Here is a 57,671-nt window from a genome sequence, read left to right as displayed (position 1 = left end):
TTGTAACATCAATGCGCCTATTACGGCACTGTGCGATTTTAACGGCACCCCTAACCAATTAGCGGCTTTGGCGCCGGCCAGTTGGCGTAACTTCGGTGGCAGTTCTTTGCGGTTATCGCTGGTCAGTAGTATGGTTTCTGCGCGGCGGATCACTCCGGCACAAAACGTCAGCAAATTACTGTCTGCCAGCTGTTGCTGCGCTGTGTCATAAACAAAATGCAGTTGCTGGCTGTTGCTACCAGTCAGCGCTATGCTAAAACGCCGCATCGGAATTAACCCGGCAATAATATGCTGGATATTGCGGTACAAGGCGGGTAGATCATCACTGGCAAAGGCTGCCTCGGAGATGGCATAAATGGCGGCCTGGCGTGCTTCAATTTGCTTGCTGCGGCTGATATCGCGCGCTACCGCCACGCGGCGCTGATCAGTGTGCGACCAGCGTGCCGACCACAACAAATGCACTATCTGACCATCTTTGCGGATATAACGGTTTTCAAAGTCGACTTTTACTACACCGGCGTTAATTTCGGCGGCGGCGGCTAAAGTACGCTCACGATCGTCCGGGTGTACCAGCTCAATCATCGGCCGGCCCAGCATCTCGGCCGGTTTATAACCAAAGATACGTTCAGCGCCGGCACTGACAAATTCAAAGCGGCCGTCTTTATCAACCACACAAATAGCATCGAGCAGTAAATCGATATAATTACTCAGCGCTTTGTAACTGTCGGTGTTCATAGCAAGGCTAAGGCTTCACAGCAAAAGAGTTGTGTAAACCTTAGCATGAATTGACCGGCTTATCTGCGCCTGGCCGCTGAAATATTAGCGGAAACTAAATAGTTAACGTAGTTGCTTAAGCTGCTAACCCGACGTTGGCAATTACGCCACAGGCGGGGGCAAGCCGCAGGGTGCCGCAGCACCCTGCATGGTTTAAGGTTTAAACGCGACCGGACTGGTAAAAGGCGTCACGCCGAGCACCGGATAGAGCTCGTCCGGCTTGTAGTAATGCTGACCTTTAAATACCAGCGCCACTTTGCGGATATCGGCGATATTGGTGCTGGGATCGCCGTTGATCAGCAGTAAATCGGCATCTTTGCCAACGCTGATTGAGCCACTGTGATACGCCGCACCCACCAGCCGCGCCGGTTCATAACTGGCAATACGCAGTACCTCCAGCGGCGGTATACCGGCCAGCGCATACAGCTCCAGCTCGCGGTGCAGGGTAAAGCCGGCAATATGATCGGTGCCGGGCACTATCGGCACCCCGGCGTCATACAGTTTTTTTACCATTTTCAGCATAGCGTCGGCCGATTTTTGATACACCGGCTGCAGCTCCGGTGCAACCTTCATCGATGCGCCTTTCAACTGCCTGACCACGGCCGGTGGCAAGTGGTCGGCAACGGCAGCAAACTCCGGGTCAATTTGTTTATTCTGCCCCAGTAACAAACTGCGGAAGGTAGCAACTGTAGGGTCGACCACAATTTGTTTGTCGGCCAGTAATTTAATAAAATCCGTTACCGGTTTGCCGGCTAAATCCAGGCTGCCGGCTTTTTCACCAAGCAAAGAAAAGCGCAGTTGGGTGCGGGTGTCTACTTCGGTGCCGGCGAGAAAGTTTAAAAACAGCATATTTACATGCTGAATTTCATCAAAACCCTGCTCTACCGCCTGGCGTGCTGTCATAAAGGCCGGCACATGGCCGCTTAAGCGCATGCCGCGGCGGTGTGCATGTTCGGCAATCGGTTTTACCCAGCTGGGGTCAATCGAGCTGTAAATCTTAATTTGCAGATAACCGTTGTCAGCAAACCAGTCTATTTTTTCATGCGCTTCCTGTAACGAAGTAACCGACAAACCGGCCGAATACTCGCTTTGTTTATCAAAAAAGCCGGCGCGGTATACGCGGCTGCCAATCAGCTGATCGCTGTTAAACAAACCGGCAATTTCCATAATATTGTCATGGTTGTTGCCAATATCACGCACGCTGGTAACGCCGGCGGCAATATTCAGTAAGCCATCGTTTTTCGATAAATGAGCATGCATATCCCACAGCCCCGGGATGATGGTTTTGCCGCGCGCATCCAGCACCTGCGCGCCGACCGGGGCGGTCAGGCCACTGGCTACTGCCATGATTTTACCGTTTTGCAGCAGTACGTCGGTATTGCGCAGCACTTTGCGCGCCAGCACATCGACCACGCTGCCGCCTTGCAACAGCACAGTGCTGTAACTGTGGCTCAGGTGTTTGGCAATATCGGCCAGATAGTCATTCTCGGCCTGCTTTTGTATTTTTGTCAGCTCAGCGAAGTTATCCAGGCTGAAACCGTCGCGGATCACCCGCATAAAGCCGCTGAAATCCTGGGCGAAATAATGGCCATCTTTGTCAAACCAGCCAAAGGAGGGGTTAAACGCCAGGCCACTGATGGCGTACAAGGTGACTTCTTTACTGTTGCTGCCATTCGTTACCGTTACGGTTTTCAGCGCATCCAACCTGGCGGTGCCGCCGGGAAATAAGTCGACCGAGCGGGTGGGTGACGCCATTAATGCCTTCATCAGCACATGGCTGGTCGCGCCGGCTTCATCCGCCGGCACGTAATAACGTGGCTCGCTGGTTTGCAGCATGCCGTCATCTTTATTACCGGACCAGCGTGCCACGCCGTCCACCAGGCTGAACTGTTCGGCTATCGGCGCACCAAAAGCTGAAGTGCCGCTGGCGGAAAACGCCACCGGTACACCTTTTTCATCAACCTGTAGCGTTTCATTAATGGTTACCACGCGGTTGTTCCAGCTCAGGTTTAACGATGCGCTGTAGTTACCGTCATCCAGCCGGGTAATCACCTGCTCACCGGCTTCGCCCTTTTCCGAATACAATTTGTTGACGATCTTCTGCTCCGCTGCATTAAGCGCGGCGCAATGCAGTAATACCAGGCTGCAGATCAATATAGAACTGAGTTTCATGGTGTGTCCTTATCAGCAAATAAACTCAGAAACTATAGCAGTTCGGCACACTAAGGCTGTGTCACAGGGTTAAATTCTGGTTTTGTTATTGCAGGCTGCTGATTAACTGCTGGCAATTACGCCACACCAGGGCGTAAATGGTCAGTTGCGGGTTAGCGCCCAGGCTGGTTGGCAGGATAGAGCCGTCGAATACCGACAGGTTTTGCAGCTGATGATGGCGGCCGCTTTGGTTGACCACACCCCTGGCCGGGCTTACGGCCATATTGCAGCCACCCATAACATGGGCCGACACTACGGTTTGCCTGAGTTTCTGCATTGGCAACTGCAGTATTGCCGCTTTGGCCTCAGGCCAACTGCTATACAATTTGGCATCGTGGTGCATGGGCAATACCTGTTTAGCGCCGGCGGCAAATTGCAATTCGGCCATTGATAACAGGGCGCTGCGCATGCCCTGCCAGAGATAATCACTGATGGGGTAATCCAGTACCGGCTGCTGTGCGCTGTCCAGCAACACAGTGCCGCCCTGGCTTTGCGGGTGAAAACCATCGCGCAGCAGCGCAATAATGGCCTGCAAATGGTTAAACTGCTGCATCAAGGCAGCATGTTGCCCGCCGTTGCCAATTAACTTAGTGGCGACTAACACCGGATGCAACGGTGGCACTTCCAGTTTATAACCGGCTTTGTCGCTATGTTCCGGCCAGACAAACTGATCGGAATAAATAGATTGTGGCGCGCCGCTGTGGCCATTAATGGCTTCTTCGAAGAAGGCACCGGAAATCACGCTGGGGTGCAAATACGTATGCCTGCCTAAGCGACCGGACGGATTAGGTACTTTTGAGCGTAGTAGCAACGCCGGTGAGCCGATAGCGCCGGCGGCGACAATATAATGTTTCGCTTTAATGCGGATGCGCAGGTCAGTGCGCGGCTGAAAGTGCTGATCTACCGGCACGGCATCCAGCCCGGTTATGCTATCGCCCCGCCAGTGCAGTTGGCGCACGGAAATGCGCGAAATTAACGTGGCGCCCAAAGCCATGGCTGAGGGAATGGTGCTAACCAGCATTGATTGCTTAGCATTAATCGGGCAACCCATACCGCAATAGCCCAAATTAGCGCAACCGTTAACGTTACGGCTAATCACTGTGTACTGCCAACCCAGCTTCTGGCAGCCTTGCTGCAGTTTGGCGTTGTTGGCATTGGCTGGCACAGCCCACGGCTGAATGTTCAGTCGTTGCTCTGCTGCTGCAAAATAAGCGGATAAATCGTTATCGCCGGTAAAATTGATGCCAAATTCAGCATGCCAATAGTCTAGCGTTGGCTCTGGTGTGCGAATTGATGTCGTCCAGTTAACTGTGGTAGAACCGCCTACGGTGCGGCCCTGTAAAATGCCAATCGCCTGATCGCGGCTTTTGCGCGCGGCGCCTTCCTGATATAACTGCGGGTAAGCCCAGCGCTCCTGCATAACAAAGTCGTCACGGGTATAATAAGCACCTTCTTCTAACAGCAGCACTTTAAAGCCGGCCTGCGCCAGTTGTTCTGCAGCAATACCACCGCCGGCGCCGGAGCCGATAATCACGATATCAGCTTCGAACTGCTGGTCTTGCACAAACTGACTGGCATCCAGGTGGTTAGTCGTCATCAGCGAAACCGCGGCGCGGTATAAGCCAGCGCTTGCCAGTGCTCACTTTGGCCGTAATAGGCGCCATACAGCAGCTCGCGCAGGCCATGATAAGCTTGCTGCAATAACGCCAGATAGCTGTCGCGCCACTGGTTTAGCAGTTGCAGCCGCTGCGCAATACTAAGCTCCGCCAGGCTGCTAAGGTAACCGCTAAGGCCCAGCCGGCTGACACGGTTGGCAAGCAGATTAAACAGCTGGTTCAGCTCCTGCTGCTGGCGTAGTGGCAAAAAGGGCAGGAAGTCGCCAATGGCGGTTTTAGTGCGGTTAAGCTCAGCTGCGGCTAAGGTCGCATCTTGTGGTAAAGCGCCGTACAATAGCGCCGGTAACAGGGCCGACAACACCAGATCGCGGTTGCTGCTATCCGGCGCCAGGCTTTGCTGCCAGCCCCAAACAGCTAAACCGCTACCTAAGCTGGCTGCAGCGCCTAAGGCTATGCCGGATAAAATAAACTGTCGCCGATCCATAGGGCTGCACCTGCAGTAAGACTTAACGCATTGTTTATCAGGATTAGCTAATTTGCAAGCTCAGATCAGACCAGTAAGCCATCCGCCATTTCAGCCCGCCTGGTGGTTAAAGCATGCCCACCTGCAAACCATTTTTGCCAAATATTTAAGCCCGAAGCAGCGTGTCAGCACCACAGCGGAACTGTTCAGCTTACCCGATGGTGATGAATTACAGCTAAATTGGTTAGACAATACAGCCACAGACGATAAAGCGCCGTTGGTTATCCTGCTGCACGGCTTGGCCGGTGATATAAACAGCCACTATATTCAGGCCATGTTGGCACAGTGCAAACAGCTGGGCTGGCCGGCGCTGCTGATACATTTTCGTGGCTGTAACGGCAAGCCAAATAAGCTGCCGCGCGCTTATCACAGTGGCGATACCGCCGATGCAGCGCTGGTAATCAGCGACGTTAAACGGCGTTACCCAAACCGGCCCTTAGTGGCCGTCGGCTATTCGCTCGGTGGCAATGTATTGCTGAAGTACTGCGGTGAGCAGGCAGAGCAGAATCCGTTAACTGCTGCGGTGGCGGTGTGCCCGCCGTTATCGTTAGCGGCCTGCGCCAAACGCATTAACAGCGGCAGCAGTAAGCTGTATCAACGCTATTTGCTCGGGCGGTTAAAACGCAGCACCTTGTTAAAACTGCAGCAATTTGCCGATTTCCCGCTGCCGTTAACGCCGCAGCAGGTGCAGGGTTTTAGCAGCATCGAGCAGTTTGATGAGTATTACACCGCGCCGGTGCATGGCTTTTTAAATGCGCAGGACTATTACAGCAAAGCCAGCAGCAAAGCATTTTTACGCCATATCCGCATCCCCACGCTGATTATCCATGCCAAAGATGACCCGTTTTTAAGCGACGAGGTGATCCCCAAAGCCGATGAGCTTAGCCCGCATATTCACTACGAGCTCACCAGCGGCGGTGGTCACGTTGGTTTTGTTCATGGCAGCGTGCTAAAGCCCAAATTTTGGTTAAACCAGCGTATTCCGCAATTTATTACTGAGCAGTTAAGCAAATGATTATTCCCTACACCGATATCGCCGAAGATACGCTAAACAATCTGATTGAATATTATGTGCTGCGCGAAGGCACCGATTACGGCGAGCATGAGATGGCGATGGCGGAAAAAGTGGCCATGGTAAAACGCCAGCTAAAAGGCGGCGATGTGGTGATAGTGTATTCTGAACTGCATGAAAGCATTAACCTGATGCCAAAGCAGCTGTTTTTGCAGCAGCAAGATGAGCAAGATAGCGCGTCATAAAAACATCATGACTGCTTCATGTAATTGTCATGCGCTGTGCTGACACTGATTTATTAATTGTTTAACTTCCAATAATAAAATCAGGAATATCAGCATGCTAAAACGTTCACTGCTTGCTCTAAGCATTATGACTATTTTATCCGGTTGCTCGCTGGATGGCGACGATGGTGCCGCCGGCGCTACAGGCCCGGCAGGAGACGCCGGTCAACCGGGTAAAAACTTACCGCGCGAGCTCAGCATCGAAGTGGTAGGCCGTTTTAATACCGGTATTTATGGTAAGTCGGCCGCCGAAATTGTGCAGTTTCACAAGGCATCAAACTCGGCTTTTGCCATTAACGCTGCAGACAACCAAATTGAAGTTATCGCCCTGGCTAACCTGCCGGTGGCAGCAGTTGGCAATGGTATTACTGATGACAGCTTAAGCTCAGTACCTTTTACGTTTGCCGACAGTGTCAGCGTTAAAGACGGCGCCGGCAACGATGTCGACGTGGCGTTGGGCGAAGCGAATTCTATCGCCATTTATGGCGACCTGCTGGCCATAGCGGTGGCGGCCCCGGTTAAAACTGCCAACGGTGCGGTATTATTTTATAGCCTGGATGCTACAGGTAGCGGCAGCTTTGTTAAAGCTGTTGCGGTAGGGGCGCTGCCGGATATGCTGACCTTTACCCCGGACGGCAGCACAGTGTTGGTAGCCAATGAAGGCGAACCGGATACCGATTACAGCCTGGATCCGGAAGGCAGCATTTCCGTGATCAGCTTAACTGATGGCGTACCGGCCGATGTGGCCGCAACCATCAATCTGACCAGCGATATGGTATTTAGCAGCGACTTGTTAGACGCAACCGACTACGATACCGACGCCAAACGTAAAGCCTTGCTGCAAGCTGCCGGTGTGAAGTTTGCTGGCCCACCGGGTACCACAGTGGCACAGGATTTAGAACCTGAGTACATTACTGTGGCGGCCGATGGCAAAACTGCCTGGGTATCGTTACAGGAAGCCAATGCCATCGGTATTATCGACCTTGCCGATATGAGCATTGAAGTCAAAGCGCTGGGCATGAAAGACTGGGGCCAGTATCTGATAGATTACACAAACGAAGATGAAGTGGCATCGTTTGCCAAACTGCCGAATGTGTATGGCCTGTATCAACCCGACAGCATAGCGTCTTACCAGTGGAACGGCGCTACCTTTATTGTCTCGGCCAACGAAGGTGACTCCCGCGACTGGGATGCTTATTCCGAAGATATCCGTGTGGCAGACATTATTGACCCCGACGAGCTGAACAAAACCTTCAGCCCGCAGCTGCAGGCGTTGTACGACAGCACCGGCGGTGATGATGGCTTAGGCCGGTTAAAAGTAACGGCTGCACTGGTCGACCCGGATAACGATGGCGTGGTAGAGCAGCTGTATGCTTATGGCGCCCGCTCGTTTTCCATCTGGGATCAGAACGTGAATATGGTGTACGACTCCGGCGATGACTTCGGCCGTATTTCAGCCGCCATTCTTGGTAATAACTTTAACAGCGCCCATACCGAAAACAAAGGTGACAACCGCTCAGATGATAAAGGCGGTGAGCCCGAAGCAATTGATGTTGGCACTATTGAAGGCCGCACTTATGCCTTTATTGCGCAGGAGCGCAGCGGTGATTTGTTTGTCTATGACGTCACCAACCCGTTTCAGGCTACTTTTGTCAGCCACTACATTAACCGCGACTTTAGTGCCGATTTTGAGCTGGATGATGATTTAGCCGAGCCGTGTGATACCGCTGAGGGCATGGACTGCACCGAAGTGCCACTTACCGGCGACTTAGGCCCGGAGAGTATTAAGTTTATCCCTGCCGGCGACAGCCCGAACGGTAACCCGTTACTGCTGATTGGTAATGAAGTCAGCGGCAGTGTAACCGTATATCAGGTTACTGAGCTGTAAGTTTAGCGTTCAGTAGTATCAGCGAGCCGGTATGCTGCCGGCTCGCTTTCCGTTCAAGCTCTTAGTATACTGCTGCGGTCTTAGTAAAACGGAGTGTTGTAACTAACCTGTATGAGTCTTTTAATTGCATTTGCGGTTCTGTCAATTGCGGTATCTTTTGTCTGTTCTATCCTCGAAGCAGCCCTGCTGTCGATTACCCCAAGTTATATTGCCCAACAAAAACTGGCCCGGCCTAAGCTGTATGAACAGCTCAAAGTGTTAAAAGATAAGATTGACCAGCCACTGGCGGCCATTCTTACGCTAAACACTGTGGCCCATACCGTTGGTGCCACCGGCGTGGGTGCTCAGGTAACAGTAGTGTTTGGTGATGGCTATCTGGGTATTGCCTCAGCGGTAATGACCATTCTTATTCTGGTGCTGTCGGAAATTATGCCGAAAACCATAGGCGCGCGTTACTGGCCGCAGTTGGCGCCGATATTGCCACTGGTGCTGAATGGCATGATTACGCTATTAAAGCCGTTTATCTGGTTATCTGATCAAATTATGAAGCTGTTTGGCGGTGGGAATCATGAACACGACCTGCGCCAGGAAATTAAAGCCCTGACGGTCTTAGGTCGCGAGCTGAATAAACTTGATGAAGACGAGCAGCGTGTTATCGCCAATATCCTGGACTTACACGACATTAAAGTACGCGATATTATGACGCCGCGCACCGTGTGTGAAACCGCCGCGCCGGATGAATCCTTAGAGACGTTTGCTGAACGGGTTAAAGTAGGCCAGTTTTCACGCTACCCGGTGCTGGATAAAGACGAAGCGCCGTTGGGTATCGCCTTTCGTTACGACATGCTGGATATTACCGACCAGAAAACTGTAGCTGATTTAATGAAACCGGTAAAAGTGATTTCCGACAAGATGAGCGCCGAGCAGTTGATGACGCAACTGATGCATGAGCGTCAGCATATGTGTTTAGTCTACGATGAATACGGCACCTGGCTGGGCCTGGTGACAATGGAAGATGTAATAGAAACCATTATCGGCCAGCCGATTATGGATGAAACCGACGATATCCCCAATATGCGCCGCTTTGCCAAGCGCCGTTGGGAACACAAACTAAAGAATCTGTCAGACGATTAATGCACTGAACAACAAACAAAACAGGCCGCAATTGCGGCCTGTTTTTTTATGGTAGCTGTTATATTTTAAACTTGCCTACCAACTCGTTCAGCTCTATGGCCAAGCGGGATAGCTCGGTAGCACTGGCGGTGGTCTGGTTGGAGCCTGCCGCCGTTTGCGCGGCTAAATCGCTGATGGTGACGATATTGCGGTCTATTTCACGTGCCACTTTCGACTGCTCTTCTGCCGCGCCGGCGATAACATGGTTTTGATCGCTGATGGCCATAATGTTCTCGGCGATCAGCTCCAATGCATCTGCAGCTAACTTCACCACATTTTGCGCATTATCGGCATTGCTGCTGATTAGTTGCATGGCGTTAACCGCTTCTTTGGCAGAGGATTGCACTTGCTGGATCATTTGCTCAATTTCGCCGGTAGAGGTTTGCGTGCGGTGTGCCAGGCTACGTACTTCATCGGCCACCACGGCGAAACCACGGCCGGCTTCACCGGCGCGGGCTGCTTCTATAGCCGCGTTCAGCGCCAGCAGGTTAGTTTGGTCGGCGACATTGCGGATAACTTCCAACACCTGATTAATCGACGATACTTTGTCGGCCAGGGTATTAATAACCGCAGTGCTCTGGCGCACATCAGCGTTCATTTTTTCAATAACGCTGCGGGTTTGCACTACTTTTTGTGTGCCGTCTTTGGCCAAAGTGGCAGATTGCGATGAAGCTTCGGAGGTTTGCAGCGCGGTACCGGCTACCTCATCTACTGCCGAGCTCATCTCGGTTATCGCGGTAGCGGCTTGTTGCACTTCATCATTTTGCAGTTGCAGTGCTTTGGCTGACTCGTCGGTAACCACGTTTAGCTCTTCAGCGGCAGAGGCTAACTGGTTAGAAGAACTGGCAATATGGCTGATAGCATCGCGCAGTTTTTGCTGCATTTGTTGCAGTGCCTGCGCCAAATCGGTCAGTTCATCGCTGCCTTCAATCGTTACCAGCTGTGTAAGATCGCCATCAGCGATAAAGCGTGCAGATTCCACCGAGCGCGCCAACGGCTGGCTGATACTGCGGGAAATTAATACTGACACTGCCACCGCAATACCCACTGCAACAACAATCAGAATAATTACGGCCATTTTGGCATTTTCATAGGTCGCAATAGAAGATTCCCTGGCATCCAGCGCGGCTTTCTGGTTAATGTCGTCCAACTGGCCCAACTGCTGAGTTATCTCATTGGCTACCGGAGTCATTTGATCCAGCAAATCCTGCGCCGCACCCAGTTCTTCTTTGCGTAACAACTCTAAGGCTTGATCCTGCAAGTCAAAATATTGCTGTCTGGATACCTGATACTGACCAAAAATAATACGTTCCTGCGGGTCGAAAATAGATGCTTCATATGGCTTCTCAAGGTTTAAAAGCTCTTCCCTTAACCTGCTGATCGTATCAAAGGTTTCGCCTTCCTGCGTGATATCAAGCGACAGCAACAACCGCATCGTTAAGGCCCTGTTGCGGTTTATACCGGTTCCTATTGCGCCAATACCAGACACCCCCGGAACAACAGCCGTTTCTACGAAATCAGCCTGAGCTCTCACCTTTGAGATACTTTGCAAACTAAACAAACCTGTAATCGTGAGCAACAGCGCCAAAGCACCAAACGCGGCCAGCAATCGTTTTTGTATGGTTATCGTTCTGAGCATTACTTACCTCTGATTGCAGTTGAATTTGCCTTACGGCTTACTATATCGGCCAAAACCGGGAGAGACTGAAAAATTTCTTTCACTTTAGCTTGTTGCAGGCAGTGTCGCCAGCACTGGATGCATTTTTACCGCCAGAGTAATCTGCTTGTCATATTCAGACATAAAAAAAGGCCGCTTGTGCGACCTTATTTGTTTGCAGGGCTGTTTTACAACTGCGGCCCTGCTGCTACTAAGGCTTTACCTTCGTCGTTATCGGTAAACTTAACAAAGTTATCGATAAAACGCTTGGCCAGGTCGCGGGCTTTTACGTCCCACTCTGCAGCGTTAGCGTAAGTGTTGCGCGGGTCTAAAATAGACACATCGTCTACACCGTGCAACGCCGTTGGCATGGCCAGGTTAAAGTGTGGCAACTGGACAAATTCGGCGTTCTCAATGCTGCCATCCAAAATTGCGTCGATAATAGCGCGGGTGGCTTTAATCGAAATACGCTTACCCGTACCGTTCCAACCGGTATTGACCAGGTAAGCTTCAGCGCCCGATGCTGCCATACGTTTGCCCAGCACTTCTGCATATTTAGTCGGGTGCAGGCTTAAAAACGCCGCGCCAAAACAGCTGGAGAAGGTTGGAGTAGGTTCGGTAATGCCACGCTCGGTACCGGCCAGCTTGGCGGTAAAGCCAGACAGGAAATGGTATTTTGCCTGGTCTTTGGTGAGCTTGGATACCGGCGGTAATACGCCAAAGGCATCTGCGGTTAAGAAGATAACCTTTTTCGCATGGCCGGCTTTGGATACCGGCGTAACGATATTGTCGATATGGTAGATCGGGTACGACACCCGGGTGTTCTCGGTTTTCGAACCGTCATTGTAATCAATAGTGCCATCGGCCAGCACAGTAACGTTTTCTAACAACGCATCGCGGCGGATGGCATTATAAATATCCGGCTCGTTTTCTGCTGACAGGTTAATGGTCTTGGCGTAACAACCACCTTCAAAATTAAATACTCCGGCGTCGTCCCAACCGTGCTCGTCATCACCAATCAGCTGGCGCTTCGGATCGGTAGACAGCGTGGTTTTACCGGTACCGGATAAACCGAAGAATACCGCCACGTCGCCGTCTTTACCCACGTTGGCCGAGCAATGCATAGAGGCAATACCCTGCAGCGGTAAAAAGTAGTTCATCATGGAGAACATACCTTTTTTCATCTCACCGCCGTACCAGGTGCCGCCGATCAGCTGGATACGTTCGCTCAGGTTAAAGGCAACGAAGTTTTCTGAATTTAAACCCTGCTGTTGCCAATCCGGGTTGGTGCACTTAGCACCATTCATCACAATGAAATCCGGCTTGTAAGTTTCCAGCTCGGCATCAGTTGGGCGGATAAACATGTTCTTGACGAAATGCGCCTGCCAGGCCACTTCGGTAATAAAGCGCACTGCTAAGCGCGTATCGGCGTTAGCACCACAGAAGGTATCGACTACAAATAAGCGTTTGCCGGACAATTGCTGCGTAACCAGGGCTTTTAAATCAGCCCAGACGGCGGGGGTTATGGCTTTATTGTCGTTTTTACCTTGATCAGACCACCATACGGTGTCGCGGGTGGTGTCATCGCGCACTATGTATTTATCTTTCGGCGAGCGGCCGGTAAAAATGCCGGTATCGACTGAAACCGCGCCTGATTTGGTCAGTTTGCCTTGTTCATAACCTTGTAAATCACTGCGGGTTTCTTCCGCAAATAATTGCTCATACGAAGGGTTATAAATAATTTCCGTGACATCTGTGATGCCGTATTGGCCCAGATCCAGCTCGGACATGATGTAACTCCTAAGGGTACTGTAGGTAAGGGTGCAGTCTCTGGCGGACTTAAATTTCCGGTGCTTTTGTCACGAAATGTTGTTTTTCTGCGCAAAAACCCGACGGCATAATAGCGTTTTTCCAGCACAAAAGATAGTTAGCAATTGCGCTGATTTGGCTAAAAACCGCGTCAGTACTGGTATGCAGCAAAGCTATGCAATATTTGTGGGTAGTTATGAAAGCTTTCAGTCTCAGGCTGTAAGGTTACGCTCTGTGGCTCTGGCTTTGATTAATTGCGGCCAAGGAATGCTGGCCTGGCCCATGACCATAAAATCGGGATTAGCCAGGGTGTCGCGCTGGTTGTAACTGAGCGGAGTAAATTCACTGTCGAGAATTTTGCCACCGGCTTCTTCTACGATGACATGCACAGCTCCGGTGTCCCATTCGCCGGTAGGGCCTAAACGCAAATAACAATCGGCTTTGCCTTCTGCCACCAGGCAGCTTTTCAGTGAGCAACTGCCCAGTGCGATATACTCAACGTCATGTTTGCTTTGCAGTAAATCGACTATAGGTTGCAGCGGTTGGCGACGGCTGATAGCGATTTTCAGCGTTTCACCGGCCTGGTGTTCATTTACTCTGATGCGGTTAATTAAATTGCGTTGTTGTTTGAAAGCGCCATGACCGCGGGTGGCGTAATACAGTACGTTTTCTTTTGGCCAGTAAATAACGCCCAGCGCCGGCCAGCCGTGCTCTACCAGGGCGATGCTTACGGCAAAATCGCCGCTTCTGGCCACAAATTCCTGGGTGCCGTCCATCGGATCAATCAGCCAGTAGCGTGGCCAGTCTTGTCGTTGGGCTAAAGGCACAAAATAGGATTCTTCCGAGATAATCGGAATATCGGGTGTTAATTCAGATAAGCGGTTGATAATGATCCGGTTGGCCGCTAAGTCAGCCGAGGTCACCGGGCTTAAATCGGCTTTTTCCTGCTGCTCAAAGTTACCGCTTTGGTACAACTGCCATAATTCTGCCCCGGCTTCGCGGGCCGCAGATTTTACGGGGTCAAGCAGTCTGCTTAAAAACATCCGGGTTTGCTTCCAAATATTGCTGCGCTAATAACAGGGCGGCGACACTTCTGGCTTCAGTAAAATCGGCCTGCTGTAATAAGGCGTCACTGTTATGGCGTGACCAGGGCACTAATTCCAGCGGTTCCGGCTCGTCGCCTTCAAGGCTTTCTGCATATAAATCAAAGGCCAGAACTATATGCATTGTAGCATTAAAATAGCCGGGGGCTAAGGCCAGTGATTTTAACTGCACAAAACGGCCGGCGCCAAAACCGATTTCTTCTTTCAGCTCGCGGTTGGCCGCGGTAATAATATCTTCACCCGGGTCAATCAAGCCCTTGGGAAAACCCAGCTGATAATCATGAGTGCCGGCGCAATATTCACGGATCAGGTAAAAATTATCCGCATCAGGGCAGGCGATAATCATCACTGCGCCACGGCCGCTGCCACGCATGCGCTCGTAGGTGCGCTGCTCACCATTGCTGAACTGCAATTCCAACTGCTCAATTTTAAATAAGCGGCTTTGTGCCACGATATCTGCAGTTAAAATTTGTGGTTTTTGTCTACTCTGGTGTTTATCGTCGTGCCGCTGCGTCATGCTGCCACCTCTGGTACAATCCCGAGCCTGTACTATAAAACGATTAACAGGAAAAACCTATGCTGAACTGGGCTGATATTGATACGGTGCTGCTGGATATGGACGGTACTTTGCTTGACCTGCACTTTGATAATTATTTCTGGTTGCAGCATTTACCGCAGCGCTGGGCCCAGATCAGCGGTATCAGTGTCAGCGATGCAGAAGCACAGTTAAAAGCCGAGTATGCTGAATTAACCGGTAAGCTGGAATGGTATTGTCTGGATTATTGGGGCAAGCGCTTACAGCTGCCGATCACTGAGCTAAAACGCGAGGTGATGCACAAAATAGCCATGCGCGCTGATGTGCCGGAATTTCTGACCGCGTTAAAGCACAGTGGCCGTGACATAGTGCTGGTAACCAATGCCCACCCGGACAGTTTGTCGTTGAAAATAGAACGCACTGAGCTGGCCAGCTATATTGATACCTTGATCTCGACCCATGAATTTGGCGTGACGAAAGAAAATTGGGCACTGTGGCAGCGCTTGCAGCAGCGGTTGGGCTTTAACCCGGAGCGGACCTTGTTTGTTGATGACAGCCTGCCAATTTTAAAAGCCGCACAGGATTACGGCATTAAACACTTATTAGCGGTGGCGAACCCTGACAGCCAGCAATTAAGCCGGCAGATCACGGAATTTCCGGCGATTACTGATTACAGCGTATTGTTGGATGATATCCGCAGCCTCAGAAACTGATGCGATAGCGGCCCTGTGCATCCGGCTTACCAAGAAACTGCATGGCCTGGTGTACTTCCCGCGGCATGCTGTCTTGTGGTTTCAGCGTGCCGTTTACCAACAATTGCTCAGCATTAATCACCGCTTTAATATCCAGCCCCAGCAGGTTAGCGCCGTCGGTGCTGAGTACTATGGTGCCGTCAGCGCAGCTTAATTCGCCAAACAGGCTTTGCAGGTCGAGCCAGGTGCCGGTGGGGGTTTGTAACCGCGCATCTTGCCAGCTGGCATTGCCGCTTAACGCTTTACACCAGGGTTGGCCTTGTTGATATTGCGGCACATCCAGCACCAGTTCACCGCTGGCCTCTACCGGTAATGGCAGCGGTAACATCGGCAGCAGTTGCGCCACCGGCAGTTTTACCAGGGTATTGTGCAGTGCCGCACCGGAAAAGCCATAGTTGGCGGTGCCGGTAACATAAGGCAAAGCGCTGTTCTGCGCACTGCCGCTGTGCAGCTCAAACTGCAGCTTGCCGCTAAATAACTGCCAGCCGTGTAATGTCCAACGCAGGGTATCAAATTGCAGCTGCTGATAGCGCAGGCCGGCTATTTCGCCCTGCCATAAGGTACCGGACACGGCACCTAACTGCAGTTGCGGCGGTAGCGGTGCCAGCTTTAGCCACCAGGCCGCCGGGGTTAACAGCAGCATAAACAGTAAATAACTGCAGACACCGGCAACGATAAGTTTTGTTTTTGTCATCCTGCTCTTATACCTACTCTACGACCATGCGTCTTACCCGCACTATGCCCGGTTTGTCTGCGGTTGCCAAATCGACATTCACCAGGGTTACACCATGCTGATACTGCAAGGCATGCAGCCAGCTTAGCAATTGCTCGAAACTGACATCTTCCAGCACTAAGGTCAGTTGCTCATTTTGCGGTTGCATCCGGCTTACTTTAATACCGCCGCTGCGCGCACTGTTACTGATAATTTGCGCTAAGCTGCCACCGGTGCGGGCCGGCGCAGCACCGGCGGCTTTTAACTGCGGTATCAGCTGTTGCAACTGGCTCAGCTGATGCTGCGCAGTTTGCAGTTTTTGTTGCTGTGTTTGTTTAGCCTGATGCAGCGGTTGCCACAACAGCCAATAAAACAAGCCAATCACCACTACCACGGCGGCACCGGCCACCAGCTGTTGTTCGCGCTGTTGCAGCCCGGTCCACCAGCTTAAAAACTGTTGTTTCATACTTTGCCCCGCATCGCGACACTGCCCTGTACCTTGCCGCCATCGTTACTCAGCGCACCTTGCTCTACGCTAAATCCGGCTTGCTCTAATGCGTTTTTCAGCCGCTCAAAGCTTTGGAAACCGTCGCCTTTGGCTTGAAAGCGCAGCTCTGCCCGTTTGGCATCAAAGCGCAAATTCTCCAGGCTGATATCCGGTACCTGCGCCAGTTGTTGCTGTAATTTTGCCAATAACGCCAGGAAGCTTTGCTCTGCATCAGCGCCACCGGCAGCGGCCAGCTTTTGCTGCAGTTGCAGGTTAAGGTTGACTATCCGCTCACCCGGAAAGGCTTGCTGATACAAGGCCAGGCTTTGTTGTTGCAGCGCCAGGCTTTGCCGGCCCAATTGCCAGTTAGTGATACCAAGTTGCAGCAAATACAGCGTAAGGCATAAACCGGCAAGAATGGCGCTGCTTTGCCACAGCCGTAACTGCGGGTTGCTTTGTCGTTTCGGTTTATAGTCGCCCTGCAGTAAATTAAAGTCGTTGTGCTGCAGTTGGCCGGCCAGTAACGCCAGCGGCAGCTCAGGTTCGGCGGCCTGATACGGCTGCAACACTTCTTCCGGCCAGGGGCTGTAGCTGGTCAGCATTGGTAAGGCTGCCAGTTGCAGATAATCACCCCACCAGGCGGCGTCAATGGCTGTAACCTGCCAGCTGTTTTGCTTTAACAGCCACTGCTCGTGCAACTGAATACAGGCCGGTAATTGCTGCTCGGGAATTAATAACGCGTCCGGCAGCAGGCGGCTGACACTGAAGCCGGCTTGTTGTAACCAATGCAGCCATTGCGCCATTTGTTCATGCCGGCACACAGCTACTTGCTGGCTGTACTGGCCATCGTGATGCACCAAATTACCCAGTGCTAAAAACAGCTGCTCGATATCTTCGGCCTGATCTTCTTCCAACATGTACGGCAGTGCCTGCAACAGCTGGCGGTTGGGTTTACCGGGTAAGTTAACCTGCTTTAGTACCACATCGGATGCCGGCACCAGCGCAATCACCGGGCGCTGGCCCAGCCGGATTGCTAAGTCAGCCAGCTGATCTGCGCCTGATAATTCGCCGCTGGCGATCACTTCCTTGCTGTGGCTGGCCCATACCAGCCAGCTAACTGTTTGCTCTGCCCGGCTGCCAAGCCGGATCACCAATTGCTCACTCACTGCTGGCCTCCAAAGCGCCGCGCCAGTACTTTAACCTGGTTATTATCATTTATTTTCAGCACCGACGTTAACACAAAGCCGCTCTCCAAATAAGCCGTGGTTGCCACCAGCCGGAAGCTGTCAGATTTCACTACCAGCATCGTTTTTACCTCATCCGGCACTGTGATGCCGGCCAGGATAGGATCGGCCAGCAGTGCTTCTGCCGTGGCGAAACCTTCTTCCGGCCGGTTAGTGATTAAATCCAGTGCGGCCTGTTCTGTCAGTTCCGGGATCAGTGCGGCCAGCAACACGGCGTTATCTTCCGTTAAGGTGTTCACATTTAACAATAGCCGGTTATCTTCCGGCACTACACAGACATAAGGCTGCAGCAGCTGATAGTCATTTGGCGTTAAGTCCAGTATCACCCGTAGCTCCGACGGGTCTGCCATCAGCGTATTCGCGCTGTAATAAGCAAAACGCAGCGCGGCATAATCATCTTCTTCTGCACTACCGGCGGTGCTGAGCAGGCTGTCTTCATCCAGCCAGTCGCCGATACGGGCGGTGAGATATTCCGCCGGCATGCTCAGCTCAGTAATTTTCAGCTCCAGCAAACGCTGAAAAGCTTTTTGCGCCGCGCTTGGCTCCGGCTGGCCACCACTTGCCGGGGTCACATTTTGCAGCGCATTCAAATTAAAGCAACTGCGCAAATCACTGATATCACCACTTATGGTGCCGTCTTCTACCGGAAAGGTAGCGCCACTCAGCGCCCAATCCTGGGATAAATTTACCGTTTCCTGGCCGGCAAGGGTGCGTGCCAGTAAGACTTTGGCAAATTGCTCTGCCCCCATGGCATACCACAATGCCTGTTGCTGCTGTTGCATGTTCTGCTGGCGTTGCAACTGCAGTTGCAGCCGGCCGGTCATATTAACTGCAATTACCACCACGATGGCGATGATCATCAACACCGCTACCAGCGCGACACCCTGTTGTTTACGCCGCAATATCATTCTATGCCGCCTTCGCTGACAACGGCGTCCGGCAGCATAAAAATACGCTCCAACCGGCCAAGGTTTTCATCAATCAGGGTTACCCTTACGGCGGCGGGAAAATTGGCGTCCTGCCAGCGCTCCTGCCATTCTTCGCCCTGCAGATAATGCACTTCAAAGCCGGTCAGGTTGCTTTGCAGCAGCTGTATTTTCGGCTCGGTGCCGGTTACCGCATCCGGATACAAGGTAAACAACCGCTGCAAGTTGCCTTCCTGTAAACGGTAGGCCACGGTTTGAATTTCGCTGCGCGGCAATATCATGCCCGGGTTACGCCAGCCCTGGCGGGTAAAACTGACACCGTGATCTTCGCTGTCGAGCAAAAACTGTTCGCCAAATAAGCGGAATTTTTGCGGTGCCTCGCCGTCAATCCGTACATGCCGTACACTGATCTGCATAAAGTCACGCTCCAGCATCAGCATAGTGCGCTGCAATTGCACCAGACGCTCACTGGCTTGCTGTGACAGTTCATCGCTTTGCGTTACGCTGCTGAGAATAGCAACAGAGGCCAGGCCCACCAGCGCAAAAATAGCCGCCGCCAGCAGCATTTCAATAAAGGTAAAACCGCTGTTGGCCTTAACCACCTGGCTTACCTTTATAGCTTTGTAGCTGATACAACACCTCGTCCGGCGTTTCGGCCAGGCTAACGCTGATTTGCACCAGGCGTAAGTCGTCATCCGGCAGCTTGCTCAGCTGTTGTTGCCATAACCATTGCCGGTTAGCCATCTCGACCTGCTGCTGCGATTTTTCTTTTCCCGGCCAGTCTTTATCAATTAATGCCAGATGCATCTGGTTATTGGCGATATAGCTGGCGATGGTTAAATCATCTAACTGACTTAAACTACGGATATGCGCCGAACTGGCTTGCATAATGGCCATACCGGCGGTGGCAAAAATCGCCATTGCTACCAGCAATTCCAGCAAGGTAAAGCCGTTGCGTTTCATGGCAGCTCCGTTGCTACCGGCGTGCGGTTCAGCGGTATGGCAAAGTCAGTACTGACGCTGCTGTACAGCGGAGTTAAGTCTGAGTTTTCTGCCAGCAGCAGCTGAAACGGACTGATTTCACCGGACGACAAAATAAACACCTGCGGCAGTACCGGTATGTCGGCATTCTCATCGGTTTGCTCGTCGTCATCCAACTGCCATTCCAATTGGCTGAGTAAGTTGCTGTCCTCTCCGGCCAGACCTTCCAACTCCAGCTTCAGGCTGATATCGGCCGGCAACTTATGTTGTTTCAACCCAGCCGGTTCTTCGGCCGGCAGCCATTTCGCATCTTTGTTGTTGTAATATAAAAAGCCGTAACGGTCCGGCAGAATATACAAACCCCATTCTTGCTGTTTTAACAGCGCCGTTTCGGCGACAAAATGGAAAATTTGCTGAAACCGTTCCGCTTCTTTTTCTAACCGTTCTTCACGCGACTCGCCGCTGAAATTCATTACCACTGTGGTTGCCAGCAAACCAATTAACAGCATAACCAGCATTACCTCTACTAAGGTAAAGCCGGTTTGTTCACGCTTTAGCGCTGGCAGCAACAACATTAGTTATTGTTGCTCTGGTTCGCATCCAGGTTCCAGTTACCGATATCATCGTCGGTGCCGGCGGTGCGATCCGGGCCTTTACTGAGAATATCGATACGACCGACCTGGCCCGGGCTTACCAGAATATAATCTTCGTCCCACGGATCTTTCGGTAAACGGCGGATAAAGCCACCTTCCGGAAACGAGCGCGGTACCGGCTGTGAGGTGGGCGCAGTAACTAATGCCTGCATACCTTGTTCAGTATTGGGATAAAAGCCGTTACGTAAGCGGTACATATCCAGAGCACTTTCTAACTGCTGAATATCCACCACCGCTTTTTGCCGCGCCGCTTGTTCCTGGTTACCTATCAGGTTAGGTACCACCATACTGGCAATAATGCCCAGTATTACAATAACCACCATTACTTCTAACAGCGTAAAACCGCGTTGCGCTGTTGTTTTGCGTTGCTTAACCATATTAACCACCACCTACCATATTGTTTAACGCTAAGATCGGCTGCAAAATCGCCATCACAATAAATAACACCATACCGGCCATCACTGCTACCAACACCGGTTCAAACACTTTCAATGACACTGTAACCAGGGTTTCAAATTCGCGATCCTGGGTATTGGCCGCGCGCTCCAGCATGGAATCGAGCTGGCCGCTTTTTTCGCCGCTGGCAATCATATGCAGCATCATGGGCGGAAACAGCTTGGTTTGCTCCAATGCGTTGCGCAGTGAGGTACCTTCACGCACCCGTGCGGTAGCATCGGTGACGGCTTGCTTCATAAAGGTATTGCTCAGCACGTCGGCACTGATGCGCATGGCTTCCAGTAACGGCACGGCTGACGCATTCAGAATACTTAAAGTCCGGGCAAACCGCGCGGTATTCAGCCCCTTGGTAACTTTACCGATAATCCGGCTTTTTAATACCAGTTGGTCCCAACGAAACCGCACTGCCGGTTTAAGCAGGGCGCGTTTAAACAGCACCAGACCCAGCATAATGCCAATCAGCACAAAGATACCGTAAGTGCGCAAAAAATCGCTGGCGGCAATTAAAAACAAGGTGGAGCCTGGCAGGCTTTGGCCCATATGTTCAAACTGACCGACAATTTTCGGCACCACCGCCGCTAATAAGATAGAAATAACCAACACAGCAAAACAGGTAAGGATAATAGGGTACAACAATGCCTGCAGAATTTGGCTGCGCATATGTTGGCGCTGCTCGGTGTAATCTGCCAGCCGGTTTAATACCTGGTCCAGGTGGCCGGATTTTTCCCCCGCCGCCACCATAGAGCGAAACAGGTGGTCAAACACATAAGGAAACTCGGCCAGGCCCTCGGCCAGGCTGTAACCCTCTACCACCTTAGAGCGCACGGCCATCATCATATTGGTTAACCGTGGCTTATCGCATTGTTCCGCCACGGCTAACAGCGCGCTTTCAATCGGCAACGCCGCTTCTACCAACGTGGCTAACTGACGGGTAATTAACGCCAGCTCGGAGGCAGAAATATTGCGTTTAAACCATTGTTTGCCCGACGCCAGCAGCTTTTCCTGCTGTGACGCCAGCGCCACGCTGACCGGGGTTAATTTTTGCTCGCGCAGCAGGGCACGGGCATGGCGGGCGTTGTCTGCTTCCAGCACACCCTTGGCGTTTTTGCCACGCGCATCCAGCGCCTGATATTCAAACGCCGCCATTACACATCCTCACGCGTTACGCGCAGCACTTCTTCCAGCGTGGTTTCACCGCTCAGTACCTTGCTGAAACCGTCAGCGCGGATGCTGGGGCTGTGCTGGCGCACGTATTTCTCAATCGCTTGCTCGCCTTTACCGTTATGAATAAGTTCGCGGATATGTTCATCCACCAACAGCAGTTCATGGATACCGGTACGGCCACGATAGCCGGTGTGGTTGCAGTGTTCACAGCCACGGGCACGGTAGATCAGCACACCTTCTTTTTTTGTTACGCTGAGTAAATTGCGCTCTTCTTTATCCGGCTCGTGTGCTTCTTTGCAGTGCGGGCATAAGGTGCGTACCAGCCGTTGCGCCAGTACGCCAAGTAAACTGGAGGATAATAAAAACGCTTCTACGCCCATATCTTCCAGCCGCGTAATGGCGCCGGCAGCTGTGTTGGTGTGCAGGGTAGATAATACTAAGTGGCCGGTTAAACTGGCCTGTACCGCAATTTGTGCGGTTTCCAGATCGCGGATTTCACCCACCATCACCACGTCCGGGTCCTGGCGTAAAATGGCGCGCAAACCACGGGCGAACGTCATGCTGACTTTGGTATTGACCTGGGTTTGGCCGATGCCTTCCAGCTCGTATTCAATAGGGTCTTCTACGGTAAGAATATTGCGATCTTTAGTGTTAATCTCGGTTAAACCGGCGTACAAGGTGGTACTTTTACCGGAACCGGTTGGGCCTGTTACCAGAATAATACCGTGCGGCTTTAAGATTAGCTGCGAGAATGCCTGTTGTACCGACAACGTCATGCCAAGGTCAGCTAAATTCAGGTGTGAGTTGTTCTTATCCAATAAACGCATTACCACCCGTTCGCCATGGCTGGAGGGCATGGTCGATACCCGCACATCCACGGCGCGGCCGGCAATACGTAAACTGATGCGGCCATCCTGCGGCACGCGTTTTTCGGCAATATCCAGTTTGGCCATAACCTTAATGCGCGACACCAGCAAGCTGGATAAGCGCCGGTTAGGCCGCAGTACTTCACGCAAAATGCCGTCTACGCGAAAGCGTACTATTAAGGCTTTTTCAAAGGTTTCGACATGAATATCAGAGGCGCCTAACTTGATGGCTTCACCCAGCATGGCGTTAATCAGCTTGATAATGGGCGCGTCATCTTCGTTTTCCAGTAAGTCTTCGCTTTCCTGAATATCATCGGCCAGCGAGGCTAAATTTACCTCATTGCCGATGTCTTCCATCAGCTGCTGCGCCTCTGACGAATCACGCTGATAGCAAGCTTCCAGCATGGCTTCAAACTCTACCGCGGATAAACGCTGCAGTGCAAAGGGCTCAGCCAGTACGCGACGCACTTCCAACACCGCGGCCGGCGCTGTAGCCGTATGAATATACAGTTGCCAACCGTGGGCTTGTTGTTGCAGCAGCACACCGTGGCGCTTGGCAAAGCCAAAGGGTAAACGGACCCTGCTGCTGGCGGGTTTTACCTGCTCTGTATCCAGCGCGTCCATTAATCCTGCTTCCCTTGCTCAGTAACCGCAGGCGGTTGTTGTTCCTGCATATATTCATCAAACGTTGGCGGCAACGCCAGTGAGTCATCCCATTCCGGTAGTACGACCTGTTTAGTGTTGGGCATTAAGCGGATGCCTGCTTCTTCGCGTTTTAGCTGTTCGGCGCGGATATAGTTGTATTTGGTTTTTGAGATACCGGAAATAGCCGAGCCTTCGCGCACTATGGTGGCTTTAATAAACACCATCAGATTACGCTTTTGTTTGGTGACACTGGTCGACTTAAACAAATGGCCTAAAATAGGAATGTCACCTAAAATAGGCACCTTAGATTCACTTTCCTGCACATCTTCGTCAATTAAGCCGCCCAGCACTACGGTTGCGCCATCATCGGCCATTACGGTAGTTTTAATTTCGCGTTTGTTAATAGTGATATCTACCGCGGTGGCGCCGCCGATACTGGACACTTCCTGCTCAATGGTCAGTTGTACTGCATCACCTTCGTTAATTTGCGGTGTTACTTTAAGTTTAATACCCACTTCCTGGCGGTCTACCTGCTGGAACGGGTTGGTATTATTTGAGCCGGTGGTAGAGCCGGTGATCACCGGTACTTCCTGACCGACGAGGAAGAAGGCTTCCTGGTTATCCATGGTAGTAATATGCGGTGTGGCCAGTACATTGGAGTTGGTGCTGGTGCGTACGGCTTGAACAAGAGCAGCCCAATCGCCGCTGACGAAGCCGACCAAAGCGCCATTTAAGCCCCCCAATACCTGCCCGGCAAGCGTATAGTCGCCTTCTGTATCTGGAACGGGAACGGTCACGCTTGGTACGCCAACTATAGTTGATTGTTCTACCCGTGGAGGATTCTTAGTTGGCCTGGCAGCAAGAGCCGCGCCGGCTGCATCAATAATAGAAATGGTATTGCCATTGCTAAAGTTGGTGCCGCCGCCGTTTTTATTTAACCACTGCACGCCGAAATCTGTACCATCACCTTCAAATACTTCAACAATAATGGCTTCTACCAGCACCTGAGCGCGGCGGATATCCAGTTGGCGTAATACTTCTTCTAACGAGCGCATCATATCCGGCTGGGCGGTGATCACCAGCGAGTTGCTGTCGTCATGCGCCTCTATACTAATGGCGCGGCCGGTATTCGCTGCTGCGCCGCGTCCGCCCTGGGCTGCGGCTGCACCGCTTGCGCCCTGTACTTCTGCCACTATAGACTCGCTAACGCCTTTTAATACCGGCACCAGCTCTTCTGCTTTGGCATATTTTAAGTAAAACACCCGGGTGTTGCCGCTGGTTTGCAGTTCGCTGTCCAGCCGCTTTGCCAGCTCTATAACGCGCTGCCGTGCTTGTAATTCACCGCTGACAATCACGCTGTTGGTGCGCTCGTCAGCAACTATGCGCGGTACCAGAAAATCCGGTTGGTCAGCACGGCCCTGGCTTTTGTAAATGTTCTCCAGAATACGCACAATTTCCGGTGCAGATGCATACTGCAGTTTGACAATTTCCAGCTCCTGGTCGCCGGCTTTGTCTACCCGCTGAATAATATCTACCAGCCGGTTTACCACTGCTGCCGGGCCGGTCATCATAATAACGTTAGACGGGTCGTAGTTGACTACATGGCCACCACCGGCCTGGTTGCTGAACTGGCGCAACAAGGGTGCTAATTCACGTACCGATACATTGCGTACCTGCACCACCCGGGTAACCATTTCGTCACCCTGGCCCGGTGCGTCATCGGACACGACCGGAATATTGCTGGTTTTGGCGTCTTTGTTGCGCACAACTTTTAATACACCATTGTCCATTTCCACTACGGCAAAGCTGTAAACTTCCAGTACGTTAAGGAAGAACTGATAGTACTGTTGTTCGTTGAGCATTTCGTAACTGCGTACGTTAATACGGCCGCGCACCTGGGGGTCGACAATGATGGTTTTTTTCAGGTTCATACCAACGATATTAATAAATTCATTAATGTCGGTACCTTTGAAGTTAGGTGAGTACATCACCTCTTCCTGCGCTACCACAGTAACGCCGGGAATAACCACAGTCAGCGCGGCTGCAACCAGTAGGCTGGCCAGCGAGCGGCGGGAGAAAAAAGCAGATTGCCCTGATTTCATTAGCTTATAACCAATTAATTTTAATAATTATTGTGACAGGTTCACCAGAATGTCTCTGATCTCACCATCGCGTTCTATTTTAATTGCCGCTTCTTTGGCGTCGCGTAACTCGTTGATTACGCTCATCGCCTGCTGCATATCGTTTAGCTGAATACCGTTAATCTCTATTGCCAGGTCATTGGCTTGTAAGCCAAGCTGGGTAAACAAGGCCGGATCTTTCCCCGGCATCAGGCGATAGCCGGCCAACTGGCCGTTCGGCCGGTGTGGTGTAACACGGATATAGTCAAAAAACTTCATCGGCTCAGCGATCAGCTCGTCGCGGTGCAGCTCTATCGCTTCGTTAGCTTGCATCGGTGCCATTTCCATTGGTTCCGGCACCGGGGCCATATCCATGTTTTCTTCTATGCCTTGCTCATCGGCACGGCCTAAACCGGCATTGGCCTGGGCAATTTTAGTGTACTCAATGCCATCAAGCATCAGGGTTTCATAGCGGCCGGCTTGTTGCAATAAGACTCTGTCAACTAACACCTGCTTTAATACCGCATTGGTGCCTTCGATGGTGTCATCAACGGCATAGGTTGCCTCGGCGCCACGGCTTTCGATAATGGCGCTGCCCTGGCCCGGATTTGCCGTCATGGCGACTAAACCGGTCAGTTTGACATTAAGTTGGGTTTTCGGCGCTTCGGCCACCACCGGTACCGGCTCTGTGCTGGCTTGTGCGGAGGCTTTGCCAAACAAAGAGAAACTCAGCAGTGAGGTTAAATTAACACCACCACGTTGCGGTACCACGCCTGCATTGGTGCCGGATAGTGGCAAAGGTGTGGCAGTGGGGGTTGGCACCAGTTGCCAACTTAACCGCGCAAGCAGCCATGCCAATAACAACACTAAGATCAGGTTCAGTATCAGCTGTACCCGATGCAGTGGTATTTGTTGTAGTCGCTTCACTATTTGCTGCGTGTCTGCTAACTGCTTCATTGCGCACTTCTATATCTGTAAACGATGTCAGTAAACGAAATTCTGTTGTCCGGCAAAAGAATTTCTGAATTTAAAAAACGGAATTCTACGTTAAAAACCGAATTTATCTTACCCGGTTGTGCTGTAACCAACAAGCCGCTGCTGCATATTTACAACATATTAACGGTGTTTTTCGTGTTAATACCGCCAAAACAGCCTGTTTGGCACTATAATGGCGAACTTAGTTCGGCAACACAGTGTAAATTATGGCGCAATCAAAGCAATCTGCTCAGTCTGACAGCCCAACATTACGTTTAGATAAATGGCTGTGGGCTTGTCGCTTCTATAAAACCCGTAGTTTGGCTAAAGAGATGATCGACGGCGGTAAAGTACATTATAATGGTCAGCGCTGCAAAGCCAGCAGAACCGTTGAACCCGGCGCGACAATACGTATCAGCCAGGGTGTAGACGAAAAAGTGGTGTTGGTACTGGGTTTATCTGACAAACGGCTGGCGGCACCTTTGGCGCAGGCTTTGTATGAAGAGACCGCAGACAGCATAGCGCAGCGCGCCGTGCGCGCAGAGCTGCGCAAAACCAACAGCCTGTTTGCACCGCATCCGGACACTAAACCTGACAAAAAAGAGCGGCGTAAGTTACTTTTATTAAAATCGCAGCAGTAAGAGAGCAGCATGGACTCAGATAAGTTATATCGTTTTATTTTTCAGCAAAAGCATGTGCGTGGCGAATTGGTGCAATTGTCTGCCAGCCTGGATCAAATGCTGCTGCAGCACGATTATCCGCAGCCGGTAAAGCAATTACTGGCCGAACTAGTGGCGGCTACCAGTCTGTTAACGGCGACGTTGAAATTTGACGGTGATATTGCTGTGCAGGTGCAGGGTGACGGCCCGGTGCGCTTTGCGGCGGTAAACGGCACAGATCAGCAACAGTTTCGCGGTGTAGTGCGGATGCAATCTGAGCTGCAGGGCGACAGCTTCCGCAGTTTGATTGGCGAAGGCTATATGCTGGTAACCATTACGCCGAAACAGGGTGAGCGTTATCAGGGTATTATTCCGCTCACCGGGGATAGTTTAACCAGTACGTTAGAAGCCTACTTTGCCCAGTCAGAGCAGTTACCTACCCGGTTATACCTGTATACCGATATTCAGCAGCAACACACCCGGGCAGCCGGTTTTATGCTGCAGGTGTTGCCGGTAGAGCAACACAAAGCCAAAGCCGATTTTGCTGACTTGGTAATACTGAGTGACACCCTGACCCAAGATGAGATCTTTAACCTACCGGCCGAACAACTACTCTACCGGTTGTTTCATCAGGAAGAAGTGGAGTTGTTTACGCCGCAGGACGTCAGTTTTGTCTGTGGCTGTTCACGCGAGAAATGCAGTGCGGCTATTATCAGCCTCGGTACAGAGGTGATTAATGAGCACATTGCAGAAGGTAAGCTGGATATCAGTTGCGAATATTGCAATACCACCTATCAGTTTGACAGTGCTGATTTAACTGCCTTATTACAGCAGCTGTAACGGCTTGCTCAGCGTTTTTGCCATCATACCGCCTGATGTGAAACAGTTACCGGTTTACAGGTAACTGTTTCACATCATCTGCCGGCCAATATTCATTTTTTCGTTACAGCCGCAAATAAATTTATTTATATTCAATACCTTATAATTTAGTGAAATTCTGGCACGGCTTTGGCAACAGTACAGGCGTAGTTTTTATATATCTGTGCCATAGCGCACTAAGGAGCAAACTATGTTGGGTTGGGCATTAACATTTTTAATTATTGCACTGATCGCCGCTGTACTGGGCTTTGGTGGTATTGCCGGTGCGGCTGCCGGTATAGCCAAGGTAATCTTTTTTATCTTTATCGTGCTGCTGGTTATTTCGTTGCTGGTTAATGCACTGCGCGGTAAAGCGCCCAGACTGTAATTTTTTTGTTGAAGAGGACTAAGTATGACATTGAGTAATTTATTATTTCGCCTGCTGCTGGTAACAGCAATGACGTTTTCAGTAGTAGCGTGCGGTGACAATAACGCCGAAGATGCGGGTGAAAAAATTGATGAAGTAGTTACCGATGCCGGTAATAAGGTCGAAGATTTGTGTGAAGATGTGAAAGACAAAGCCGACGCTGAAGATAAAGACTGCTAAGGCTAAGGCAGCAGCACCATGTGCTGCTGCCTGACTTTAGCTGCCAGGGTTTACGGCTCGGTTTGCTGGTATTTATCCAGTTTGTTGTACAGCGTTTTTACACTTATTCCTAATTGCCGCGCCGTATCAGTTTTATTACCGGCATTTTGTTCCAGCGTATTTAAAATCGCTGCTTTTTCCAGCTGATCCAGCGGCAGACCGCACGGCACTTCGGTCAGACAATGCTCCGCTGTGCTATCAGTCGGGCTGTCCAGCAACAAATGCTCAGGTTGGATTAGGCTATCGGCGAGAATATAAGCGCGCTCTATAGCATGCTTTAATTCGCGTACATTGCCGGGCCAATTGTGGCTGGCAATTAGTGCAAGGGTGTCTGCTGCGAGCTGTTTTTGTTGCTGTTCCTGCGCATTACGATAAGCCAGAAAATGTAGCGCCAGGCCGCAGATATCATCACCGCGATCGCGCAGTGGCGGTACCTGCACCGGAAACTGCGCTAAGCGGAAATATAAATCTTCCCGCAGCACGCCCTCAGTAATAGCCTGTTGCGGATCACGGTTAGTCGCCGCTACTATACGCACATTAGCCTGCTGCACTTTATCACTGCCCACCGGCCGGTATTCGCCGCTCTCCAGTACCCGTAACAGTTTAACCTGCTGCTCCGGCGGCATTTCGGTTACTTCATCCAAAAACAGCGTGCCGCCTTCAGCTTGCGCAAACACGCCCTGGTGGTCGCGCAGCGCACCGGTAAAAGCCCCTTTAGTATGGCCAAACAATTCGCTGTCAACTAACTCCGGGCTGAGCGCGCCGCAGTTAATCGCAACAAAAGGTTGCTCGGCGCGGTAACTGGCTAAATGCAGGGTATTGGCCACCAGCTCTTTGCCTGCTCCGCTTTCACCGGCAATCAATACGTTGGCCTCTGTAACGGCAACTTTACGTAAAGTGCGGTATAGCTTCAGCATGGCGCGCGACGAGCCGACCAATAAACCGAACTGATCCAGTGCGCTGGTATTGGCCTTGGCCGGTTGCCGACTGCTGCTTAGTTGCTGATAAAAATCCTGCAGGGTATCGAGAATGCAGGCAATGTCCAGCGGCCGGCGAAAGTGATAACCGGCGCCGCCACGCATCAGTTTATCCAGCACCGGATCCGGATGGCCATCACTGACCAGAATAAAATCAATTTCAGCCAACAACTTACTGGCGGTTAAGCGCTGATAGTCAGCCTCGCTATGTTGGTCTGCCTGAATAAACGCCAGGTCGCAGGGTTGTTGCATCAATTGCTCTGACCAGGGGGCGGTATCACTGCTTCTTACCACTACGAAGCGGCGTACAGCAGCGGATTGCAACAACTGTGTTGCCAGCTCGGTATCCTGTACGTGCAAAAATAAGCGTGGTTGAGTCATTTGTCCGTTCTCAGTTGTAAGGCATGAGGGGTATCAGCACAGAGACTGTACTCCTGTTCAGTACAGCCAGGCTAGTCTTTAACAAAATAAAACCATTCTGTTTCAATGTAGTGAATTACACCGTACCGGTACTGTAAATTTAACAATATCAATAGGTAGAAGTTACCGGTTGTAGCTGCTGAAATAGCGAAGCATTAAAAAATGCTGAGATAAATCAGAATATTACACCTTGGTACATGAATTGAATATGAACTATGACAGCAGTGAGTATAAGGAGAAGCGTCATGGGACATTCCGGTTCAGCTCAGTCAAACCAGTTTAGCGCAGCAGAAGCGCGTTCGCTGCAGGCAGCTTATGCGGTCTGTATTGAAGCGCAGCAATTTTTCCGCCGTGCGGCGCAGCAGGTTAGCAACAGCAATTTACGGTATAAATTCTTACAGTTAGCCAAATTGCATCTGGATGCAGCACAGCGCTTGGCTAAAACATGCGGTGACGCAGAAACGGCGCCGGATTACCGCAGTGAGTTGGCTGCGGTGCAGTTCTGGTATCTGCACCAGGCTGCCGCCTTGTCGGAGTCATCACAGCAGCAAACTATGTTGGCAGAGCTGGCCGGGTTGCTGCAGCAGCAAATTCGCGGTTTACGTCAGCTTACCGGCGAGTTACACAGCCGCGCGGTTCGCGTCGAGTTAGCGCAGCTAGTCGCCGAATTGCAAATAAGCAGTGATCAGCTGCAGCCGCTGCTGAAAGTTTTACCGGCAAGCGGGAAATAAATACAAACAAAAAATTAACATGAAATGAATACATAAATAATTTAGTTATAAAACAATTGGTTAAATTTTGGCATTAAACTGGCATTAGCTTTATCGTCTCACTACAAAGGAGCGACAACATGAAACGTACAACTTTAACCATGATGATGGCTTTGGCATTAACCACAACAGCTGTTGCTGCCAACGACTGGAAAGACGGCGCTAAAGATGCGTGGATTGACGGTAAAGCGGAAACTACGCTGTTGTTAAACGGCAACTTAAATTCGTTTGATATTAATACCGACGTGAAAAACGGTGCGGTAACGCTAACCGGTAAAGTGGAAAGTGAAGTTGATAAAGCATTGGCGGAAGAGCTGATTGAAAACCTGGACGGTGTAACCGGAGTGGATAATCAGCTGACCGTGATGGCGTCAGGCAAACAGGCCGGCGATAAAGATAACAGCGGCTTAAAAGACGCCAAAATTGCGACTGTGGTAAAAACCCGCTTGTTGTTTGAATCGGAAGTCAGTGGCACTGCCATTGATGTTGATGCCGATAACGGTGTGGTAACGCTGCAGGGTGAAGTTGATTCTGCTGCCGAGAAAGACTTAGCCGTGGCGATAGCGAAAAATACTACCGATGTAAGCCGGGTAGTAGACAAACTGCAAGTTGCGCAGTAATTCAAAGTTGAGCAGTAATCACTGCTAAGTAACTAAAACGCCGATCTGCGCTTAGCCGCCGGATCGGCGTTTTGCTGTCTGCGGTACTATCCGGTATGCTTTCGCCACGAAATTCAGCGATTATTGGCATTATGCGCATTTTGCACACCTCCGATTGGCATTTGGGCCAGCATTTTATCGGCCGCAGCAGGGCGGCAGAGCATCAGGCATTTTTACACTGGCTGGTAGTGCAGGTTACCGAATTGCAAATAGACGCCATTATTGTTGCCGGTGATATTTTTGATACCGCCACTCCACCCAGTTATGCCCGCGAGCTATACAATCAGTTTATCGGCGCCTTGCAAAGCAGCCGCTGCCAGTTGGTGATCTTAGCCGGCAACCATGATGCGGCAGCGGTGCTGAACGAAAGTAAAAATCTGCTGCAGTATCTTAATACGCAGGTGTTTGCCGGTGGCAGTGCGCAGCTGTCAGAACAATTGCTGGTGCTGCAGGATCAGCAACAGCAGCCGGCGGCGCTGTTGTGTGCGGTGCCGTTTTTACGCGCCCGCGATCTGCTGCAAAGCCGGGCCGGACAAAGTGCTACCGATAAACAGCAGAGCCTGCAACAAGCGATAGCAGAGCATTATCAGCAGCTGTATGCGCTGGCACAGCAGTACAATACGCAACACCGCTTGCAACTGCCAATCATTATGACCGGCCATCTCACCACCTTAGGCGTAAGCCGGTCTGAGTCGGTACGCGATATTTATATCGGCACCCTGGAGGCCTTCCCCGCTGATGCCTTTCCGGCAGCAGACTATATTGCGCTGGGGCATATTCATCAGCGTCAGCAGTTAAATGCCGCCAGCGATATCCGTTACAGCGGCTCGCCTATAGCATTGAGTTTTGATGAAGCCGGCCAGCAAAAGCAGCTGTGGCTGCTGGAGTTTGATGGCGGCAAAAAAACCGTTACCAGCCTGGCTGTGCCGTGTTTTCAAGCCTTGTGCAGTATTAAAACCGACCTGGCCGGGGTGCCGGCTAAAGTGCAGCAGGCTGTCAGTGCGTTGCCGGCAGGGGAAACCCTGTGGTTAGAGCTGGTAATAGCAGAAACCGATGCCTATCTTTCTGACTTACAACAAAGGGTAGAGCAGTTACTACAAGACTTGCCGGTAGAACTGTTACGTTTGCGTCGGCAGCGCACTAATCAGGCGGCCGGTTTAACGGTAGCGGCACAGCAAAGCCTGGCCGAGCTGTCTGCGACAGAGGTATGGCAAGCCAGGCTGGAAACAGAATCGCTGAGCGCGGAACAACAGCAGCAGTTAACCAGCCTGCATCAGCAGGTGCTGGAAAAGGTGCAGGAGGCGCAGTGAAAATTCTGTCGGTACGGCTGCAAAACCTGAACTCACTGCGCGGCGAATGGCTTATAGACTTTCGCCAACCGCCGTTTAACCAAAGCAGTATTTTTGCCATTACCGGCCCAACCGGTGCCGGTAAAACTACCATCCTGGATGCGATTTGTTTGGCGTTGTATCACCAGACGCCAAGGCTGAAAACCTCGCCCACCAGCAATGAGCTGATGACGCGCCATACCAGTGAGTGTTTGGCTGAAGTCGAGTTTGAAGTGGCAGGGGTTGGTTATCGGGCGTTTTGGAGCCAGCGCCGCGCCAGAGGCCACAGCGACGGCAACCTGCAGGCAGCGAAAACCGAGCTGGCCAGGCTGGACGGCACTATTTTGGCAGAAAAAACCAGCGATAAACTGCGGCTGGTTACCGACATAACCGGGCTGGATTTTGGCCGCTTTACTAAATCTATGCTGCTGGCGCAGGGCGGCTTTGCGGCATTTTTAAATGCCGATGCCAATGAACGTGCCGAACTGCTCGAAGAGCTTACCGGCACTGATATATACGGCCGTATTTCACAGCAGGTGTTTATTGACTGCCGTGAGCAAAAAAGCCAATTGGAGTTGCTGCAAGCCAGAGCCGGCGCAGTAGAGCTGTTAAGCGAGGAACAACAACAAGCGTTAGCGGCAGAGCTGGCAGGGCTAAAAACTGCACTGGTGCAACAGCAACAGGCTGTGGCAGAGCAGCGCAAGTTGCTGCAATGGCGTGAGCAGCTGAGCAGTGCAGATCAGGAGCTACAGCGCGCGGAGCAGGAACTGCAACAAGCAGTCGCCGATTCTGCTGCGCATCAACCGCAACTGATCAGATTACATGCTCATCAGCCGGCCAGTAAGCTGGCGCCGCTGTACAGCGCCATGCAGGCACAGCTGGTGCAGCAACGACAATATCGCGACGAACAAGCTACGCTGACAGCTGCGTTGGCACAGGCATCGACACAGCAAGCAATGCTGTTATGGCAGGGTATGCAGCAGTTGCAACAGCAGCTGCAGGCTAATATGCAGCAGTTGCAACAGTTGCAGACACAGCAGCAACAAGGCCAACAGCAACAAGTCGCGTTAACCGCGCAGCGCTCTGAGCTGAACGCCGCGGCACAGCAGTTAACAGCACGGCTGGACGGTGTTGCTTTAGACAGCCTGCGCCGTGAGCAACAGCAGCGCCGTGAGCAGCAATATCGCCTGCAGCAGTTACAGCAGCAATTGCAACAGCAGCAAAAGCTGCAACAACAGTACAGCGCCTTGCAGCAGCAACTTAATACAGCAGAGCAGGCACTGCTGCCGGTTAGCGCGCAGCTGAGCGCCCTGCGCCGGCATTACCCGATACTGCTGGAACAGATCCGCGATAAAAAGCAGTTATTGCAGCAGCAACAACTGATTATGCAGTTATCCGCCCATCGTGAGCGTTTACAGCCGGAGCAACCTTGCCCGCTGTGCGGCGCTACCGAGCATCCGGCGGTCAGTGCTTATCAGCAGCTGAATAGCAGCGCAACGGAGCAGGAACTGCAAGCGTGTGAAGCAGAATTAGAACAAACCAGGCTGCGCGGTGAGCAGTTAAATAAGACGGAGTCGGCCCGCCAGGCGGAAATAACCCAGCTGCAGCAGCAAATAACCCGGCTAAGTGCTGATTTAACCGGGCTTACAACGGCAATAGAGCAAGCCGCACCAGGTTGCACGGAACAGAGTATCGCCACGACGCTGCAAGCTTTGGCGACAGAGCTGAACAGCGCAGAGCAAAACCTGAATCAGCTGGAGCAACTGCAACAACAGCAACTGCAGTTAACACAGCAACTGCAGGACACAGAGCGACAGCAAACGGCTTTGCAACACCGTCTGCAGTTAGAGCAGCAGCAAAGCCTGCGCCTGGAAGAGCAACAGACTGAACTTGACGGCCAGCACCGGCACTGGCAGCAGCAGTGGCAGGCGATGGAGCAGCCGGAACCTGCAGCGGCTGCGCCGGCCACAACGCTGGCTGAGCTAACGGCCGCTTTACAGCAGTTACAGCAACAAGTACTGCAATGGCAGGGGCAACAGCAGGTGCTGCAACGCCAGCAGCAACAGTTGGCACCGCAGTTACACCAGGCAGAGCGGCAATGGCAGCAAGCGCTGGCTGAGAGTAATTTTGCCAGTGAAGCCGATTTTAACGCGGCGCTGCTTAGTGATACCGAGCTTGCCGGCTTGCAGCAACTACAACAAAACCTGCAGCAAGCGCAGGCGTCAGCCGCGCGGTTGCTGGCAGACCGGCAGCAGCGCCGGCAGTTGCTGGCGCAGCAGCAGTTAACCACGCTAGCCTCCGCAGAGCTCAGTGCAGCGCTACAGCAACAAGAGCAGCAGGTGCAGCAGCTAACGGAGCAGCAGGGACGGTTGCAGCAGCAACTCAGCAGTGATGGCGAGCGGCGTGACGCACAGCAACAGCTGTTGCAACAGATTGCGGCGCAACAACAGCAGTATGAACACTGGCAGCGGCTAAACAGCTTGATTGGCTCGGCCGATGGCGCCAAATACCGCCGCTTTGCCCAGGGGTTAACGTTGCAGCAGCTGATTGTTTTAGCCAACCGCCAGTTGGCACTGTTGCACAATCGCTATCAGTTAGCCCGCCACAGCGAGGCTGAGCTGGAACTGGTGGTACTGGACACCTGGCAGGCCGATAGCCAACGGGATACCAAAACCTTGTCCGGCGGTGAGAGTTTCCTGGTCAGTCTGGCCTTAGCTCTGGCTTTGTCAGATTTAGTCAGCAACAAAACCCGTATTGATTCGCTGTTTTTGGATGAAGGCTTCGGTACCCTGGACGCGGATACGCTGGACAGTGCGCTCAATGCGTTGGATAACCTGCATGCCAGCGGCAAGATGATCGGTATTATCAGCCATGTAGAAGCATTAAAAGAGCGGATCCCGCTGCAAATAAAAGTAGAAAAACAGCAGGGCCTGGGCTATAGCCAAATTCGCATCGTTAGTTAGCGTGCTGTTGCCACAGTGCGGTAAATTCGGCGGCGGGCAAAGCTTTACTGCAGTAAAAGCCCTGGTAGTAGTCGCAGCCCTGTTGTTGTAAAAACGCCAGTTGCCCGGCCGTTTCCACGCCTTCTGCCAGCACCTTGAAGTTCATGGTATGCGCCAGCGCAATAATGGCGCTGACAATTTGCTTGTCGTCATTAGCCTGTGGGATATGCTCTATAAAACGCCGGTCAATTTTCAGCACATCCAACGGTAGCCGTTTCAGGTAGGCCAGTGATGAATAGCCGGTACCAAAATCATCAATCGCCAGCCGTACACCCAGGCTGCGCAGCTGTTGCATGGTGGTTACAACCTGCTGCTCGTCCAGCATCAGCGCGCTTTCGGTCACTTCTAACTCAATAAGATGTGCCGGTACAGCAGTTTCCGCCAATACCTGTGTTAGCTGCGCCAGTAAGTCGCCTTTACTGAATTGTTGCGCTGAGACATTAATAGCCAGACTGAACGGCGCTATGCCTTTATCCTGCCAACGTTTAAGTTGCTGACAGCTGTGACGGATAACCCATAGCCCTAATTCATGGATCAGACCGCAACTTTCCGCCAGGGCAATAAACACTGTGGGTGATACCTGTCCAAGTTGTTGATCGTGCCAACGCAACAACACTTCGGCGCCTGTTATACGGCCGCTACTGATTTCTATCTGAGGCTGGTAATAGCATTGTAATTGCTGCTGCTTCAATGCGTTACGTAGTTTGGCTTCCATCAGCACGCGCTGCCGCGCCTGCAGGGTAAGTTCATCAGAATAAAATGCCACATTATTGCGTCCACTGCCTTTTACTTTATACATGGCAGCGTCAGCTGCTTGCAGTAGTTCGTCGCTGGTAGTGCCGTGCTGCGGATAGCTGCTGATACCAACAGAAAGCGCGGTCATCACTTCACTGCCGTTAGTTAAAATACAAGGCTGTTGCAACTGCTGCATCAGCTGCTGTGCCAGTTGCAATAGTTGGGTTTCTGTCATCGCCGCTGTAACCAGTAGCGCAAACTCATCGCCGCCAAGCCGGGCGAGAATATGCCCCGGTGTACAGCAACGCAGCAAGCGCTGACTAACCTGTAGCAGCAATTCATCACCGGCACTGTGGCCAAAGCTGTCATTAATGTCTTTAAAATTGTCCAGGTCCATCAGCAACAGTGTGCAGTGGCCGTTGGCTGTCGCAGCCTGCTGAATAGCTTTATCAACACTGTGGCTGAAGTTGCGCCGGTTGGGTAATTGCGTAACGGCATCAAAATTTGCTAATAAAGCCAGCTGAGCTGCCTGTTGTTTGCGCTCGGTTAAATCTACATCGATACAATATATTTGTGGCTCGCCGTCCGGCAGTTTTACCACAGCATGGCCGGAAAAAACCGCTACCATGCTGCCGTCTTTGCGCTGTAACAGCAACTCTTCCGACGGCACGGCTACACCGGTGGCCGCCATCTGCGCCATGGCGGTACCAACGGCCTTGTGCATGGGGGGCGGAATAATCAGGTCGAGTAAATTTTGGCCAATGGCTTCTTCGTTGCTATAGCCGTATATTATTTCGCTGGCTTTGTTCCAATAGATGGTTGTACCGTCGGCGTTATAGCCCTGGATGGCAATTTGCGGTGTATTGTCGAGCAAGGTACGAAACCGTAGCTCATTCTCTGCCAGTTGTTGCCGGATAGCACGTTGTTGGCTGATATCATGGATCACGGAGATAAAATAAGCCCTATCAGCGGAGCGGACAATGGCAACCGATAGCCTGGCCCATAGTGTTGTGCCATCTTTGCGCAAATACCGCTTCTCCAGCGTATATTCATCTGCCTTGCCGTCAATCAGCGGCTGCAATGCCTGCAGATCTTTATCTAAATCCAGCGGGTGGGTCAGCTGTTGAAATGTCAGCTGTGTCAACTCTGCGTAGGTAAAGCCCAGCATTTGACAAAAGGCACGGTTTACCTGCAATAACTCACCTTGTAACGACACATGGGCAATACCGGCGGCGGCGTAGTCGAAGGTATCCCTTAACGCCCGCTCTGATGCCCGCAATGACTTGGCATAGTACTGCTTTTGGCTAAGCAGAAACCACGCCAATGCCGCTGTCAGGCTGACGTAGAAATACCCTTTGTAGCTCTGGTACTGTGTCAGCGCAGCGGCATCGCTGATCATTAACGCCAGTACCCGGTCACTGCCGCCGATCCACAGTAAGCCGAAAGCAAGATAAACTGCGGCGCCAAACCATGGCCGTTGCAACAGGGAGGGGGAAAGCTTTTGCCTGGTTGTTGTCATTACACCTGCTCAATACCCGATAATGTATTTGCAATAGCAAGCATAGCGCAATTATGCGAATGGCAAGGTGAAATGGCTGCAGATCAAGCTGTTGATAACAAAGGGCCCGCATTGCGCGGGCCCGGTAGTTTAGAACGAGTAAACCAGTGTCAGTGAGGTTTGCGTGTCGGTTTTCTTTTTATCTGCCGGCACGTCGGAGTCATTTTGGATCAGGAAGGCTGCTTTCATTTGCAGTGAACCGTTAATCTTGGCCAGCAGTGAGGTCTCGGCAATGGCACGGGTGTTATCGTCACCGTATTCTACGCTTAACGTCTGGCCAAAGCTGGCCGATTCGCTGATAGTCCAGTTAAACGCTGCTGCGCCACGCACTATCATGCCGCTTTCTGTTTCGCCGGTAGAGCGCTTGCCACTGAAATAACCCGGACCGATTTCGACATCCAGCGATTTATCTTCGGTGTTATACAACCTGGTACCATAACCTACCGCTACTGTGGTGTACTTCAGGTAGGCGCCGAATTTATCATCGGTGTAAGAACCAAACACAAATAACTTATCAAACTCATTGTCCAGTTTATACGCGGCTTTGCCGGAAATCAGGTAACGCTCCGCCGAGCGCTCGGTGACCTTGTCGCCGTTATCATCCTCTTTCTCATCTTCTTTAAAGAAAGCGCTGAAAATATACTGGTTACTCCATTGCTGCAGCTCCTGCCTGGCATCAATTTTACCGGTAATCGAGGTACCCACGGTGTTGCCTGAGGTAGTAATGGCACCCAGTTCAGCTGAGGTGGTCCATACTTTGTCACTGCTGTCATCCGCGATAGCGGAAAAACTGCCGGCAGCCAGGGCGGCTGCCAATAAAGAATACTTCATGCTTACTCCTGCTTATCTTGCTTAATATGTACATCCATTTGCGGAAACGGAATACCGATACCCTGTTCATCAAACGTCAGTTTTACCTTCTCTAGCGTATCCCAGTACACGCCCCAATAGTCGGCGGAGTTAACCCAGGGCCGCAGATGGATATTAACGGAGGAATCGGCCAGTGCGGCTACCGCAATAACCGGCGCCGGCTCTGCTAATACCCGGCTGTCTTGCTTAATAATGTCGGTAAGAATTTGTTTGGCTTTACGTAAGTCGGCGTCGTAACTGATGCCGATTAGCAAATCAACGCGGCGGATTGGCTCTGCAGAGTAGTTGGTAATGGCGCCACCGGTAATTTGCGCATTGGGTACTATCACCAACTTGTTATCCGGTGTTTTCATAATGGTTTGGAATATTTCAATTTTATCTACAGTGCCTGTAATGCCGCCGGCATCGATAAAATCACCGGATTTAAACGGCCGGAACAAAATGATCAAAATACCTGAAGCAAAGTTGGCCAACGAGCCCTGCAATGCCAAACCTACGGCCAGACCGGCTGCACCCAGGATGGCAATAAACGAGGTGGTTTGCACGCCAATTTGTGACAGCGCCATAAGCGCGGTGGCAATAAAAATAATGACGTAAACTATACTGCAGACAAAAGACACTACGGCTTTATCAACACCACGTGACAACAGCGATCTTTCGAGAAAACGCCGTACGCCTCTGGCAATAAAGCGACCGATATAAAAAATAACAATAGCGGCAATTATTTGCAGCAGGTACCCGAGCAGTACTTCGTGATTTTCCTGAAATAACTTGTTGATTTCATCCATAGTATCGTCCTTCTATCTGGCCTGAAGCAGGCAAACAGCCGAAATAATAGCATAGAAAACAGTGGGCCAGGCTTAAAAGCCGGCACAAATTATTAACCTGATAAATCGGGGAAAAAACTTGGTCGTGGCGGAAAAACCGGATAAAATAAGCAACTCAGCGGTGATTGTAGCTCAGTTGGTAGAGCCCCGGATTGTGATTCCGGTTGTCGTGGGTTCGAGCCCCATCAGTCACCCCACTTCTTTGCCCCCCGTTCACTGCCATACTTAGCTCAATATTCAGTCGGCATTTTGCCGCTCTTATGCCATCCGGGCTGCAACTTTGCTAAGCTGGTACTACCTGCTTAGTCTGTAGATAACGCCATGATTGATCTCACCTCGTTGCAGCAACAGTTACAGCAAACCGACATGCCGCCGGTGGAAAGCTGGCAGCCGCCGTTTTGCGGTGACATCGCCATTCATATCGATGCAGAAGGGCGCTGGTATTATCAGCACAGCCTGATCCAGCGCGACGCGCTGGTAAAATTGTTTGCCTCTGTGTTGTTGTATCAAGACCAACAGTACTTTTTACAAACTCCGGTAGAGAAAGTACGTATCAGCGTGGCCGATGCGCCGCTGTTGATCACCGACTGGCAATGGCAAGCAACAGATAACGGCAGGGCGCTGCTACTCAGCACTAACTTACAGCAGCAACTGGTGGTGAGTCCGGCTAATCCTTTATTGTTGCGGCAAGATCCGCAGCAGCAATTGTTACCTTACCTGCAACTGTGGCGTGGCTTACAGGCCAAGCTTAGCCGTAATGTTTATTATCAACTGGCAGACCAAGCCAGCGCGGTTTTTTGTAATGGCCAACAGCATTATCAGCTGAAAAGTGGCGGCTATCCGTTCAGCTTCGCTATAGTATGAATAAATAAAGCGCCGGCTTACCTGATGGTCTGCAAAAACCGGCACTTTGTCTCAACTCGCTTGTTGAATATTACAGCTCTGTTATCACTGCTTAACTACCCACAATGTAAGAAGGCTGCAATAAAATGAAAAAAACGCCCGTTGCACTGCTGCTTGGTACCCTGTTTGCCAGCTCACTCAGCCATGCCGCCACCTTGATCCACGCCGGTAAGCTGATTACCGCAGAAGATGGCAAGGTGCTGACTAACCAGACAATAGTGGTAGAACAAGACAAAATTACCGCGCTGGAATCCGGGTTCAGACCGGCAACAGCAGAAGACACGCTGATTGATTTACGCAGCCATACCGTTATGCCCGGCCTGATGGATATGCATACGCATTTTTATACCCAGTTCAGTCCTACGGTATATTCTGAAGGCTTTACCATGAATGAAGCTGACTATGCCCTGCGCGGCGCCACCTTTGCTGAAAAAACCCTGCTGGCCGGTTTTACCACAGTGCGGGAGCTGGGCGATAACCATCAAATTAGTACTGCGCTGAAAAAAGCCATCGCTAAAGGCTATATTGACGGCCCGCGTATTTTTGCCGCCGGTAAATCTATCGCCACCACGGGCGGACATGCCGATCCAACCAACGGCATTGCCTTTGCGCTAATGGCGGATCCCGGGCCAAAACAAGGTGTGATTAATGGCGCAGATGACGCGCGTAAAGCCGTGCGCCAACGCTATAAAGAAGGCTCTGATCTGATCAAGATCACTGCTACCGGCGGCGTGCTCAGTGTGGCGAAAAGCGGCAGCAATCCACAGTTTACCGATGAAGAACTGGCCGCTATTGTCAGTACTGCCAAGGACTATGGCATGAAAGTGGCGGTGCATGCGCATGGTAAAGAAGGCATGGAACGGGCAATCAAGGCCGGGGTCGACTCGATTGAGCACGGCACCTATATGGATAAAAGCACCATGGCGCTGATGCGTAAGCAAGGCACCTATTTTGTGCCCACTATCAGCGCCGGCAAATGGGCAGAAGAAAAAGCGGCTATTGCCGGCTTTTTTCCTGATCTGGTGCGACCAAAAGCGGCGACGATCGGTGGCAAAATTCAGCAAACCTTTGCCGACGCCTATAAAGCCGGGGTGAAGATTGCCTTTGGTACTGACGCCGGGGTATTTGAGCATGGCAACAACTGGCGCGAGTTTATCTATATGACAGAAGCCGGCATGCCGGCACTGGAGGCTATCCACAGTGCAACCATTGAAGGTGCCCGTTTGTTAGGTGTTGCCGATGAGTTGGGCAGTATTAAAGTGGGAAAAATTGCCGATATCATTGCTGTTCCGGGCGACCCGCTGCAAGATATTAACCGGATGGGCGAGGTGAGCTTTGTTATGAAAGCCGGCCAAATATACCGGCAATAAGGTGCTATAGCCGGCCGGTTATTCCGGCTGGAAGCGGGCTAATAAGGCCGCAGTATCGGCAAGGATAAACTCTTTTAAGTCTTGCTCTGCTTGTAGCCTGACGTCATCCTGTTGCCGCGTCAGCGCTTTATCCTGCTGTTTGCGTGCTTTGTGGGTTGGCATATCTTTCACTACCTGATACATCCGGTGCAGCCCTGGATAGCTTTGCACCGGGTCCGGTTTATGTTCCGGTACCAGATGATCAAGCAATACCCATAACCGCAGCGCACCTTCCGACAACTCGCATTGCTGCTCCAGCATAGCTTTACAAATCAGCACGATACTGTCGCGTAAATATTGCTCTTTCTCTGCTTTACTCTGTTGTTGCCGCTTAGTTTGCTGCTGTAGCTGCCACAACAAACGGCCGGCATAAAATGCCAGCGCAGCCACGATAACTGCCGCCCCTACCAATAACATCAGCGTTGTATTGCTCAATATCAGTCCTCGTCACCTAATAAGTCTTTGCGCCAATCTTTACTCTCAAATGCTGCCAGCGGATCAATATCGTCGTCAGTGCCATCGCCCAAGCCCAGTGCATCCATTAGCTGCTCCAGCCTGGCTGTTTTAGCATTAAAATATTTTGCGTCTTTACCGGTCAGGAGCTCGTTGTTTTCCACCCGTTCCAATAACTGCTGCAGATAACTGTCGTTTTCTATCAGCGCCAGTTCCTGTTCCGGTGTCAATTCAACGGCTTTGGCTTTAGCCAAACTGGCTTTGGGTTGCAGCAGCACCTGCGGTTGTTGCGGTTTTTCCGCCACCGGCGTTAGTGAAATGGGCGTCTTGCTGCCAATACGTTTGTCTTTCTTGCCAGACTCCTTTACGGCCTCAGTTTTTATCGCCGCAACGTTATTGCGGTTACCTGATTTCAGGCCGGATCCCTTTTTCTTGGTTTCCTCTTTGGGCTCGCGGGTTTTGCGGGCATCTTCCGCTGACAAATGGCGTAAACCATTCGGGCCGGCGGAGCGGGTTTTTTTCTGACGAGTCATGTTTGTTACCTGTAAAAAAGGGCGCACATTTTAACCAGTTTTGCGCCGAAACACTAATGCTTTCGCTGTTGCAGTATCACCACATCATTATCGGCGATATTTAGCGTAAAACCGTCACGCTTCGCCAGGTAGGCAAAGGTGTCGGCCGAGAAAAAACTGACATGGGTTGGATCCAGTTTGTAGTGCCAGCCGGCAAAGGCGGCGGCAGTGGTATAGCGCTTGGTCATAATAGCCAAAGTGCCACCGGGTTTTAGCAGCTTCAACCACAGCGCCCACTCCTGTGCCGGGTTAACAAAATGCTCTATGGCCTCGCTGCAGCTGATAAAGTCGTAGTGTTGTTGTAGTACAGCCGCATCAGCGGCAAAGTAAGGGTCCCATACTGCCATATGCTGGCCGGCTTCACGCAGCATTTGCGCCAATAACGGCCCGGGGCCACAACCAAAATCCAGCCCCGACAAACCGGCTGCCGGCAGACTGCGTAGTAAAGGTGCTGCCAGGCGCAGCAAAAACTGCCGGTAACCCGGGTCTTCAAGGTTATTTTCGTGCAATTGATACTGCGCCAACTCTTCGGCGTCAGACAGTAACGTTGTGCGATCAGCAAACACCAGTTGGCACCGTGCGCACTGAAAATAGTAACGGCGGTTGTCCTGATGAAAGGGGTGGATACTGCTGGCGTGACAAAGTGGGCAACGGTTATTTGGCATAGTGTAGGAGGCTAAACTGACTAAAAGAAAAAGGGCGATAAGATGTCTTATCGCCCCGGATATATTTGTGTCAAGTGGACACTTCTCTCATTCGCTGTCATCTTCCTGATGTTGCTTCAACGCCCTGTCTGTTCTTATTCCGTGTGTTATAGCGCCTTCCTGGCAATCTATTTTATTCTTTACGATCTTCCTGATACTTTCGTAATCATCCCTGAGCGTGAAACCACGCAGCACATCGTCCTGATGTGACTAAAACTAAGGCACCGCGCACTTGCGTACTGGTACTATTACTTCCCTGCGGCTAGTCCCTGTTTTATTTCGTTACAAAGTGTAACTGCTGATTAATTTACTCTGATCTGCTCAGATGGCAATACATTGGCGGAAAAAAAAACGTTTCTCAGTTGAACCAAGTATTTATACTAATTAATTTCAACAAGTTACAAATAACGCATTGTACAAAAAAAGTTCAATAAAAATGTAATGCCGGCTATTTTCTTACAAGCCTTGTGAGATATATCTCACAAAAATTGGCGGCATGCATAAAAAAACCGGCGATGAATGCCGGTTTTTTTGCGATTAAAGCCATAATCAGCGGGTTTTAATGTAAACCGCCCAGATACTGTGACAGTACTTCGATATCGTCATCGGTCAGCTTTTTAGCAATATCCTGCATCATACCGTTCAGGTCGTTCGCACGCTGACCACTGCGGAATTCCGTCAAGGTGGTTTGCAGGTAATTAGCATGCTGGAAAGAAATCTTCGGGAAACCACCTAAACCTGTGCCGGCGCCGCGTGGGCCATGACAGGCGATACAGGCTGCGATACCGCGATCGGCATCACCGCCACGATACAGTTGTTCACCACGGGCAATGACATTTTCCGGCGTAGTGCCTGATTTCATTTTTTGTGAGGCAAAGTAAGCCGCCAAATCTTTCATGTCCTGGTCTGACAGCGCCGCAACCATACCAAACATAATACTGTTATTGCGACCTTGCTTACCTGCGGTTTCCATACCTTGTTTGTAGTCACGCAGCTGTTTATACAGGTAAGGAGCATGTTGGCCGGCGATTTTAGGATACATATCCACCGCACTGTTACCGTCTGCACTGTGGCAAGCTGCACATACTGCTGATTTTGCTTTGCCTGCTTCGGCATCACCGTCAAACGCCTGGGCTGTTCCGATTAGACCGAATAACAGCGTCAGTGGAAGTAGAATTTTTTTCATTTTTTATCCGTCTCTGTCCGCATTAAACCGCCAGCATACTGGCAACCAAGTGTAATAACCCTAATTTTTATGCCTATTTTACACGAAACTGCCCAAAGTAAAATCCCATACAGCGTGCAAAAGCTTCTGCCGATCTCTCAGATCCGCTACAATGACGTCAAATTATTCGCCGGAGAAGGCAGTGTACAAGTCAAAAATCAATTATCAAAGCGCCACATTTTTAACCAGCGCGCCCGATATCAAGGCATTACCGGCAGATGCAGGTATTGAAGTTGCTTTCGCCGGCCGCTCCAATGCCGGTAAGTCCAGCGCTTTAAATACGCTGACGCGGCAAAATAGTTTAGCCCGCACCAGTAAAACCCCGGGCCGTACCCAACTGATCAATACCTTTAGTTTGGATGAACAACGCCGGCTGATCGATTTACCCGGTTATGGTTTTGCCAAGGTGCCGTTGGCGGTAAAAGAGAAGTGGCAAAAATCTCTGGCGGAATATCTGACAAAACGCGACAGCTTAAAAGGTCTGGTGGTGTTAATGGATATCCGCCATCCGCTGAAAGATTTAGATCAGGATTTAATTCAGTGGGCGGTTGATAGCAAATTGTCTGTACTGGTCTTGCTGACTAAAGCGGACAAACTGGCTTCCGGTGCGCGTAAGAAAACCTTAATGGAAGTACGCGAGGCCAGCCTTGCGTTTATGGGCGATATTACTGTGCATGCCTTCAGTTCACTGAACAAGCTGGGGTTGCCGGAGTTGGAGCAAGTGCTGGATATGTGGTATGGCGCAAGTGATATTGCTGAGTAAGTGACATAAAAAAACCGACACCCGGGGGTGTCGGCCATAGCAAACGGGGAGAAGCTATAATTTCAAATCAACAGGGTGTCTTATCGCTAAGACAAGGTCATTATACAGTAAATTTTTATTGTTTGAAGTATTTGCTCTAAAAAATCTAAGAAATTTTCAGTTTGCCAAGCCTTATGTTGCCAGGCAACATTTGTCGTTCTGCCGCTGTGTTGTATAAATTTGTTGATTCCGCTGCTTTTTCAGGCAAAAAAAACGCCCCACTGCAAGCAGTGGGGCGGCTAAATAAGCCTACTTTCATTAGCTGTAGCGCAACAGCGCCGGCCTGAAAGATAGAACATCTTACCTCTGTACCCTACGCTTGAAATTTTAATCTGTCGGCGCAGGATTGCAAGTTTTTTCTGTAATAAAACTACAAAAAGTGCTTTTTATTTGTGCATATTACTATTTTTGGTAATTTAATTACCTTTCATGTTGAGCGCAGACATAAAAAAAGCCCCGCAAAATAACGGGGCATTAAAGTGTGACAGGAGAGAGAAACTTAACTGTAAAGTATGACTGCAGCAGCAGAATTAAGTTCCGTGTTAATGTGCTTCGTCCCAATTATCGCCGGCGCCGGCCTCGGCTAACAGTGGCACATCCAATTCTGCGGCGGTTGCCATCAGCGCCACTAACTGTTGTTTTACCGCGTCTACTTTGTCTGCATCAACTTCAAACACCAATTCATCGTGCACCTGCATAATCATAGCGGCCGCTGGGTTGGCCTGCTGTTGCAGCCAGTTGTCTACCACTATCATGGCTTTTTTAATAATGTCAGCGGCAGTACCTTGCATGGGAGCGTTAATGGCAGCGCGTTCTGCCCCTTTACGCCGCATCATATTTTGCGCATTAATTTCCGGCAGGTATAAACGCCGGCCAAACAGGGTTTCCACATAGCCCTGCTCATGTGCTTGTTTACGGGTGCGCTCCATATAATCCAGCACGCCCGGAAAACGTTCAAAATAGCGGTCGACATACTGCTGGGCTTCATTGCGACTAACCCCGAGTTGCTTTGCCAAACCAAAGGCTGACATACCGTAGATCAGGCCGAAGTTAACCGCTTTGGCGCTGCGGCGCTGCTCGGCTGTGACCTGCTCCAGGCTAACCCCAAACACTTCTGCTGCCGTGGCGCGGTGAATATCGCGGCCATGCGCAAAAGCATCCAGCAGAGCTTTATCCTGTGACAGGTGCGCCATAATGCGCAGCTCAATTTGTGAATAATCCACCGCGACGATCTTTTTGCCGGGCGGAGCAATAAAAGCCTGGCGAATACGACGGCCTTCTTCCGTGCGGATGGGGATATTCTGCAGATTGGGATCTGTTGAACTTAAGCGTCCGGTGGCGGCTACCGCCTGGTGGTAAGAGGTATGCACTCTGCCACTGGCCGGATGCTGCATTTTTGGTAACTTGTCAGTGTAAGTGGACTTCAGCTTACTTAACCCGCGGTGCTCAGTAATCAGCTTGGGGAATTCATACTCTAATGCCAGTTCAGCTAACACCTCTTCGGCGGTAGAAGGCGTACCGCCGGGAGTTTTCTTCAGTACCGGCAGGCCCATTTGTTCGAACAGAATTTCCTGCAATTGCTTGGGCGATGCCAGATTAAACGGTTTTCCGGCCTGCTCATAAGCAAGCTGCTCCAGCTCTGCAATGCGCGCCGCGAGTTGTTCGCTTTGTTTGGCCAGCAACTTGCTGTCTATTAACACGCCGTAACGTTCGATACGCGACAGAATATCTATCAGCGGCAGTTCTATGTCCTGCAATACGCTTGCCAGGCCACTATGTTGTTGCAGCTGTGGCCACAGCGTTTGGTGCAGTTGCAGCGTGATGTCGGCATCTTCTGCTGCGTACTGCGCCGCCTTTTCCAGTTCTATCTGGTTAAAGGTCAGCTGTTTGGCACCTTTGCCGGCTATGTCTTCAAAGCTGATGGTTTTACGGCCTAAATACTTCAGTGCCAGGCTGTCCATGTCATGACGCGAGGCCACTGAATTGAGCACGTAAGACTCCAGCATAGTATCAAAACGTACGCCTTTGAGCTGAATGTCGTAACGGGCCAGCACACTTTGGTCGTACTTCAGGTTTTGCCCGACTTTGGCCCTGCTGTCATCTTCCAGCCAGGGTTTGAGCTGCGCCAATACCCAATCGCGCGGGAGCTGCTCAGGTGCACCGACATAATCGTGCGCTACCGGCACATACCAGGCGCTGCCGGCGGCAGTGGCTACCGATAAGCCGACCAGTTCAGCCTGCATATAGTCCAGGCTGGTGGTTTCGGTATCAAAGGCCACCAGCTCGCAGCTGTGTAATTGCTGTAGCATGGCACTAAAGGCGGCTTCGTCGAGTACAGTGAGGTAATTGGCCGCGGCTTCGTTGGCGGTGTTACTGTCGGTATCATCAGTGCCGGCGAACATATCTGTTTGCGCGGTTTGTGGCTTTGCTCTGGCTGCAGAGGGTTCGTTACCCAGCACTTCGGCCAGCCAGCGGCGGAATTCGCACTCTTTGTACAGTTCGGCCAGCTGCGTATTGTCGGCGCCCTTAATCATCAGATCAGTTAACTGATACGGCAGCTCCACATCAGTTTTTATGGTGGCCAACTGATAAGATAGCTGCAGCTGGTCGCGAAACTCTTCCAGCTTGGTAACCATGGTTTTGGCACCACGAAAGCTCAGCGCCGGCACTTTATCTAACTGTTGGTATATCTGTTCAATGGAACCTAAGCCTTGCAACAGCGCTGCAGCGGTTTTTTCCCCTACACCCGGTAACCCCGGGATGTTATCGACTTTATCGCCCATCAGCGCCAGATAATCGATAATCAGCTCAGGGCCAACACCAAATTTCTCTGTGACGCCTTGCGGGTCAAGCAAAGTATTGGTCATGGTGTTAATCAGCGTGACATGTTCATCTACCAATTGCGCCATATCTTTGTCGCCGGTAGAGATCAGCGTATGCCTGCCCTCGCGGCTGGCCTGACGCGCCAAAGTACCAATTACATCGTCAGCTTCTACGCCACTGATACAAAGCAAAGGTAAGCCCATGGCTTGAATAATGCGGTGCAGCGGTTCAATTTGGCTGCGCAGGTCGTCCGGCATGGGCGGGCGGTTGGCTTTGTAGTCGCTGTACATTTCGTTACGAAAAGTTGGGCCCTTGGCATCGAACACCACGGCCATCTGCGTTGGCTGATACTGGCGCAACAAACTTTTCAACATATTAACTACACCATAAATAGCACCGGTGGCTTCACCACGTGAATTGGTTAAATGCGGCGGGGAATGATAAGCGCGGAATAAATACGATGAGCCGTCAACCAGGATCAGCGGCGTGCCGGAGATGGTAACCATGAATGTTTGTCCTGCAGAAATAAAGCTATAGCATGCCACAGTGCTGTGCTGGCTGCCAGTAACAGCGCAGTCCGGTATTAGTGTTAAACCTGTGGATAACTTTGTGCAAAACCCAAGCGGAAATGCCGGCTTCCCGAAAGGGGAGTCAGTTTGGTTAATGCTTAAGTCATTGTTTTTAATTCAAAAAATAGGGGTGTACTACAGTGCCCATATTATTATTCTTATACTTTTGTTTTGTGGAAAACGCTTAGCAGCACTTTCCTGTTGGCGGTTAAAACACAGGTTGCTCTAACACACCGGTCAAGTAGACTATCATATTGCCGCCAGATTCAAAGCGAAACCGTTAAATAATTTTGCTTTAAAAAAAACCGTCAACCTAAGCGAAAAGTATATGTAGTAACCACGCTTGTTGTAGCAACGACATACTCACTTTCGTTCGGGGCTTCCCCTTACTGTGGCTTGAAGGCTATAATGGCGCAAACTTTGTGCGGACTTTACGACAGGAACCCAGAAGATGAAAAAAATAACTATCGCTTTCGCCTTGCTGTTAACAACTTTTGGCATTCATGCCAGTGCAGAAGCAGATAAGGAAGCGTTAGCTAAACGTCTGGCTCCGGTCGGTCAGGTATATGTAGCTGGTGCTGTTGTTGCTTCAGAAGCTGCTTCCGGCCCGCGTAGTGGAGAAAAGGTCTATCAGACAGCGTGCTTTGCCTGCCATGGTACCGGCGCTCTGGATGCACCGAAAAAAGGTGATGCAGCTTGGAAAAGCCGTATTGATCAGGGCTTCGACACCATGCTTAAGCATGCCATCGAAGGTATTCGTAATATGCCGGCCCGTGGTACTTGTGCCGATTGCTCGGATGATGAAATTGCTGCGGCGATTAAATTTATGACTGACGGCGTATAATCGTTGTAGCTTATATAGTGCCTAAGGCTGCGTAATCGCAGCCTTAGGCTTTTTTGTACCTGAATAAAATAATTTTGCCTAAGCAGAATGCACAATAGTGGCCGGCCAGCTCTTCCATGTGGTTAAACTTTGTGCATAATGGGCGCAATTAGATAAGTAAGTCGTTCTGGTATGACCGACAAAAAAACAAAAGAGTCAGAGTTGAAGGAAGCAACAAAACTGAACAAGCGCTTGCGACAGGCTGATAATAAAATACGCCGCTTAACGTTACTGGCACAGCGTTATAAACAGGCTTACATCACCCAGGGCGCCTTACTTAAGCTGTCAGAATTAGCCAGTACTATCAGCGATATGCGGGATTTTTATCCGGCTATTCACAAGATGGTATCCGAGCTGTTGCACGCTGAAAACTTCTACGTGGTGTTTTACGACAGCGACAGCGAGCATTACTCACCACAATATTTCTCCGACGAAAAAGACCAGCAACTTATTGCCCAAGTGCCGTCAGGCGCCTTTTCCTCCGGTTTGACCGGTTATGTTGCCCGTACCGGTAAACCTTTGCTGTGCGATAGCAGTCAATTCAGCCATCTGGTGGCACAGGGCCATATTCAGCCGCAAGGGTCGCCCAGCGACCACTGGTTAGGCATTCCGCTGTGTCGCGGCAGCCGGGTTATCGGTGTGATGGCCATTCAGTCTTATAACGCGAAACAGCTGTATACCGATACTGACCTGGCGCTATTCAGCAGTATTGGTGGCCACACTATTACCGCTCTGGATCGGGTGAAAAGCCGTGAGTTGCTGGAAGACACCGTGCGGCAGCGTACGCAGCAACTGCAAAAAATTAATCAGTCATTACAAAAAGAGATCAAAGAGCGCAGTAACGCCGAGCAATTGCAGGCGGCGCTGTATCGTATTTCTGAGCTGACAGCCAGCAGCCGCGACATGAACAGTTTTTATAAAGCGGTGCATTTGGTGCTGTCTGAGCTGATGCCGGCAGAAAACTGCTATATCGCTTTGCTGGATCAGGATAAAACTAAATTAACCTTCCCGTTTTATCTCGACCAATATTCGCCCCCGGCACGGGAGCGGCCGTTAAGCCGGGGTTTTACCGAATATGTTATCCGCTGTGCTGATGCTCGGTTGATTAACAGCGCCGCGGCACAGCAGTTGGTTGAAGCCGGCGAAATTCGCCGCGGTATGGCCGACCCCACTAAGCCGGCGCGGCACTCCACCAGTTGGCTTGGTGCGCCCTTATTAATTGATCAGCGGGTTATCGGTGTTATTGCGCTGCAGTCTTATGAGCAAAGTTACAGCTATGGCGATGCGGAGCTGAATATTTTGCGTTTTGTGTCGCAGCATATAGCGGTGGCTATCCAACGTAAACTGGCCACCGAGCAGCAAAAACGCCACCAGGAAGAGCTGGAGCGCAAAGTATTTGAAAGTACCCGCGAGCTGCGCCAAACCAACCTGTTTTTACGTTTGCAGGTGGAGGAGCGCAAAAAAGCCGAACAAAAACTGTTTTATGAAGCCAATCACGACGCGCTGACCGGGTTGGCTAACCGGCAAATGTTCCTGCAACAACTAAAACAGCAATTTGCTCTGAGTAAGCGCCAGCCACAGTTGAGTATGGCGCTGCTGTTTATCGACTTAGACCGCTTTAAGCTGATTAACGACAGTTTGGGCCATCATGTTGGCGATGCGTTTTTAATTGAAGTCAGCAAGCGGTTACAAAGCACCGTACGTGAGCATGATTTAGTCGCCCGTCTTGGTGGCGATGAATTTGTGGTGTTGCTGACCAGCCTGTTGCACGACACTGATGCTGAAGATGTGGCTGAGCGGATTATCGATAAAGTACGGCAGCCCTTTTTGTTGCAGGGGCAGCAGGTGCATTCCGGTGCCAGCATAGGTATTGCTTACTTTGACAGTGACCACAGCAAGGCAGAAGCCTTATTGCGGGACGCCGATGCGGCTATGTATCAGGCCAAATCGATGGGGCGCAACCGCTTTGTCATTTTTAATGAAACCATGCGCGAGCAAATGTTACAAGCTCTGACCATGGAGCAGGTAATGCAGCAAGCGTTGGAGCAGCAGCAGTTCACTGCCGTGTATGAGCCGGTACTGTGTGGCCAGGCGCGCAGTCTGATGGGCTATGAAGTGCACACCCAATGGCAACACCCGCAGTTAGGCACCCAGTACGATTTTAATCAGTATGCAACCGATGCCGGCTTAATGCCGCAAATAGAGCAGCTGATGTTACAACAAGCCTGCCGGCAGTTGTCGCTCAGCAACGACGATACCGGTTTGTTAACCGTACGGTTGAGTATGCAGCATGTACAGCAGCCGGAATTATATGAGGCGCTAAAACATCAACTTGGCACAGTGCAGCACAAGCATCGCTTGTGTTTAGCCTTTACCGAGCGTGAGCTGTTGCAAAGCACCACAACTACCGCTCAGTTGGCATTGCAGCAGTTAAAACAAGCCGGTGTACGGCTGGCGCTGCATAACTTTGCTGCTGATGTTGCGCCTATGGGCTTGTTACTGCAGCAGCTGTTCGACTTCGTTAAGCTCGACGCAGCCTTTTGCCGGCAATTGCCGCGCAATGAACAAAAGCGCCAGTTGCTGCAAATGCTGCAGTCGCTGGCATTAAGTTATAAATTTCGCTTACTGGCCGATGGTGTGGACAACGCCGATTTACTCAACCTGCTGCTGGCCGAAGGTTGCTGCTTTATGCAGGGCAAATACGTGGCAGAACTGCTGTCGGCCCAGGCATTGGCAACAGCACCGTCAGTTGTTTTTCAGCAGTTGGCGTAAACGGTCGATATGCGCCTGGCCGGTTTGTTGGCGCTGCTCGGCGGTTTTCACCGGCGCAGCGCTTTGCCACTCTAAATCATCCTGCGGTAATTCATATAAAAACCGGCTCGGTTCCGGCCGTATTACTTCGCCAAATTGGCGCCGCTCTTTAGCATAGGTAAAAAACAGCTCGCGCTGGGCGCGGGTAATACCGACATAGGCCAGCCGGCGCTCTTCTTCAACGTTATCTTCATCTATGCTGACCTGGTGCGGCAAGATGCCCTCTTCCATACCCACCATAAACACATAGGGAAACTCCAGGCCTTTGGAAGCGTGTAGCGTAAGCAGCTGCACCTGGTCGGCATTGTCGTCCTGCTCCTGGCGCTCCATCATATCGCGCAGTGTTAAACGGGTGACCACCTCGGGCAGCGTCATCGGCTCGTCGTCATCTTTGCCCTGTAGCATTTCGCTGATCCAACGGTACAGCTCGTTAACGTTTTTCAATGCCATTTCGGCCGCTTTCGGGCTGGTGCTGGTTTCAAACAACCAGGCTTCATAGTGGCTCTGGCGAATCAGATCACGTATAGCCTCGGCCGGGTCGGCGCGTTGTACGTTATCGGCAATACCGCTGATCCATTGGGCAAACTGTTTTACCGCATTATGGGCGCGGGCGGATAAATGCATCGACAGCTCGCTGTCGCAGCAAGCCTCAAACAAACTGATGTGTTTTTCATTCGCCAGGTTGCCCACCTGTTGCAAGGTAGCGGCGCCTATTTCGCGCCGCGGCACGTTAATAATACGCAGCAGGGCATTATCGTCGTCCTGATTAACTACCAGCCGCAAATAGGCCATTACATCTTTAATTTCGCTGCGGGAGAAAAACGAGGTACCACCGGAGATTTTGTACGGAATGCGGTTGGTCATCAGTGCTTTTTCAAATAAGCGCGATTGGTGGTTACCGCGGTACAATAAGGCATAGTCGCGGTATTGGCTGCGGTTAATAAAGCGGTGCGAGATAATCTCGGCCACCACTTTTTCCGCTTCGTCTTCTTCGTGTTTACAGGGCAATACTTTTAACGGCACACCGTAGCCGTTTTCGCTGAACAGCTGCTTATCAAACTCGTGCGGGTTATTGGCAATTAAAATATTGGCGGCTTTTAAAATACGCTCGGCCGAGCGGTAATTTTGCTCCAGCTTAATCACATTTAACGTCGGAAAGTCGGTTTTCAGCAGTGCCAGATTTTGCGGCCGGGCGCCGCGCCAGGAGTAAATAGACTGGTCATCATCGCCCACCACGGTAAAGCGCTGGCGCTCACCCACCAGCCATTTCACCAGTTGATACTGGCTGGTGTTGGTATCCTGATATTCATCCACCAGCAGATACTGAATTTTCTGCTGCCACTTTTGCCGCACCTCAGCGTTATGTTGAAACAGCAACGTAGGCATTAAAATTAAGTCATCAAAATCCAGCGCGTTATAGGCGGTAAGCTGCTGTGTATAGTGCTGGTAGTAGTTAGCAAAGCTGATGCTTTGGGCGTCTTGTGCTTCAGCTATGGCTTTGGCCGGCAGTGTTAATTCGTTTTTCCAACTGCTGATCCGGCTTTGCAGCGCCCGCAGTAAGTCTTTGTCACCCTGAATATCGTTTTCGCTCAGCTCTTTTAGCAGTGCCATGCTGTCCTGGTCATCAAACAGGGTGAAGTTGGCTTTATAGCCAATATGGCGGTATTCCTTTTTCAGAATTTCCAGGCCAAGGGTGTGAAAGGTGGAAATAGTCAGGCCGCGGGTGGCGGTTTTCGGCAGTTCGTGGTTAATCCGTTCACGCATTTCGCGTGCGGCTTTATTGGTAAAGGTTACCGCTGCGATATGCCGTGCCGGCATGTCACATTGCTGAATTAAATAGGCAATTTTATTGATAATGACCCGGGTTTTACCACTGCCGGCACCGGCCAGCACCAGGCAGGGCCCGGAGATAAATTTAACGGCAGCATTTTGTTGCGGATTTAACTTCATTGACTCACCCTTACACTTAGGCGGGCATTGTAACGAAATTTGCCGTTAAATAGCATTCGCCATTGCGCTTTTGGCCTGTAGAATAACGTCAACGCTTCAGCATAACGTCGTAAGCTATTGCTGCGACACAGGAGAACAGCATGATAGACCCGAAGAAAATTGAAGATATTGCCAAACAAATCGGCAATGCCATTCCGCCGCAAGTTCGCCAGTTTGCCGATGATGTCGAAGCCAAAGTAAAGCAGGTGCTGCAAAACAAGCTGACCGACCTCGATTTTGTCAGCCGTGAAGAGTTTGACGTACAGCGCCAGGTGTTACTGCGTACCCGCGAGAAAGTGGAAAAGCTGGAGCAGCAGTTAACAGCATTACTGGCAGAGAAAACTCAGCAGTTTGATGCCAAAGAGCTGCCATCGTCTGATCAGCAATAAAGCGCTCACACCATATAATCAGCGATAGTTACAGAAATTAAAGCGGTGTTTGCAATAGGCTGGTAATTATTAGTATTTCAGACACCAGTTTTATATTTACGCCTTATAAAGTCGCAAACGAAAAAGCCAGCGCAATGCTGGCTTTTGATGTTAAATCAGCTGCGAATTACACCAGCACTTGCTGGCGCAGGTAGTCGTATAGTCGGCGTTCTTTCTGTGCTTCTTCGCCGTCGCTTTGCATAATTTGCCGCGCGGTATCCAGTGCCTTTTTCTTATCAACCATCAGCGCGTCTTTCAGCCCGGCCAAATAAGCTTCTGCTTTATCGGCGCGAATGGCGTCGCGCACTTCGGCAATGGCCTGGCTTTGTACGGCGCTAATGCTGCTAACGCCTTGCCAGTTCAGATCGTCAGCAATCAGATCTACCAACTCTTGCTCGTTCAGGCGGATTTTGCCGTCAATGCGGTACATCATTGTTGCCAGTTTCAGCAGTGCTTCGTTAAACGCTTGTTGTGTTGCCATCTTCTGTTCCTTTTAGCTTTTACGGTACGTTAGCGTTATTTTTTCGGCTGGGCGATTTTCAAAATTTCGGTTAAACCGGCTACGGCACCGCCGATATTGGCCAGTTCGGCCGGTACTATCATGGTGTTGTTAACTTTGGCCAGGTTACCGAACTCTTTTACGTATTGCTCGGCTACGCGCAGGCTTACCGCTTCTGAACCACCCGGGTGGTTAATGGCTTCAGCAATTTGGCGGATACCTTCGGCGGTGGCAATGGCGATAAGCTCAATTTCGCGGGCGCGGCCTTCGGCTTCATTGATTTGCCGCATCTTGTCACCTTCAGACAGGTTGATCACTTCCTGCTTCTGGCCTTCGGATACGTTAATCATCGCCTGACGCTCACCCTCAGATTTAGCAATAGCCGCGCGGCGCTCACGCTCAGCACGCATTTGCTGCTCCAGCGCATCTTTAATGCTTAGCGGCAGTTCAATATCCGAAATTTCATAACGCAGCACCTTAATGCCCCACGGCGAGGCGGCTTCGTCCAGCGCTTTTACTACCTCTTCGTTAATTTTTGCGCGCTCTTCAAAGGTTTTGTCCAGATCGGTTTGGCCGATAACCGAACGCATGGTAGTTTGCGCCAGCTGGGAGGCGGCGTAGCGGTAATCATTAATACCGTAACTGGCTTTGTGCGGGTCTACTACCTGCAAATACAGCACGCCGTTGATACCTACCTGGATATTGTCGCGGGTAACACAGGTTTGCCGCTCTACGTCGATCACTTCTTCTTTTAAACTGTGGGTATAGGCCACTTTGTCGATAAACGGGATCAGAATATGAAAGCCGGAGTCCAGCGTGCGCGAGTATTTACCAAGACGCTCTATCACAAAGTTGCTTTTTTGTGGCACTACGCGTGCTGTTTTAACAATGGTAATGACAACGGCGATGGCAAAGCCGGCCATTAAAATAGTGTTGATATCGATTGTTTCCACCAGATTTACTCCTTAAAACAGATGGTTAGCTATATTTGAACATTAGTCAGATTTGGCGGCAGACACCACCAGCTTGATACCGTGATTCGCCACTACAAAGGCGATGTCACCGGCTTTTAAGTCATCAGCAGATTCTGCATCCCATTGCACGCCGTTTAACACCACGCGGCCGGCGCCCTGATGAAAATCGCTGTGTACTGTTACACGGCGGCCTATATCATCGGCCAGCCGTGACGGTTGCTCGTTGCTGTCGGCAGTGTACCCGACAAACCAGCGTTTAAAGCGGCCGCGGGCGCTGAATAACAACAGCAGCGATAGCACGCCAAAGGCTAAATACTGCATGCTGTAGCTTTCAATCAGGCCAAAGTGCAGCAGCAAACCGACAATAATGGCGGCGATACCAAAAAACACCGCCACTATGCTGGTGGCCAGCAGTTCAGATAAAATCAGCACTATGCCAACGATGATCCAGATGGTAGCAATATTCACTTAATTTGCTCCGTAACAATTGTTATGCTGCACATTAACGTAAGGCACACAAAGCGGTCAATCTAATACGTATTTGCTTTGTAACAGGGTTTTTCGCCGCCGGCAGGAGCAGCAATGAAGTTTTTACTGCGAGTATTGGTATACAGCGCGTTGTTATACAGTTGCTATCAGCTGCTGGCCGCCATGTCGCGCCGGGATGATGCTCTGCCACAGTTATTGCAGGATTATGCTGATAAATCCTTGCAGCAGTATTTATGTCAGGCGCCGGTAAGCTGGCGCATTGG

The 57,671-nt window shown here is 51.1% G+C and carries 53 protein-coding genes and 1 tRNA gene (2 of these 54 running past the window's edge); 21 read left to right on the top strand and 33 right to left on the bottom strand.

The features are described from left to right. The 4 genes from Q8O77_RS18900 to Q8O77_RS18885 form a co-directional block, all read right to left on the bottom strand. A protein-coding gene (locus tag Q8O77_RS18900; protein ID WP_305556976.1) for a diguanylate cyclase domain-containing protein crosses the window boundary here: on the bottom strand, nt 1–735 show its 5' portion. 645 nt of this gene lie to the left of the window's left edge; the window shows 735 of its 1,380 coding nt (coding positions 1–735); the start codon lies at nt 733–735; its stop codon lies beyond the left edge, outside the window. 192 nt (nt 736–927) lie between these two features. Further along, nucleotides 928–2,946: an amidohydrolase family protein gene (locus tag Q8O77_RS18895; protein WP_305556974.1), complete on the bottom strand. Its 2,019-nt coding sequence runs from the start codon at nt 2,944–2,946 to the stop codon at nt 928–930. 85 nt (nt 2,947–3,031) lie between these two features. Beyond that, a complete protein-coding gene (locus Q8O77_RS18890; protein WP_305556971.1) occupies nt 3,032–4,582 on the bottom strand; it encodes a GMC family oxidoreductase in 1,551 nt (516 codons plus the stop codon). Then, the gene (locus Q8O77_RS18885; RefSeq protein WP_305556968.1) at nt 4,582–5,085 is read right to left on the bottom strand and encodes a hypothetical protein; all 504 of its coding nucleotides are present in this window, start codon (nt 5,083–5,085) and stop codon (nt 4,582–4,584) included. Before Q8O77_RS18885 ends, Q8O77_RS18890 begins: the two co-directional genes overlap by 1 nt. 52 nt (nt 5,086–5,137) lie before the next feature. On the opposite strand from Q8O77_RS18885, the gene Q8O77_RS18880 reads away from it, so the two are divergent. The 4 genes from Q8O77_RS18880 (at nt 5,138) to Q8O77_RS18865 (ending at nt 9,442) form a co-directional block, all read left to right on the top strand. Continuing rightward, a complete protein-coding gene (locus Q8O77_RS18880) occupies nt 5,138–6,139 on the top strand; it encodes a hydrolase (RefSeq protein ID WP_305556965.1) in 1,002 nt (333 codons plus the stop codon). Continuing rightward, complete coding sequence (locus tag Q8O77_RS18875; RefSeq protein WP_305556963.1) at nt 6,136–6,381, top strand: YheU family protein; 246 nt, start codon at nt 6,136–6,138, stop codon at nt 6,379–6,381. Before Q8O77_RS18880 ends, Q8O77_RS18875 begins: the two co-directional genes overlap by 4 nt. Before the next feature lie 94 nt (nt 6,382–6,475). Beyond that, nucleotides 6,476–8,308: a choice-of-anchor I family protein gene (locus Q8O77_RS18870; protein WP_305556961.1), complete on the top strand. Its 1,833-nt coding sequence runs from the start codon at nt 6,476–6,478 to the stop codon at nt 8,306–8,308. Between the two features lie 111 nt (nt 8,309–8,419). Beyond that, a complete protein-coding gene (locus tag Q8O77_RS18865) occupies nt 8,420–9,442 on the top strand; it encodes a CNNM domain-containing protein (RefSeq protein ID WP_305556959.1) in 1,023 nt (340 codons plus the stop codon). 58 nt (nt 9,443–9,500) lie between these two features. Here Q8O77_RS18865 and Q8O77_RS18860 read toward each other — a convergent pair whose 3' ends face one another. The 4 genes from Q8O77_RS18860 to nudE all read right to left on the bottom strand — a co-directional run bounded on the left by Q8O77_RS18860 (nt 9,501) and on the right by nudE (nt 14,567). After that, entirely contained in the window at nt 9,501–11,120 is a 1,620-nt protein-coding gene (locus tag Q8O77_RS18860; RefSeq protein ID WP_305556957.1) for a methyl-accepting chemotaxis protein, read from the bottom strand. 206 nt (nt 11,121–11,326) lie between these two features. Next, entirely contained in the window at nt 11,327–12,928 is a 1,602-nt protein-coding gene (gene pckA, locus Q8O77_RS18855; protein WP_305556955.1) for a phosphoenolpyruvate carboxykinase (ATP), read from the bottom strand. Between the two features lie 231 nt (nt 12,929–13,159). Beyond that, nucleotides 13,160–13,990, bottom strand: a complete 831-nt coding sequence (gene cysQ / locus Q8O77_RS18850) for a 3'(2'),5'-bisphosphate nucleotidase CysQ (RefSeq protein ID WP_305556953.1) — start codon at nt 13,988–13,990, stop codon at nt 13,160–13,162. After that, nucleotides 13,968–14,567 (bottom strand): ADP compounds hydrolase NudE, encoded by a 600-nt coding sequence (nudE, locus tag Q8O77_RS18845; RefSeq protein ID WP_305556950.1) that lies wholly within the window; start codon nt 14,565–14,567, stop codon nt 13,968–13,970. The genes cysQ and nudE overlap by 23 nt, the downstream gene beginning before the upstream one ends. Nucleotides 14,568–14,626: 59 nt before the next feature. Here nudE and yrfG point away from each other — a divergent pair, with 59 nt between their 5' ends. Next, the gene (yrfG, locus tag Q8O77_RS18840; protein WP_305556948.1) at nt 14,627–15,298 is read left to right on the top strand and encodes a GMP/IMP nucleotidase; all 672 of its coding nucleotides are present in this window, start codon (nt 14,627–14,629) and stop codon (nt 15,296–15,298) included. On the opposite strand, the gene Q8O77_RS18835 is transcribed toward yrfG, so the two are convergent. From Q8O77_RS18835 to gspC, 12 genes are read right to left on the bottom strand one after another with little or no spacing between them, the layout of a single operon-like run. Beyond that, nucleotides 15,288–16,031, bottom strand: coding sequence for a type II secretion system protein N (locus Q8O77_RS18835; protein WP_305556946.1), 744 nt, complete (start codon nt 16,029–16,031; stop codon nt 15,288–15,290). The genes yrfG and Q8O77_RS18835 overlap by 11 nt on opposite strands. A gap of 13 nt (nt 16,032–16,044) precedes the next feature. Then, nucleotides 16,045–16,515, bottom strand: coding sequence for a type II secretion system protein M (locus tag Q8O77_RS18830; RefSeq protein ID WP_305556944.1), 471 nt, complete (start codon nt 16,513–16,515; stop codon nt 16,045–16,047). Beyond that, nucleotides 16,512–17,702: a type II secretion system protein GspL gene (gspL, locus tag Q8O77_RS18825; RefSeq protein WP_305556942.1), complete on the bottom strand. Its 1,191-nt coding sequence runs from the start codon at nt 17,700–17,702 to the stop codon at nt 16,512–16,514. Before gspL ends, Q8O77_RS18830 begins: the two co-directional genes overlap by 4 nt. Further along, nucleotides 17,699–18,688 (bottom strand): type II secretion system minor pseudopilin GspK, encoded by a 990-nt coding sequence (gspK, locus tag Q8O77_RS18820; protein WP_305556940.1) that lies wholly within the window; start codon nt 18,686–18,688, stop codon nt 17,699–17,701. The genes gspL and gspK overlap by 4 nt, the downstream gene beginning before the upstream one ends. Next, nucleotides 18,685–19,308 (bottom strand): type II secretion system minor pseudopilin GspJ, encoded by a 624-nt coding sequence (gene gspJ, locus Q8O77_RS18815; protein ID WP_305556938.1) that lies wholly within the window; start codon nt 19,306–19,308, stop codon nt 18,685–18,687. Before gspJ ends, gspK begins: the two co-directional genes overlap by 4 nt. Continuing rightward, entirely contained in the window at nt 19,301–19,669 is a 369-nt protein-coding gene (gene gspI, locus Q8O77_RS18810; protein WP_305556936.1) for a type II secretion system minor pseudopilin GspI, read from the bottom strand. The genes gspJ and gspI overlap by 8 nt, the downstream gene beginning before the upstream one ends. Then, nucleotides 19,666–20,262 (bottom strand): type II secretion system minor pseudopilin GspH, encoded by a 597-nt coding sequence (gene gspH / locus Q8O77_RS18805; protein WP_305556934.1) that lies wholly within the window; start codon nt 20,260–20,262, stop codon nt 19,666–19,668. The genes gspI and gspH overlap by 4 nt, the downstream gene beginning before the upstream one ends. Further along, the gene (gspG, locus tag Q8O77_RS18800) at nt 20,262–20,717 is read right to left on the bottom strand and encodes a type II secretion system major pseudopilin GspG (protein WP_305556932.1); all 456 of its coding nucleotides are present in this window, start codon (nt 20,715–20,717) and stop codon (nt 20,262–20,264) included. The genes gspH and gspG overlap by 1 nt, the downstream gene beginning before the upstream one ends. 1 nt (nt 20,718) lies before the next feature. Further along, nucleotides 20,719–21,942, bottom strand: a complete 1,224-nt coding sequence (gene gspF / locus Q8O77_RS18795) for a type II secretion system inner membrane protein GspF (protein ID WP_305556930.1) — start codon at nt 21,940–21,942, stop codon at nt 20,719–20,721. Further along, the gene (gene gspE / locus Q8O77_RS18790) at nt 21,942–23,450 is read right to left on the bottom strand and encodes a type II secretion system ATPase GspE (RefSeq protein ID WP_305556926.1); all 1,509 of its coding nucleotides are present in this window, start codon (nt 23,448–23,450) and stop codon (nt 21,942–21,944) included. Before gspE ends, gspF begins: the two co-directional genes overlap by 1 nt. After that, nucleotides 23,450–25,573: a type II secretion system secretin GspD gene (gene gspD / locus Q8O77_RS18785; RefSeq protein ID WP_305556923.1), complete on the bottom strand. Its 2,124-nt coding sequence runs from the start codon at nt 25,571–25,573 to the stop codon at nt 23,450–23,452. The genes gspE and gspD overlap by 1 nt, the downstream gene beginning before the upstream one ends. A gap of 27 nt (nt 25,574–25,600) precedes the next feature. Beyond that, nucleotides 25,601–26,548 carry a type II secretion system protein GspC gene (gspC, locus tag Q8O77_RS18780; RefSeq protein ID WP_305556922.1) on the bottom strand — a complete coding sequence of 316 codons (948 nt, stop codon included), beginning with the start codon at nt 26,546–26,548 and terminating at the stop codon, nt 25,601–25,603. A gap of 245 nt (nt 26,549–26,793) precedes the next feature. On the opposite strand from gspC, the gene hslR reads away from it, so the two are divergent. From hslR to Q8O77_RS18760, 4 genes are all read left to right on the top strand, one after another. Continuing rightward, nucleotides 26,794–27,207 (top strand): ribosome-associated heat shock protein Hsp15, encoded by a 414-nt coding sequence (hslR, locus tag Q8O77_RS18775; protein WP_305556921.1) that lies wholly within the window; start codon nt 26,794–26,796, stop codon nt 27,205–27,207. Nucleotides 27,208–27,216: 9 nt separating this feature from the next. After that, on the top strand, nt 27,217–28,065 hold the full coding sequence (gene hslO, locus Q8O77_RS18770; protein WP_305556919.1) for an Hsp33 family molecular chaperone HslO: 849 nt from the start codon (nt 27,217–27,219) through the stop codon (nt 28,063–28,065). Between the two features lie 229 nt (nt 28,066–28,294). After that, nucleotides 28,295–28,471 carry a DUF1328 domain-containing protein gene (locus Q8O77_RS18765; protein ID WP_305556918.1) on the top strand — a complete coding sequence of 59 codons (177 nt, stop codon included), beginning with the start codon at nt 28,295–28,297 and terminating at the stop codon, nt 28,469–28,471. A gap of 24 nt (nt 28,472–28,495) precedes the next feature. Beyond that, nucleotides 28,496–28,690: a hypothetical protein gene (locus Q8O77_RS18760; protein ID WP_305556917.1), complete on the top strand. Its 195-nt coding sequence runs from the start codon at nt 28,496–28,498 to the stop codon at nt 28,688–28,690. A gap of 50 nt (nt 28,691–28,740) precedes the next feature. On the opposite strand, the gene Q8O77_RS18755 is transcribed toward Q8O77_RS18760, so the two are convergent. Next, entirely contained in the window at nt 28,741–30,087 is a 1,347-nt protein-coding gene (locus Q8O77_RS18755) for a sigma-54-dependent Fis family transcriptional regulator (RefSeq protein WP_305556916.1), read from the bottom strand. A gap of 284 nt (nt 30,088–30,371) precedes the next feature. Here Q8O77_RS18755 and Q8O77_RS18750 point away from each other — a divergent pair, with 284 nt between their 5' ends. The 4 genes from Q8O77_RS18750 to sbcC all read left to right on the top strand — a co-directional run bounded on the left by Q8O77_RS18750 (nt 30,372) and on the right by sbcC (nt 35,846). Continuing rightward, the gene (locus Q8O77_RS18750) at nt 30,372–30,857 is read left to right on the top strand and encodes a hypothetical protein (RefSeq protein WP_305556914.1); all 486 of its coding nucleotides are present in this window, start codon (nt 30,372–30,374) and stop codon (nt 30,855–30,857) included. A gap of 119 nt (nt 30,858–30,976) precedes the next feature. After that, nucleotides 30,977–31,516 (top strand): BON domain-containing protein, encoded by a 540-nt coding sequence (locus tag Q8O77_RS18745; RefSeq protein WP_305556912.1) that lies wholly within the window; start codon nt 30,977–30,979, stop codon nt 31,514–31,516. A gap of 95 nt (nt 31,517–31,611) precedes the next feature. Continuing rightward, the gene (sbcD, locus tag Q8O77_RS18740) at nt 31,612–32,865 is read left to right on the top strand and encodes an exonuclease subunit SbcD (protein ID WP_305556910.1); all 1,254 of its coding nucleotides are present in this window, start codon (nt 31,612–31,614) and stop codon (nt 32,863–32,865) included. Next, nucleotides 32,862–35,846, top strand: a complete 2,985-nt coding sequence (gene sbcC / locus Q8O77_RS18735; RefSeq protein WP_305556909.1) for an exonuclease subunit SbcC — start codon at nt 32,862–32,864, stop codon at nt 35,844–35,846. The genes sbcD and sbcC overlap by 4 nt, the downstream gene beginning before the upstream one ends. Here the strand turns inward: sbcC and Q8O77_RS18730 are convergent. The 3 genes from Q8O77_RS18730 to Q8O77_RS18720 all read right to left on the bottom strand — a co-directional run bounded on the left by Q8O77_RS18730 (nt 35,839) and on the right by Q8O77_RS18720 (nt 39,836). Next, nucleotides 35,839–38,139: a bifunctional diguanylate cyclase/phosphodiesterase gene (locus tag Q8O77_RS18730; RefSeq protein ID WP_305556907.1), complete on the bottom strand. Its 2,301-nt coding sequence runs from the start codon at nt 38,137–38,139 to the stop codon at nt 35,839–35,841. The genes sbcC and Q8O77_RS18730 overlap by 8 nt on opposite strands. Before the next feature lie 129 nt (nt 38,140–38,268). Beyond that, nucleotides 38,269–39,009, bottom strand: coding sequence for a YdiY family protein (locus tag Q8O77_RS18725; protein WP_305556904.1), 741 nt, complete (start codon nt 39,007–39,009; stop codon nt 38,269–38,271). 2 nt (nt 39,010–39,011) lie between these two features. Further along, complete coding sequence (locus Q8O77_RS18720; RefSeq protein ID WP_305556902.1) at nt 39,012–39,836, bottom strand: mechanosensitive ion channel domain-containing protein; 825 nt, start codon at nt 39,834–39,836, stop codon at nt 39,012–39,014. A 160-nt stretch (nt 39,837–39,996) separates the two neighbouring features. On the opposite strand from Q8O77_RS18720, the gene Q8O77_RS18715 reads away from it, so the two are divergent. From Q8O77_RS18715 to Q8O77_RS18705, 3 genes are all read left to right on the top strand, one after another. Further along, a tRNA-His gene (locus Q8O77_RS18715) sits at nt 39,997–40,072 on the top strand. A gap of 124 nt (nt 40,073–40,196) precedes the next feature. Beyond that, a complete protein-coding gene (locus Q8O77_RS18710; RefSeq protein ID WP_305556900.1) occupies nt 40,197–40,739 on the top strand; it encodes a DUF1285 domain-containing protein in 543 nt (180 codons plus the stop codon). Between the two features lie 125 nt (nt 40,740–40,864). Then, nucleotides 40,865–42,148 carry an amidohydrolase family protein gene (locus Q8O77_RS18705; RefSeq protein ID WP_305556898.1) on the top strand — a complete coding sequence of 428 codons (1,284 nt, stop codon included), beginning with the start codon at nt 40,865–40,867 and terminating at the stop codon, nt 42,146–42,148. Nucleotides 42,149–42,166: 18 nt separating this feature from the next. Here the strand turns inward: Q8O77_RS18705 and Q8O77_RS18700 are convergent, their stop codons facing one another. From Q8O77_RS18700 to Q8O77_RS18685, 4 genes are all read right to left on the bottom strand, one after another. Next, on the bottom strand, nt 42,167–42,622 hold the full coding sequence (locus Q8O77_RS18700; protein WP_305556896.1) for a DUF2489 domain-containing protein: 456 nt from the start codon (nt 42,620–42,622) through the stop codon (nt 42,167–42,169). Between the two features lie 2 nt (nt 42,623–42,624). Next, a complete protein-coding gene (gene yihI, locus Q8O77_RS18695) occupies nt 42,625–43,173 on the bottom strand; it encodes a Der GTPase-activating protein YihI (RefSeq protein WP_305556894.1) in 549 nt (182 codons plus the stop codon). 53 nt (nt 43,174–43,226) lie between these two features. Next, nucleotides 43,227–43,778: a class I SAM-dependent methyltransferase gene (locus Q8O77_RS18690; protein WP_305556891.1), complete on the bottom strand. Its 552-nt coding sequence runs from the start codon at nt 43,776–43,778 to the stop codon at nt 43,227–43,229. 697 nt (nt 43,779–44,475) lie between these two features. After that, nucleotides 44,476–45,102, bottom strand: coding sequence for a cytochrome c (locus Q8O77_RS18685; protein ID WP_305556889.1), 627 nt, complete (start codon nt 45,100–45,102; stop codon nt 44,476–44,478). A 181-nt stretch (nt 45,103–45,283) separates the two neighbouring features. Here Q8O77_RS18685 and yihA point away from each other — a divergent pair, with 181 nt between their 5' ends. Then, entirely contained in the window at nt 45,284–45,904 is a 621-nt protein-coding gene (gene yihA / locus Q8O77_RS18680) for a ribosome biogenesis GTP-binding protein YihA/YsxC (protein ID WP_305556886.1), read from the top strand. A gap of 581 nt (nt 45,905–46,485) precedes the next feature. Here yihA and polA read toward each other — a convergent pair. Beyond that, nucleotides 46,486–49,272, bottom strand: coding sequence for a DNA polymerase I (gene polA / locus Q8O77_RS18675; protein WP_305556882.1), 2,787 nt, complete (start codon nt 49,270–49,272; stop codon nt 46,486–46,488). A gap of 514 nt (nt 49,273–49,786) precedes the next feature. Here polA and Q8O77_RS18670 point away from each other — a divergent pair. After that, nucleotides 49,787–50,179: a cytochrome c5 family protein gene (locus tag Q8O77_RS18670; protein WP_305556880.1), complete on the top strand. Its 393-nt coding sequence runs from the start codon at nt 49,787–49,789 to the stop codon at nt 50,177–50,179. Between the two features lie 171 nt (nt 50,180–50,350). Next, nucleotides 50,351–52,990, top strand: a complete 2,640-nt coding sequence (locus tag Q8O77_RS18665; RefSeq protein WP_305556878.1) for a diguanylate cyclase domain-containing protein — start codon at nt 50,351–50,353, stop codon at nt 52,988–52,990. On the opposite strand, the gene rep is transcribed toward Q8O77_RS18665, so the two are convergent. Next, the gene (gene rep / locus Q8O77_RS18660) at nt 52,964–54,979 is read right to left on the bottom strand and encodes a DNA helicase Rep (RefSeq protein ID WP_305556876.1); all 2,016 of its coding nucleotides are present in this window, start codon (nt 54,977–54,979) and stop codon (nt 52,964–52,966) included. The genes Q8O77_RS18665 and rep overlap by 27 nt on opposite strands. A gap of 140 nt (nt 54,980–55,119) precedes the next feature. Here rep and Q8O77_RS18655 point away from each other — a divergent pair, with 140 nt between their 5' ends. Further along, a complete protein-coding gene (locus tag Q8O77_RS18655; RefSeq protein ID WP_305556874.1) occupies nt 55,120–55,407 on the top strand; it encodes an accessory factor UbiK family protein in 288 nt (95 codons plus the stop codon). A 166-nt stretch (nt 55,408–55,573) separates the two neighbouring features. Here the strand turns inward: Q8O77_RS18655 and Q8O77_RS18650 are convergent, their stop codons facing one another. Genes Q8O77_RS18650 through Q8O77_RS18640 form a run of 3 tightly spaced genes read right to left on the bottom strand, consistent with a single transcriptional unit; the run spans nt 55,574 to nt 57,387 of the window. Then, entirely contained in the window at nt 55,574–55,927 is a 354-nt protein-coding gene (locus Q8O77_RS18650; protein WP_305556872.1) for a hypothetical protein, read from the bottom strand. A 35-nt stretch (nt 55,928–55,962) separates the two neighbouring features. Further along, nucleotides 55,963–56,898: an SPFH domain-containing protein gene (locus tag Q8O77_RS18645; RefSeq protein WP_371133517.1), complete on the bottom strand. Its 936-nt coding sequence runs from the start codon at nt 56,896–56,898 to the stop codon at nt 55,963–55,965. 42 nt (nt 56,899–56,940) lie between these two features. Further along, nucleotides 56,941–57,387, bottom strand: coding sequence for an NfeD family protein (locus Q8O77_RS18640; protein ID WP_305556870.1), 447 nt, complete (start codon nt 57,385–57,387; stop codon nt 56,941–56,943). 114 nt (nt 57,388–57,501) lie between these two features. Here Q8O77_RS18640 and Q8O77_RS18635 point away from each other — a divergent pair, with 114 nt between their 5' ends. After that, nucleotides 57,502–57,671 carry the 5' portion of a matrixin family metalloprotease gene (locus tag Q8O77_RS18635; RefSeq protein ID WP_305556868.1) on the top strand. 757 nt of this gene lie beyond the right edge of the window, so only the first 170 of its 927 coding nucleotides appear in the window; the start codon lies at nt 57,502–57,504; the stop codon falls past the right edge of the window.

It is taken from the genome of Rheinheimera sp. (genome assembly GCF_030690345.1).
Taxonomy (GTDB): domain Bacteria; phylum Pseudomonadota; class Gammaproteobacteria; order Enterobacterales; family Alteromonadaceae; genus Alishewanella.
Note: the sequence above shows the minus strand (reverse complement) of the source record. Positions and strands in the feature narration are given on the sequence as shown.

Coding starts and splice junctions, on each gene's coding strand:
- Q8O77_RS18875 (WP_305556963.1), top strand. CDS start 6,136: ATGATTATTCCCTACACCGATATCGCCGAAGATACGCTAAACAATCTG.
- Q8O77_RS18835 (WP_305556946.1), bottom strand. CDS start 16,031: ATGACAAAAACAAAACTTATCGTTGCCGGTGTCTGCAGTTATTTACTG.
- Q8O77_RS18745 (WP_305556912.1), top strand. CDS start 30,977: ATGAAACGTACAACTTTAACCATGATGATGGCTTTGGCATTAACCACA.
- Q8O77_RS18860 (WP_305556957.1), bottom strand. CDS start 11,120: ATGCTCAGAACGATAACCATACAAAAACGATTGCTGGCCGCGTTTGGT.
- Q8O77_RS18655 (WP_305556874.1), top strand. CDS start 55,120: ATGATAGACCCGAAGAAAATTGAAGATATTGCCAAACAAATCGGCAAT.
- gspH (WP_305556934.1), bottom strand. CDS start 20,262: ATGTTGTTGCTGCCAGCGCTAAAGCGTGAACAAACCGGCTTTACCTTA.
- Q8O77_RS18670 (WP_305556880.1), top strand. CDS start 49,787: ATGAAAAAAATAACTATCGCTTTCGCCTTGCTGTTAACAACTTTTGGC.
- Q8O77_RS18650 (WP_305556872.1), bottom strand. CDS start 55,927: ATGGCAACACAACAAGCGTTTAACGAAGCACTGCTGAAACTGGCAACA.
- Q8O77_RS18730 (WP_305556907.1), bottom strand. CDS start 38,139: ATGACAACAACCAGGCAAAAGCTTTCCCCCTCCCTGTTGCAACGGCCA.
- Q8O77_RS18685 (WP_305556889.1), bottom strand. CDS start 45,102: ATGAAAAAAATTCTACTTCCACTGACGCTGTTATTCGGTCTAATCGGA.
- Q8O77_RS18890 (WP_305556971.1), bottom strand. CDS start 4,582: ATGACGACTAACCACCTGGATGCCAGTCAGTTTGTGCAAGACCAGCAG.
- Q8O77_RS18895 (WP_305556974.1), bottom strand. CDS start 2,946: ATGAAACTCAGTTCTATATTGATCTGCAGCCTGGTATTACTGCATTGC.
- Q8O77_RS18830 (WP_305556944.1), bottom strand. CDS start 16,515: ATGAAACAACAGTTTTTAAGCTGGTGGACCGGGCTGCAACAGCGCGAA.
- gspD (WP_305556923.1), bottom strand. CDS start 25,573: ATGAAATCAGGGCAATCTGCTTTTTTCTCCCGCCGCTCGCTGGCCAGC.
- Q8O77_RS18665 (WP_305556878.1), top strand. CDS start 50,351: ATGACCGACAAAAAAACAAAAGAGTCAGAGTTGAAGGAAGCAACAAAA.
- sbcD (WP_305556910.1), top strand. CDS start 31,612: ATGCTTTCGCCACGAAATTCAGCGATTATTGGCATTATGCGCATTTTG.
- gspK (WP_305556940.1), bottom strand. CDS start 18,688: ATGATATTGCGGCGTAAACAACAGGGTGTCGCGCTGGTAGCGGTGTTG.
- Q8O77_RS18710 (WP_305556900.1), top strand. CDS start 40,197: ATGATTGATCTCACCTCGTTGCAGCAACAGTTACAGCAAACCGACATG.
- gspG (WP_305556932.1), bottom strand. CDS start 20,717: ATGGTTAAGCAACGCAAAACAACAGCGCAACGCGGTTTTACGCTGTTA.
- Q8O77_RS18755 (WP_305556916.1), bottom strand. CDS start 30,087: ATGACTCAACCACGCTTATTTTTGCACGTACAGGATACCGAGCTGGCA.
- gspF (WP_305556930.1), bottom strand. CDS start 21,942: ATGGCGGCGTTTGAATATCAGGCGCTGGATGCGCGTGGCAAAAACGCC.
- hslO (WP_305556919.1), top strand. CDS start 27,217: ATGGACTCAGATAAGTTATATCGTTTTATTTTTCAGCAAAAGCATGTG.
- rep (WP_305556876.1), bottom strand. CDS start 54,979: ATGAAGTTAAATCCGCAACAAAATGCTGCCGTTAAATTTATCTCCGGG.
- gspE (WP_305556926.1), bottom strand. CDS start 23,450: ATGGACGCGCTGGATACAGAGCAGGTAAAACCCGCCAGCAGCAGGGTC.
- Q8O77_RS18885 (WP_305556968.1), bottom strand. CDS start 5,085: ATGGATCGGCGACAGTTTATTTTATCCGGCATAGCCTTAGGCGCTGCA.
- yrfG (WP_305556948.1), top strand. CDS start 14,627: ATGCTGAACTGGGCTGATATTGATACGGTGCTGCTGGATATGGACGGT.
- yihI (WP_305556894.1), bottom strand. CDS start 43,173: ATGACTCGTCAGAAAAAAACCCGCTCCGCCGGCCCGAATGGTTTACGC.
- hslR (WP_305556921.1), top strand. CDS start 26,794: ATGGCGCAATCAAAGCAATCTGCTCAGTCTGACAGCCCAACATTACGT.
- Q8O77_RS18765 (WP_305556918.1), top strand. CDS start 28,295: ATGTTGGGTTGGGCATTAACATTTTTAATTATTGCACTGATCGCCGCT.
- Q8O77_RS18705 (WP_305556898.1), top strand. CDS start 40,865: ATGAAAAAAACGCCCGTTGCACTGCTGCTTGGTACCCTGTTTGCCAGC.
- gspC (WP_305556922.1), bottom strand. CDS start 26,548: ATGAAGCAGTTAGCAGACACGCAGCAAATAGTGAAGCGACTACAACAA.
- nudE (WP_305556950.1), bottom strand. CDS start 14,567: ATGACGCAGCGGCACGACGATAAACACCAGAGTAGACAAAAACCACAA.
- Q8O77_RS18870 (WP_305556961.1), top strand. CDS start 6,476: ATGCTAAAACGTTCACTGCTTGCTCTAAGCATTATGACTATTTTATCC.
- pckA (WP_305556955.1), bottom strand. CDS start 12,928: ATGTCCGAGCTGGATCTGGGCCAATACGGCATCACAGATGTCACGGAA.
- Q8O77_RS18720 (WP_305556902.1), bottom strand. CDS start 39,836: ATGGATGAAATCAACAAGTTATTTCAGGAAAATCACGAAGTACTGCTC.
- Q8O77_RS18725 (WP_305556904.1), bottom strand. CDS start 39,009: ATGAAGTATTCTTTATTGGCAGCCGCCCTGGCTGCCGGCAGTTTTTCC.
- cysQ (WP_305556953.1), bottom strand. CDS start 13,990: ATGTTTTTAAGCAGACTGCTTGACCCCGTAAAATCTGCGGCCCGCGAA.
- Q8O77_RS18865 (WP_305556959.1), top strand. CDS start 8,420: ATGAGTCTTTTAATTGCATTTGCGGTTCTGTCAATTGCGGTATCTTTT.
- polA (WP_305556882.1), bottom strand. CDS start 49,272: ATGGTTACCATCTCCGGCACGCCGCTGATCCTGGTTGACGGCTCATCG.
- Q8O77_RS18750 (WP_305556914.1), top strand. CDS start 30,372: ATGGGACATTCCGGTTCAGCTCAGTCAAACCAGTTTAGCGCAGCAGAA.
- gspI (WP_305556936.1), bottom strand. CDS start 19,669: ATGAAACGCAACGGCTTTACCTTGCTGGAATTGCTGGTAGCAATGGCG.
- Q8O77_RS18760 (WP_305556917.1), top strand. CDS start 28,496: ATGACATTGAGTAATTTATTATTTCGCCTGCTGCTGGTAACAGCAATG.